We start from the raw sequence: 53111 nt of genomic DNA, 5'->3' as shown, positions 1-53111 counted from the left end.
AAATCAGGGAATGCGCAGGAGCCCCTCGGCAAGCTCGGGGCCTCGAGCCCGTCGAGACGGCGCGTCCCTCCGGGAATCCGTACCTTCCGCAAGTTGACGCCAGCCTCGAAAACAACGATTGATTAGATAGAATCCTGCCATCATGCATTGCGACGTTTGCAAAACGAATCAAGCCACCGTTTTCCTCACGCAGATCGTGGACGGAAAGATGCAGAAGGTGAATCTCTGCGAGGCTTGCTCGAAGGAAAAAGGCGTGACCGATCCGACTGGTTTCGCCCTCGCGGATCTGTTGCTCGGCCTCGGTGCCGCGCAGGAGATGGAGCGTGGCGGCACGGTGCAGAAATGCCCCGCCTGCGGCTTCAGTCAGGCCGATTTCAAGAAGACCGGGCGCCTCGGTTGCGCCACCTGTTACACCACTTTCGCCGATGGCCTTGCGGCGTTGCTGAAGGGCATGCACAAGGGCACCGATCATGTCGGAAAAGTGCCCGCGCGCCTGGCCAAGAGCATCGAGCGCGAGGTCCAGCTGAAAACCCTGCAGCGCGACCTGAAGAAGGCTGTGGCGTCCGAGGATTACGAGTCCGCCGCCACCCTCCGGGACCAGATTCGCCACCTCGACGTGGACTAAGAAGAGAACGCGATGGCCATCCACAATATCCTCAATAACACCGGCGAATGGCTGCGCGGCGAAGGCCCGCATCACCAGATCGTCGTTAGTAGCCGCGTGCGCCTCGCCCGCAACCTGAAGAGCTTTGCCTTTCCCGGCTGGGCGAAAAAGCACGAGCGCCTGCAAATCCTCGAGGCTATCAAGCCCCAGGTCGAGGCCCTCACCGAGATGAACGACGCCTTCAGCGTCTACTCGCAGGATCTCTCCGCGCTGGAGAAGCAAGTCCTCGTCGAGCGTCATCTCATCTCCCGCGAACACGCCGCGAAAGGCGTCGGGTCCGCCGTGGTGATGAATCGCCGGCAGACCCTCTCGATCATGATCAACGAGGAGGACCACCTCCGCATGCAGGCCATCCGCGCCGGCCTGCAACTCAAGAGCGTCTTCAAGATGATCGACAAAGTGGACTCCGCGCTGGAGGAGCGGCTCGACTACGCCTTCCACCCGAAGCTCGGCTACCTCACCGCCTGCCCCACGAACGTCGGCACCGGCATGCGCGCCTCGGCCATGGTCCACCTGCCCGCGCTCGTCATGAGCGAGCAGATCAATCAGGTCATCCAGGCCGTGAATAAGATCGGTCTCGCCGTGCGCGGTCTCTACGGCGAAGGCACTGAAGCGCTCGGCAATCTTTTCCAGGTCTCCAACCAAACCACCCTCGGCGAGAAGGAGGAAGACATCATCGCCCGGCTGCATAAGGTCATCGAGCAAATCATTGAGCACGAGCAGAACGCCCGGCAGATGCTCTTGCAGAAAAAGCCGAACACGCTCCTCGACCACATCGGCCGCGGCTACGGCATCCTGCGCCACGCCTATTCCATGAACTCGAAGGAAGCGCTCAACCTGCTTTCCTTCATGAAGCTCGGCATCGACCTCGGCTTCTTTCCCGAGGGTTGCCGCCAGCCCATCGACGAGCTGTTCATGGAAACCCAGCCCGCGCATTTGCAAAAGGGTACCCAGCAAAAGCTCGCCGCCGACGAGCGCGACAGCCTCCGCGCGGAAATCATCCGCGCCAAACTCAACGAATTCCCACGTCCCGACGTGGGCCTCCCGCCGACGAGCAGCGCGCCCGATGGGAACGGGTCGCAGAATTAGGCTGAGCCGATCTCACGGAAGGATTCAGTTAGTGGACGGCTCCTCGTATCGCGGAGCGATCCTTGCCTGTAGCCGTGGACTTCAGTCCACGGAAGCTTCGCCAGCGCCTCGTCGCGGAGCGACGTTTGCTGCTCTGGTTACCGCGTGGCGGCTAAAGGTCGTCGTAGGGGTAAAAGCCCTCTTTGACATCGATCAAGGCCTTTGCCGCCGCTACTTTGCGGAAAGCTTCTGGTGGATAGATTTGCGAGTAAACTGAATCTGGCAACGTTCGACAGACATCGTAATCGCCATGGCGATAGCGCGGGACCTGCAATGTTTTGAGCTTGTCCGTGGCATTGTCGAAATCCGTTTTGGTCTTCGTTCCACGACGCAAGATATTGATCGCGTCTGTTCGCTCCTTCAGCCGCGCTTCATACTCTGCGTCGGCAAGTGGTAGGGAGTATTTAAGCGTGATCACATAATTTTGGGCCGGACCTTCCTTTTCCAATGCTTGCTCGGTCACCGTGTCTGCGAAATCAGGAGGAGCAATAGCCGGTCGCGACATCACGCCGACCATATGGACTTTGAATACGGACTCAATCCGAATGAAGTCCTCAGCCTCGACCACTAACCAATCAGAACCCAGTAGCTTTCGAAGATCCTGTGCGTCATCGTGTATTGGATAAGGATTTTTCGCGGATGCATGAGCGGCCAGGATCAGCATTAGAAGCAACGAGAGAACACGCATAGGACGGGCAGGCGATTGGCGCCTTCGGTTTCCGCTCAATGTGAAGCGAGATTCCTTCCGATTGTGGAGGAAAAAGGACCGCGGATTGCACAGATTCCCTCGTTCCCTCGTTCCCAAAGTTAGCGAACTTTGGGAACGAGAGTGAAAACGAGATCGACGGTGAGGTGATGTCTCGCGCGAATTGGAGGGGAATCGGCTGTGAACTGAAATGTCCAATTTTACGAATTTGAGCACTTATTAGGGGTATGCCTTCTTCGCCATTCTCCTCCGGCAACGATTTCACCCGTCGCGCATTCCTGAATACCGCGCTGGCAGGCGCCTTGGTAGCGCCGCGATTGGCAGCGGGCGCCGAGGCCACTGCGGCACCGGGCATGTTCAGCGAACCGGCGCGGGAACTCACGGCGCGTGACGATGCGGACGTCATTGTCTGCGGAGCGGGTCCGGCGGGGATTGCGGCGGCGATCACCGCGGCACGGGCGGGGGCGCGGGTGCGGTTGTTGGAGGTGCATGGCTGTCTGGGCGGTGTGTGGACGGCGGGGCTTCTCACTTACATTTTCGATTTCAATAAACCGGGGATCACTGCGGAGCTGAAGAATCGGCTCGACGAGCGTGGCGCTCGGCGCAGCACGCGCGAGGATAATTTCGTCTACGAGCCGGAGGAGATGAAAATCCTCCTCGAGGAATTGTGTCTGGCCGCCAAAGTGAAATGCCAGCTCCATACCCGCGTGGTGGCGGCGTATCGCGACGGACGACGGCTCACGACGATCGTCACGGAATCCAAATCCGGCCGGGAAGCATGGCGCGCACCAGTCTTCATCGACACCACTGGCGACGGCGATCTCGGCGCGCTGGCCGGTTGCGGCTGGGACACCGGGCAGTCGCGCGATTGTCCCTGCCAGCCGATGACCCTCAACGCGCTCGCCGTGGTGAAAGACGCCGCGGCGCTGGGTAACTTCACCTCCTTCTATCACGACTCCACCCGGCACATTCCCGCGGTCGAGGCCTTCAAGGCCGAGTTGGCCCGCGCCGGGCTCAAGACCTCCTACGGCAACCCGACCCTCTTCCAGGTGCGCGACAATCTCGTGATGCTCATGATCAATCACGAGTACGGCATCAAGGCCTTCGACTCCGTGGCGATCACCGAGGCGACGATGCGTTCGCGCGCGGAGGTCTTCAAGGTGATGCGCGGCTTGCGCTCGCTCGGTGGCGTCTGGGAAGGCATCCAGATCGCTGCCACCGCCGAGCAGATCGGCGTGCGCGATGGCCGACGCATTCACGGGCGTTACACGATGACGAAGGAAGACCTTCTCGAAGGCTCGCGTTACGACGACGCTGTGGCGCGGGTGACCTTCGGCGCGGATATCCATGCCGCCGATTCGACCACCAACGACAAGGAGACCATCTCGCACGGCGGTTTTAAGACGAAACCCTACGACATCCCACTGCGCGCCCTCATCGCCAGGGATGTCGATGGCCTGATGATGGCTGGCCGCTGCATCAGCGGCGACTTCATCGCGCACGCCAGCTATCGTGTGACGGGCAACGCCGTCGCCATGGGCGAAGCCGCCGGGGCCGTGGCCAGCATCGCCGCCCGGAGCAAGCGCTCGCCGCATGAGGTGGAATGGAGCGAGGGTGTGGCGCTGTTGGCGAAGGTCCGGCAGGTATAAGCCCCTGCAGTGCCAACCTGAAAAGTGTACGCAACGTGCGTAAATTTTTTGACCACGGATTTCACAGATTCCACGGATTGGAGGTCGCCGCGGATTCTTCAATCCGAGAAATCCGTGGTTCATCTCCTCCTCAATCGAAAACCGTTTGGTTGCGGCTCGGCCTCGCTGTGAAGGCCGCAGCGTTTGAACACAACTTGCGGACGCATGTCACACACCGCCGACTATGCGCCTGCTTCTGGTCATCGTCGTCGTTCTCCCGGCCATCGGCTCACTCGCCGAGGATCTGCGCTCCAGCGACGGCACGATCTATCACCACATCAAGGAGGTGAAAGCCGAGCCGGATGGGCTGCTCTTTGTCTACGACAAGGGGATCGCGAAGGTCGATTTCGAGAGACTGTCTCCAGAGATGCAGCGGCGGTTCGGTTACGACCGGCAAAAGGCTGCCGTTTATCGAGCCCACCAAGTTGCGACCGTGCAGGAAAATCAGCAGATCGTGAGAGTCCACGAGGAGAAGGATTTGGAGCGCATTCGCAAGATGGTGGAATCCGGTGCTTCTGGGGATGAATTGATGTACAGTGGTGGCTTGGGTTCGGGGACTGCTGCGCGATATACCCGCCAGTTGCAGCGCGAGATGGAGGCCAAGCAGGAAACAACCATTGCCGCCGCGCGCCAGCCACGCACTTTCTGGAATGCGCCCTTCTGGCAATCGCCGGTGGTCCAGGTCATCGGCGCTGTCCTCCGCGGCGCAGCCGGTGGTGGCGGTCGTGGCGGCTTCGACAATCATCGTGGCTTTAGCCAGGACTTCGACGAGTATCGCCGAGGCGGAGAATGAACACCCGCGCGCCGTACGCGTTCGGTGGCGGTGCCCACGACGGCGGCGCTACCCAGCACCGCCTGCGAATGGGGCCAGCCTTGGAGGATGAGCTGGGCGATGACCTTGTGGCCGCGTCGCAGATGAGGGGCGCCCATTCCTGCTTACCTGCCTTAAACTCTCTGCCGTCTCGACGTTGACCTCACAGCCGCTTGCGCAGGTTGATCCGGAAGGGCGTGAAGCCTGCCTGCCTGGCGATTTCCAACATGCGGTGATTGCCGGTGTGGACATTGGAATTTAGGAAGGTTGCGTCGACGGACCGGGCCCAGTTTTCTCCCTCGGTCTTGAAGTGCCGTGCGATGCCGAGGCCACGATATTCGGGATGCACCCACAGGGCCACGATGTGCGCGCCGATCTGTTCCCATTCTTCGAATCGTCGCACGATGTGCAGGCCGACGATCTCGCCCCGGTGCAGCGCGATGCCGGAGTAGCAGTTATCCGGCGTCTCGGTCTTCCGCGCGGTCTCCATGTAATCCGCGAGGAAGGCTTCGGAGCGGCGCGTGAAGTATTCGTTGTGCTCGAGTGGGATTTCCCAGAACAGACGCAGGTAGGTGCGCATCTCCACGTCGTTGGAGTAGTCGAGAGTTCGAAACTCGATGTCCTGCAGGTTCATCATCTTGGCGGTCTCGGCGGAAAGGCCCCGCCGCGTTCCAGTGGCCTCTATCCTTCCGGGATCAAGGCCACACACAGCACCGTACCGGAAGTGGCGTCGAGATACACAGCGAGACTGTGCATGTTGCCGTAGGTGAGCACCCAGATGTCGCCGGTGGATTGGGCGAGGGCGGCCTGCGAGCCGAAGAGCGTATTCTTCGCGATCGCGGAGACAAACTTGGGATCGGTGAAATCGGCAATGTCGTCATGCGACTTGCGGGCGACCATGAGGAACTGTGAATCGCGCATCGTACGGATGAGCTTCGCCTTATCGGCCGGCGCGGCTTTGGCGATTTCGCCATCGCAAGCTGCGCGGAAACGCTCAATGGCGGCCTCGGCCGTGGCCACGGAATCGGCCGCGTGAGTGCGGAGCGGCAGCGCTACGAGCAGCGCGAACAGAGGAGGGACGGCGATTTTTGGGAGGGCAGTGAAAATCATGCGGCGGAAGGGATACGCTGCTGGGATCACACCACTTCTACGGGCAAATGACAATGAGGCCGGGGATGATTCGTTTACTTGCCAAGTGCCGCAAGCAGCCCAACGTTGGCTTTCGACTCCAGTTTTTTTTGAAAAACCCGCGTCGCCAGACCGGCGTGGGATCCTTAACCAGAACAAAACAATGAAAGCGCCAAGACGATTCCTGATCGCAGCGATCGCTGCGGTTGCGCTGGTCATCGGCATGCCAGCGCAGGTTCACGCCCACGGCGGTGGTGGCGGATGGCATCGGAGGTGGGGGATGGCATGGGGGTGGGGGATGGCATGGGGGTGGGGGATGGCATGGGGGTGGGGGATGGCATGGGGGCGGCGGACACTCCTACTACCACGGTGGTGGTCATTACTATCACGACGGCCATTTCCACGGCTCGCGAGTCTTTTTCTCCGGCTATTACCCCTACTATTACCCGTCATACTATTATTCGTCGTACTACCCGTACGATTATGATTACGGGTATCCTTACTACGGCTACGGCTACGGATATCCTTACTACTACGGGTCGGGGGTGACGTTCGCCTTTGGTGGGCACCGTTACGGCCATTACTATGGCTACCACAGCCATTACTACGGCCACTACCACGGGCATCATCACTAGGTTGAATTGGGGTCAAACTGGCATCCGAGGAGCATCGCTTCGCGAGAAGAAGAACCGCCGTCGCGAACCTCAGATGAATGTCGATTCAGCCTAGCGGTAGCCGTAGACGGTGATTTTGGAGTCTTCGATGGTGTATTCCAATCCGATGCTCCGGGCCAGTTTGGATATCTCCTCGACGGCGGACGACCTCACCCATTCGACGAAGACGAACAATTCCGGGCCATCGGGACTGTCGACGTAATTGGCGACCGGAACCCAAACTCTCGTCGCGCGATACGCTTCGCTTTCGTAAAGGAGTTTTAGTTGCACGGGAATTTCCAATCGTTCGATTTCCGCGAAGAATTCTCCCCACTTGGTGTCGTTGGCGAGACGGGCGAGGTGACGTCCCTCGGCGAGTCTCCTCGCCCGGGCACGTGCTTGAGATCGGCCATGAGAGTTTCGAGGAATATCCGGCGTTACTTCTCGATGACCCACCCACCGTGCACCGCCCAGTTGTGGACGACGTCGCCCTTGTCGTTGATGAGAGATAGGCGGTGCGTGCGGATTTCATCGACAGTGATGACATTGCCGCCGCCTTTGGTCGCGCCGAGCAAAGTCAGGCCGAGGAGTGCATAGAGCAGTGCGAGGAGCAATCGATTCTGGCGTTCGACGCGATGCAGACGCGTTTCGAGTAGGGCGAGGGTGGGCGTGTTCATATGCGGAAGCAGTCGTGATAAGGGCTGTCGTCACCGAAATTTAACCTGACACTTTTCGCCGCTGGCTGCCATCCTCCGCGCTCCATTTTTATGAATCGCTCTCTTCGGATTTTCTGCTGCGCAATGATGGGTCTGCTGATGCTGCCACTGACGACTCAGGCGGAGACTTGGTCCCAGGAAGCGAAGCGGATTCGCAAGGAAGCCGATGTGGTGGCGGCACGCTCGAAATCGTTCGAGATTTTGCCCGATTGCGAGCTGACGGAGAAATCGGTGAAAGCCGGCGCGACGTTCAAGGACAAGGGCGAGCGGGTGATCGCACGTCACGCGCAAGTGCGCGTGGAATTGCCGGTCGCGAAGGTGAAGGGTGCCGTCATCTACAAATATCGCTCGCGCGACGTGGACTATAACGGCGAACCGGCGTGGACGGGCCGGTGGAAGCAACCGTGGGCAATGGGATTTTTCAATTACACGGTGACGGCGACGTACAAGGGCAACGTGTATGTGCGGCATTTCCGGGTGAGTCGGGATGGAGTAGTTTCCAACGATCCCGCGTAAATCGGTGGGGATCGGGGCCCGATTTCGGGTTAGGCAGGATCCATCCATTTTTCTTCCGGGGTTTTCATTCGAGGAACGTTCCCAAGCTTGACTCCGGAGAGGTCAGCGCTGGCAAGGCTAAACCCTCAAATGCGGGAAGCGAACCGGTGAAAACGCAGCGTCATGCCAAAAGCCCACCATGGCGGGACGGAGAGAATGAGGCATGTTGCCGGATGCGTCTACTCTCCGTCTTTGCGGTTCCAGTCGTCGCCTTGCTCTTTGCGAGGGCAGCCCGCGCGGAGGAAGTCGTCGTGCCGGGCGGAAAGCTGGATGTTCAATACACCAGTCCGCCCGCTTCGGCGCTCCAGGAATCGGCGGCGAAATGGATCCAGAATTCCGCGCGCGCCGTCGCGAAGTATCATGGGACGTTTACTATCAAGCGGGCGATCCTGCGCATCACGTTGACCGATGGGCACGACGTGAGCGACGGCTACACCAATGGTTGGAATGGCGCGATCATTACCATTTCGTTGGGGCGCAAGGCGACCGCGGGGGACCTGGCGGAGGACTGGCAACTCACACACGAGATGCTGCATCTCGGGTTCCCGAATCTGCCGGATCGGCACCACTGGCTCGAGGAAGGGATCGCGACGTATGTCGAGCCGATCGCCCGCTGCCGGGCCGGATTGCTCCCACCGGAGCGGATCTGGAGCGACATGGTGGAAGGGATGCCCCAAGGGGAGCCGGAAGCGGGGGATCGCGGGCTGGATCACACGCACACTTGGGGACGGACCTATTGGGGCGGGGCGCTGTTTTGCCTGCGGGCGGATTTAGAGATTCGGCGGCGGACAGGGAATCGCTTCGGGCTCGAGCACGCCCTGCGGGCGATTCGCGAGGCGGGTGGAAACATCGAGAGCGCCTGGAATATCGACCGGGTCATTGCCATCGGCGATGCGGCCACCGGGGTGCCGGTGCTGCGGGAGCTCTACGACGAGATGAAGGCGAAACCGGTAAAGGTGGACCTGCCAGCCCTGTGGAAAGAGCTGGGCGTGGTGCGGCACGGCAAGACGGTGAGCTTTGACGACCATGCACCGCTGAGCACCATCCGCCGGGCGATCACGAGTGGCTGAGACCGGTCGTGCAGAAGAGGCGGGCAGCCGTTCCGCGTGTTCGTTTTACGCGCCAAATTGTCCGCTTTGGCTGTCCCTATCTTCGCATATCTGCGCCAAATAGTACCGATTCGCGCCCGGACAGATGGCCGGTTTTCGTCCTATTACGAAAAATTTTCAGAGGCTTCGACCGACCCTGGGTCGAAAATATTCTCTTGAAAAGCCCGGTCCTATCTTGCGCCCGACGCGTATTCATTTCAAATTGGGGGTGTTCCCGAGATCGCTGCGGCCTCCGCGACACGCGAGGAAGGCGGCGGGCACGGAGAACGCTCTAGTCAAAAATGATGAACAACTTCACACCGCGTGCTCAACAGGTCCTGGCGCTTGCCCGCAAGGAAGCTGACCGGTTTAATCACAACTATGTGGGGACCGAGCATCTGCTGCTCGGCCTCATTAAGCTCGGGCAGGGTGTCGCGGTCAACGTCCTCCAGAAAATGGGGCTCGACCTCGAAACCGTGCGCATGGAAGTCGAGAAACAGGTCGGAAGTGGACCTGAGACAAAGATGGTGGGGAACATTCCTTACACACCGCGTGTGAAGAAAGTGCTGGCCCTGGCCGGCAAGGAAGCCAAGTCGCTGAACCACTCGTATGTGGGCACCGAGCACATCCTGCTCGGCCTGCTCCGCGAGGGTGAAGGCGTGGCCGCGCGCGTGCTGAAGAATCTCGAAGTCGACATCGAGCGCACCCGCAACGAGATCCTCAAGGAACTCGACCCGAATTTCACTCCGCCGGAGGCGGAACAGGAACAGCAGCAGGAACCGCAACAGCGCGGGGGCAAGGAAGTGAAGACTCCCGCCCTGCGTGCCTTCGGCCGCGATCTCACCGAGCTCGCCAAGAAGGGCGAGATCGACCCGGTCATCGGCCGCGCGAGCGAAATCGAACGCGTGATCCAGGTGCTCTGCCGCCGCACGAAGAACAACCCCGTCCTCATCGGCGAAGCCGGTGTGGGCAAGACGGCGATCGTCGAGGGCCTCGCCCAGGAGATCTCCAGCGGCAACGTGCCGGAGCTGCTCCGCGACAAAAAAGTGATCACCCTCGACCTCGCCCTGATGGTCGCGGGCACGAAGTATCGTGGCCAGTTTGAGGAACGCATCAAGGCGGTGATGGACGAGATCCGTCGCACCAAGAATGTCATCCTCTTCATCGATGAGCTCCATACCATCGTCGGCGCCGGCTCGGCCGAAGGCGCGATGGACGCCAGCAATATCATCAAGCCTGCGCTCAGCCGTGGCGAGATGCAGTGCGTGGGCGCCACGACGCTCAACGAATATCGCAAGTATATCGAGAAGGACGCCGCGCTGGAGCGCCGCTTCCAGCAGGTGAAGGTTGAGGCCCCGAGCGTCGAAGAGACCATCCTTATCCTTAAGGGCCTGCGTGGGAAGTACGAGGCGCACCACAAGGCGAAGTTCACCGACGATGCGCTCGAACAGGCCGCCAAGCTCAGTGACCGTTATCTCACGGGACGTTTCCTGCCCGACAAGGCGATCGACGTCATGGACGAAGCGGGTGCTCGCGCCCGGATCGGCGCGATGACCCGTCCGCCGGACGTGAAGGAAATCGAGAAGGAGATCGAGGACATCCGCGGCCGCAAGGAAGGCGCGATCAAGGCCCAGGACTTCGAGAAAGCCGCCGCCTTGCGCGACGACGAAGAAGAAGGCCAAGGAAAAGCTCGAGCGCATCCTCACCGAATGGCGCGAACAGCGAGAAGAGAAGGAAGTCTTCGTGACCGAAGACGACATCATGCATGTCGTGTCCAAGTGGACCGGTGTGCCGCTCAACCGCATGGAGCAGGCGGAAACGCAGAAGCTCCTCGCCATGGAAGGCGAGCTCAAGGGCAAGGTCATCGGCCAGGACGAAGCGGTCATTGCGATCAGCAAGGCCCTGCGCCGCAGCCGTGCGGACCTCAAGGATCCGCGCCGCCCGATCGGTTCGTTCATCTTCCTCGGCCCGACTGGTGTGGGTAAAACCTTCCTGGCGCAGACGCTCGCCGAGTTCATGTTCGGCGATCGCGACGCGCTCATCCAGATCGACATGTCGGAGTACATGGAGAAGTTCACCGCTTCCCGGTTGATCGGCTCGCCTCCGGGCTATGTCGGTTACGAAGAGGGCGGTCAGCTCTCCGAGGCCGTGCGGCGCCGCCCGTACTCGGTCGTGCTCTTTGACGAAATCGAGAAGGCGCACCCTGATGTGATGCACCTCCTGCTCCAGATCCTGGAAGAGGGCAAGGTGACCGATTCACTCGGCCGCAAGATCGACTTCCGCAACACGATCATCATCATGACTTCGAACATCGGCGCTGAGTTGATCAAGAAGTCGACGACGATGGGCTTCGGTGCCATGTCCACCAAGGACGAGCAGGCTTACGACGTGATGAAGGACAAGATCCTCGAAGAGGCCAAGCGTGTGCTGAAGCCGGAGTTTGTAAACCGTCTGGACGACCTCATCGTCTTCCACACGCTGGGCAAACCCGAGCTCCTGCAGATCGTCGACCTCGAGATCAAGAAGGTCGCCACTCGCATCAAGGGCAAGGATATCCACCTCGCCCTCGACGAGAAGGCGAAGGAGCTCCTCATCGAGAAGGGCTACGACCCGGCCTATGGTGCGCGTCCGATGCGCCGGGCGGTGGAACGTTACCTCGAAGACCCGATGGCCGAGGAAATCCTGCGCGGCAACATCAAGCCCGGCGACACCGCCGAAGTCAGCGCCGACAAGGGCAAGCTGACCTTCCACGCGAAAACGCCGATCAAGGAAGAACCCGCCGGCGCGAGCTAAGGCCGAAAGGGGTTGCCACAAAAGGCACAGAAATCACCAAAGGGACCGCAGCGATGCGGTCCCTTTTTTGCTGCCAAGCAAGACCAAACCGTGTAGCCGAAGATCGCTCTTGATCCCTTCCCGCACATGCCTACTCCACGTCGTATGGATGCCAAGACCCGCGACAATTCCACGTACGCCACGCTGCCCGGTCAGTGCCACATTACCCGGGCGGATTATGCGAGATATTTCGGGCGCTCCTTTGTGGAACGGAGGTGGCGGTACCTGAGCAGCTTTCTGCCCTTTGCCTGGCACCGAATTCCTCTGCTAAATGGGGGCCTGAATTGGCTCCGGATGAAGGAGTGGTTTCAATACGGAGACACGAACCCTACCATCGTTCTGGATTCAAAACGGCGGCTCGTCGCAACCTACACCGCCCTCGACACGGGCCTGCAGCATCGATTTACCGTGATCCGAGTCATTGGCGAAAAGCTGCAATTGATCCGTGGCGGGGTGCACGATGGGCAGCGCTTCGCCAGCGTTTCGAGTTATCGGCGAGGCAAGGATTCCGAGAGATTGGGCCGCTGGGAAACCTTCACGCCGATTGTCATCGACTGCATGAGCCGCGACGCGGAGCTGTGTGAGAAAATGAAGGCGAGAATTCCTGCGTCGCATTGGACCGCGTTGGAGATCGGCTTGAAACAAATCTCGCATCCGCCCAAAGCCGGCTTGTACGATATTGTGTTACCCGAGGATCTCAGACGATTGCTTTGAGGACTCGCGTTCTCATTACATCAGTGGAATGTCGAAATCCTGCGCTGACGAATTTCATCAACTCCGTCCCGATCTCTTCCTCTGGCAGGCTTATGAGAAGGCGGTAAAGACCGACCTCACGTGCTGTGCGTGCCGCACGGAAAAAGGGTTCGTCTTCGTCGACCCCATCCCGCTGCGAAAAGACGCGGAAGCCGAGTTGCTCGCCATCGCTCCTCCGCGCGCAATCATTCTCACCAGTGGCAATCACGAGCGCGCTGCGGAGGATTACCGAAAGCGCTATTCTATTCCCATTTATGCCCATGCAGATGCGGCGGCGGAGTTCTCCCTCACGCCCGACCACACTGTGGCCGACGGCGACACGGTGCTCGACGAGTTCACCGTCCTCACCATTCCGGGCGCGGCTGCGGGCGAGATCGCCCTGCACCGGGGCGACGCCGTTCATCTGGGCGACGCGCTCATCCATCTCCCGCCGTATGGTTTCGCCTTGTTGCCCGACAAATATTGCACCGATCCCAAGGAAATGCGTCAGGCCTTGGGAAAACTGTTGCGGATTCCCTTTGAACTACTGACATTCGCGCACGGCCTGCCGATTGTGGCCCACGCCCGGCAGCGCCTCGCCCAGCTCCTCGCATGAATCGTCGTTCCATCCTCGCATTTTTCCTCGTTGGCTCCGCTGCCATCCTGCACGCGCAGGATAAAGCCACGCCCAAGGGTTCCAAAGCCGACAAAGGCGAGCCGAAGGTGCTGACCTTCCAGTCCACCAAGCTGCCGGATGTGGTGGCCGACTCCGGTGGCACCCCCGGAGAGACTGCCCAGCATGCAACGGCCAATCCCATGGCGGACGGCCCTTCGCAGATCGTCGCCAATTTCTTTGCGGCGCTGGAGGGCGGAAAGATCGATGAGGGTTACGCGGCGCTGACGAAGGATTCGAAGATTGCGGAAAAGCCCGACGAGTTGAAACAGCTCAAGACCAAGACACGGGAGGCTATCGAGGTTTTCGGCGCCATTGTCGGTTATGACTTCGTCGAGGCGCACGCCGTGGGCGAGCGCCTTGTGCGGGCGACCTACGTTTCGCAGGGCAAAGTCTTTCCCCTGCGTTGGCGCTTCTATTTCTACAAGCCCGAGAACTCCTGGCGCCTCATCGACATGCGCGTCGACGACAAGCTCACCGGCATTTTCGACGAAGCTGCAGAAGTCGGGAAACCCGACGACCTGAAAGCGCCGGGCGCTTCGAAATTGCCGTAGCGGGTAGCCTTGGAACTCATGGAGTTGCCGGCGCCTTCGAAACAGGCGCATTGCCGTTGTGAGTCACCGGTTCAACTCTTCCCTCCTGAAACCCATGCAAATCTCGACCGCCACCGTTCTCCTTTTCGTTATTGCCGGCCTTCGTCCGGTGATCGCCGAAACGCCGCCGGCCAAGCCGCCTCTCGGTGTTCCTGCCGACGCGCGATACTTCAATCACCACTGGTACCGTCTCTATCTCGACAAAGCGACGTGGCGTCAGGCTAGGGGGCGTTGTGAGGATTTGCATGGCCAGTTGGTGGTGATCCCGGATGCCGCGACGCAGGACTTTGTCCGGAAGGTCGCGGATGGCCGGCAGATCTGGCTCGGCGCGACCAACGAGCATTCGCAGCACGGCAAATACAAATGGGTCGATGGTACGGACCTGACCTTTCAAGCCTGGGACCACGGCCAGCCCAGCGGCGGTAACGAACACTTTCTCGAGATCTGGAAAAAGGATGGCTCGTGGAACGATGGGGTGCTCAACGACGCCTACGTGGTGGGCTACATCTGCGAGTGGAAGGGATAGTGGAGATCCGGTCGGAGTTCAGAAGTCCTTCAAACGTTCGCTGATTTCGCCTTTGGTCTTGCTGGGTTGCTGATCGAGAAAGCGTTGCCACCAACTCGAACGGATTTCGAGTGAATGACCGCTCTTGTCGTCTTGCATGGCCACCGCATCGCCGGAGCTGAGGTTCCACTTTTTGGAATCCTGCGGGCCTTCTTTGAGATTCCATTTGCCGCCGCGTCCATTGAGTCCCATGAGAGTCTGGATTTCCTCGGGCTTCAGTGGAGCGCCGTCGTCGTTGGAATAGCGTTCGGACTGGCTCTTCTCGTCGAGGAAGTTCACGACGATGGTCATCCCGTTATGATGATAGGTGCATTGGAAGTCGCGGGTGCAAATTCCGTTTAGAAATTTGGCCGGTGAACCGTAACGCGCCTCGAGACGCTCGGGCGATTCCCCAAGCCTCGCCTGCAATGGTGCGGCGAGGATGAACCACATTCCCACGAGGAACGATAAGACGGCTCCTCCGCCGCAGCTGCGTAGGGCGTGGCCTGGCTGGCGCCGCCGGCAAAGGGCTTGAAGAAAGGAGGCGATTTCACAGTAGGCACCCTCGGGGAAGGGGATGCGTTCGCTTTCATCCGTCGAAAGCAGGAGGAGTGTTTCATTATCCATTGCGGGGGCGGCAGCTTTCATACGTAAGCATTTCGATAGAGCGGAATGATCCACTCGTCACTTTAACGGGGACATCATCCGTTCTTAATCCCTACGATTGGAACACCGCGGCGGGTCGTATGTCGCCGCGGTTTTGATCGACACGAAGTCGTGCTTGCGTGACGCGATTCTTGGGAGTCGACAAAATCCGCGCGCGCTCATTGCATTTCCATCGCCTTTCGGCCGAACCTCGAAATTCACTTGCTTTGAAGACCTCCTGCTTCCTCGTTACGTTCTGCTCGCTCAGCGCCGCTATGCTTTATGCCGCGGATATTTCCTCGCCGTGGGGAGTGGCCACTTCGGCCAGTGGCATGGGCAGCGCTGGGGAGTGGATGCCGCGTCTCCACGAGATCGGCATCGGGACCGGGCGAGCTTTTCCGGAATGGCCGTCGATTGAGCCGCGCCAGGGCGAGTGGCATTGGGATCGGGCCGATGCACTGGTCCACGCGGCGACGGCCAATCATTTCGAAGTCACCGCGGTGATGATGGGCAAAGTGCCGTGGAGCAGTGAGAAAGGGCACACCTTTCCGATGAGTGATCTCGCGGGTTGGTCAGAGTTCTTTGGGCAATGCGTCGCTCGCTACAAGGATCGCATCCACTACTGGGAGGTGTGGAACGAAGGCAATGGTGGCTTCAATGACGGGCATCACACCGCGGCAGATTACGGCCGGTTGGCCGCGGCGGCTTACGCGGCGGCGAAGAAAGCGGACCCGACCACGCAAGTTGGACTGACGACGGCGAGTTTCGATCCAGCGTATCTAGAGCATGCGATCCTGGCCCAGAAGGAGGCTGGTACCCCGGGTCAGTTTGATTATCTCTGCATTCATCCTTACGAACTGGCCGACGGCATTGGTCGACCGAATGGCGAGATCCCTTATTTATGGATGACCCATTTGCTGCGGGACGAGCTCAAGGAGAGCGCACCGGACAAAGCAAACGCCGATATCTGGATCACCGAAATCGGGCGCAACGTTGCGCATCGCAAAGATCAATCCGTCGCCGAGCACGAGGCGGCGACGACGCTGGTGAAGCTGTATGTGATGGCGCTCGCGCAGGGGATTCATCACGTGCAGTGGTTCGAGGCGCAGGACCCGGTGGGCGAGGAACCGGGCTTCGGTTTGCTTAAGCGCGATGGCACCACGCGGGCGACGTATCAGGCGTACCAGACGATGATCGCCACGCTCGGTCCGAAGCCGAAGTATCTCGGCTGGGTGGCGCTGGGGGAGGATGGGCGCGGCTATGGTTTCGTGTTTCAAGGACGCGAAACGCCCGTCCTTGTGGCGTGGAAGGCGGCTGGTGATCCCGATCAACAGCTCACCTTTCCGGCGAATGTCCAGGTGCGCGCGCTATCGGATTATGCCTCCAAGGCGCTGGAAGGTGGAGACGCCATTACGCTTGGGGATGAGCCGGTTTTCGTGAGCAATTATCCCGCTTCTCTCACCGGCCCGGCGGAAGCGAGTCGCGAAGAACCCTTCCCGTGGGGCGGCGACTTCTCCAAGGCCCACACGGTGAGTGTTGATCTCGGAGCGGCTGTGCCGAGCGCCGGTGTTTTCCAAGCCGGTCCGCAGACCAATGCCATCCAGACATTCGCCGACGGTACCCGCGGCTTGTTGGTCGGCGCGAACCAGGGGATGCGCTTCCACGTGCATCCCTCCTTCGCCTCGATTCACCAGCGCGAGTACTACGTACGCGTCACGGTGCGCCGCGTCGCGCCCGGGAACGTCGGCATGAACCTGCACTACGAAGTCGCCGACAGCCACGGCGGCTCGCCCTACCACAACGTCGGCACCTGGTTCAGTGTGAAGGACAGCGAGGGTTGGCAGACTTTCACCTGGCACGTGAAGGACGCCTGCTTTGCCAAGATGTGGGGCTACGATATCGCCCTTGTGCCTGAGCAGTCGCAGCCGTTCGTGCTCGGAAAGGTAGAGGTGAGCACGGAGCTGTTACGCTGAGGCAGGGTTTATTCGGTCTGGGGGGAGTCGAGAAGGCGGCGGGGGAGATATTCTACCTGTCGAGCGATGTCGGTGAGTGACTCCGGTGTCTGAACGAAACGGAAACTCACCACGTGGCGTGTTTTTTGCGCAACGAATCGATGACCTGATCCACAGTTGCCTCATTCCATGCCATACGGGGGCTATCGATCGCCTCAAGGAGCAGTTGGTCCACCTTGCTACGGTCCATGGATTGAAACAGATCCTCGCCTTGCCACGAAGTGAGTGCGGCTACCACGACCGCTTCGGGAGTGTCGAACGCGCCCGACTTTAGCTTCGCCTGAACGAAAGATTCCAACTCATTTGGGATCGTAACCGTCATGGAAGGCAAGGTGCTTTTCCCAATCGGACAAGTCAAATGCGCAATGAGCGCGGGGACGTCTTCGAGAGAGACGCCTGCTGGCTCAGAACGGCGAGTGCCAGTAATAAAGACTGGGGATCAGGCGATAGTGGATAATCGTGGCGAGCGTGGCTACGGCAAATGCGCCGTAGATCCACCGGTCCCGGCCGTCTTTGGAAGTGAAGGCCAGGCAGACGAAGAAAAACAGGACGAGATAGAGCGCTTTCAAGTCTGGCGTTGTTTTGGAAGCACCGTCCCGCGGATCGTAAAGCGATAGCGCCACGAACTGCGGTAGGAAACGCTCCCGATTTCTATCTGCCGAAATCCACCAGGCGCGAGGACTATCCTCCGGCCGCGCCTTCGCCGCCGGGCTTGGTCATCTCGACCGGGTCGAGCGCTTTGGCGAGCTCGGCCTCGGGGAGGACTTGTTTCTCGCGGCAGATTTCGCGGACGGTCTTGCCGGTCTTGGCGCTTTCCTTGGCGATCTCGGCGGCTTTGTCGTAGCCGATGATCGGGGCGAGGCTGGTGACCATGGCCATGGAGTATTCGACGAGTTCGTTGCAGCGCGCGACGTTGGCCTGGATGCCGACCACGCACTTTTCGCGGAAGACGTTGCAGACATTCGCGAGCAGCTTGATCGACTCGAGGATGGCGTCGGCGAGCACGGGCATCATGACGTTGAGCTCGAAGTTTCCATTCGCCGCCGCCCAGGTAACCGTGGCGTCGTTGCCGATGACGCGGGCGCAGACTTGCATGACGCTTTCACAAATTACGGGGTTCACCTTGCCGGGCATGATGGAGCTGCCGGGCTGCGTCTCGGGCAGGCGGATTTCGCCGATGCCGCAACGCGGACCGCTACTGAGCCAGCGGATGTCGTTGGCGATCTTGAAGAGCGAGACGGCGATAGTCTTGAGCTGGCCGCTGGCCTGGACGAGGCCGTCCTTGGCCGCTTGCGCTTCGAAGTGATTGCGCGCTTCGCGGAAGGCGATGCCCGTCTGGCTGGCGAGGTGGCGCATGACGATGCCGGGGAAATCGGGATGGCAATTGAGGCCGGTGCCCACCGCGGTGCCGCCGAGGGGCAACTCCTGGACCGCCGCGAGCGCATTGCTGGCGCGGAAACCGGCGTATTCGATCTGTGTGGCGTAGCCGCCGAATTCCTGCCCGAGGCGCACGGGCGTGGCGTCCATGAGATGGGTGCGGCCGATCTTGATGATGTCCCAGAATTCCGTGGACTTCTTTTCCAGCGCAGTCTGCAACTCGCCGAGTGCGGGCAGGAGCGCCTTGTGGAGCATCTCGCCGACGGCGACGTGAATCGTCGTGGGAATGATGTCGTTGCTCGACTGGCCCATGTTCACGTGATCGTTCGGGTGCACGGGTTCCTTCGAGCCGATCGGTTTGCCGGCGAGTTGGGAGCAGCGGTTCCCGATGACCTCGTTGGCGTTCATGTTCGTCGAGGTGCCGCTACCGGTCTGATAGATATCGACCGGGAAATGCGCGTCGAGCTGGCCGTCGATGACTTCCTGGGCGACGCGGGCGATGAGGTCGGTGCGCTCCTGAGAGAGGCGGCCGAGCTCGAGATTGGCCTGCGCGCAGGCGCCTTGATGAGGCCGAGGGCGCGGATGAATTCACGGCCAAAGCCGCGGCCAGAGACGGGGAAATTCAGGACAGCGCGCTGGGTGGAAGCACCGTAAAGCGCTTCGGAGGGCACTTCCATCGTGCCCATGGAGTCTTTTTCAATACGGGTGGAGGACATGTGAATTATCGGAATGTGGAATGTGGAGTTCGGATTACTCTGCAATGAGAGCGGGAAAGGGAGGGGAAGCTTGCACGATGGGCGCGCGGAGGGGCAATGACGAATGACCGATCCCGTACGAAGAGAATGATGCGGCTGATGCGGGCTTTCACGGGCGCTGCGAAGGAGGCGGCGGCTACAGTGGCTTGGTGAAAAAGAGGGAGCCACCGGCTTCCGGTTGATAGGTGGCCTGCTTGAAGCCCGCGGCGTGGTAGACGGTGAGCGCGCGGCGATTGTTTTCCAGCACTTCGAGGGTGAGCTTGCAGCAACCGATTTCCCGGGCGCGCTTTTCCACGGCGGCGAGGAGTTGGCGACCGATACCGGTGCCGCGCCCAGCCGCGGCGACGTAGAAGTCGTGGATATTGAGGAGCGGACGCGCGGCGAAGGTGGAGAAGCCGCGGAAGCAAATGGCGAGGCCGATGGGTTCGCTGCCGCGATAGGCGAGGAAGATCATCGTGGTCGGATGGGCGCGCAGGCCGGGAATCAAAGTGCGGCGGGTATTCTCGGAGAGCGGCGCGCCGTCACCCATCGGATCGCGGGAGTAGGCGTCGAGTAGTTGGAGAATGGTGGCGCCGTGATCTTCGCGGGAGAGATCGGCTTCGAGAATGGTGATGGCGTCGGAACTCATGGCTGCGGCCGGAGATACCAGATTTCGCCGCCGAAGGGAAAAGTGCCGGTGGGGCCGACGAAGAAGGGGCGCACGGTTTCGAGCGACCACTGGTAGATGTCCTCCAACTTCTCGGTGCCTTCTTCGACCTTGGCGATGACGTTGCTGTGCGTGTTCTGTTGCCGGATGAATTCCTCCGGCGTGTAGACCTTGTCGTAGGTGTAGCGTTCTTTGCCGAGAAGGGTGAAGCCGTGGCGCCGGGCGTCCGCGTCTTCGAGCGGTTCTTTATTGCGCGGTGGGTTGGGGTAGCGCGGGTAATAGATGTCGTCGCACCAGCGGCGGAACTCCGGGTTCTCTTTCATCTGGCCCCGGAACGCGTGATGACAAACGACGAGCGTGCCCGTGGGGCGAAGAACGCGGCGCGCTTCGGCGAGGAAGCGGGTGCGATCGAGCCAATGAAAAGCGATGAAGACGGTGATCAAATCCGCACAGTGGTTTTCGAAAGGGAGAGATTCGGCAGCGGCTTCGAGGTATTGAATGCGCGGATGCGCCGGTGCTTGCGAGAGCATCGCCGGAGAAATGTCGGCGCCGATCACTGCGGTGGCGATCTCGGTCAGGGCGACGGTGGACATTCCCGTGCCGCATCCGATATCGAGGGCGAGCGGGACCGGTCCGTCGAGTTTCAAGAAAGCCCGAATCCGCTCCATGACGAGCGGATGGAAATAAGGACGGTCCAGCGTGTAGCGCTCGGCCGCGCTGGGGTGGGCGAAGTGGTTCACGGGAAAATCAACCCGCCCGAGCCGGGATCATCGCCCGGCGACTTTCGAAATGTGCCGGGCCGCCTAGTGGCGTCCATTGCCGTTCCGCGAATGGCCATTGGCGCCATTGACGTGGGCATGCCCATTCGCCGTCTTGTAAAACTTGGTGACGAACATGGGCGGGATGTTTTGCAGGCAATACTCGGACTCGACGCGCGGGAAGTGCCGGCAGTGGCCGACCAGCTCATTCGTGACCTGATAGATGATGAAGGCCGAATGATCCTGCGGGGCGAGCAAATCGTAGGTGCTCCGGAGGAGCTCCTTTTTTTTCTCGGGTTGCAGGATGCTGAAGGGGATGCCGGAGACGATGTAGTCGCAGTGGCTGTGACCGTGCTTGGCCAACTCCTGACAAAGGAGGGCGGCGTCGGAGTTCAGGACCGTGACCCGGCTGTCGCCGCGAAACTGGTCTTCGAGGTGCTGGGCAAACTCGGGGTCGAGTTCGAACAGGATGACCCGTGAATCCGGATGCATGCGGCGGACGATTTCGCGGGTATGACAACCTTCGCCAGGGCCGTATTCGGCAATGACGCGGGGTTGGCTGAAATCCATCTTGGCAGAGACGCGGCGGATCAAGGCGCGCGAGCTAGGGATGATCGAAGCGACTTGGAAAGGCCGTTGGAGGAATCGCTTAAGGAAAATGGCGCTCATTCGGGGTGCCGGAAAAGGCGGCGACTATCAGCGTGTTGGCGGAACTTGTCCAGCGCGGGGATGTGGCGAATTTTGCCATTTTATAGTGCTTATGTGAAATCGGTGGAAAAATGTAGACACCTTACGTGGAAATAAGATAAAAACGTGGTAATTACAAAAAACCTATAGCCCATGTCCCAAGCGACGCATAACTTGATGACCGTTAAGGAAACCGCGGAATATCTGCGGATCCCCCTTCCGACGGTATACTACCTCGTGCAGCGCGGTCAGCTCCCGGCCATCCAGATCGGTGGTCGCTGGCGGGTGAAGAAGGATTTGCTGGATCGGGACGTGTTGCATTCGGAGGAGCAGGGTCAGCCGACGGTGCTGGTGGTGGACGACGACGAGGCGCTCCAGAGCATGTTTAAACTTTTCCTCAAGAAGGCGAATTTCAGCCGCCTCGTGGTGGGCACGGGCAAGGAAGCCCTCGCCGCACTGCAGAAGCAGAAGTTCGATTTCTGTTTCCTCGATCTCCAATTGCCCGACATCACGGGTGACGAGATTTACAAGTATGCCAAGGAGATCGACCCCGATCTCCCGATCGTGATCATCACCGGCTACCCGGACAGCCAGATGCTGGATAACATCCTCAAGCACGGCCCGGTGACGGTGCTGAAGAAGCCGTTGCAGGTGGAGCAGCTCAATCAGGTGCTCCGCATCCTCGGCCACAAGTCGACCGCGAAGGCGGCTTAAGGATCGCGGTCTCAGGAAGCGTTAGGCGCGCTTGAGTGCGTCTTCGCCGATGAAAAGGTTCCGTTGGCGGAAAGGCCCCGGCGTGGCGATCAATGCGTAGGCGCGACCGAGCGGCGTGTTAAAGCCGAAATGCGGTTCTTCCAAAGTTCGTTCCGAAGATGACGCCCAACGCGGCACCTTGCCGAAGAATGTAGTTCCTAATTCGTCCGCCGTGGCGGCGAGGTAGCAGTCGGTGACACGGACACCTGTCTTCGGAGGTTCTTCGAGCAGCATCTCGAGCCGCGGTTCCAGGTAGAATTCATCGAGGAAATTCCGCAAAGCGAAACCCGCGGAGGAGCCGGCCAGAATCCTTTCGGCAACTTCTTTAAGGCTTTGTGGTCGGGAATCCATCGAAGATTTCGCGAATTAAGAATCGGATTTGGAAAGTATGCGCTGACTCGGATAGAAGCACTTTCAATTTGGAATACCGCCTGAGCATTCTAATTTGAATTGCCACTGAAATAAAGGTTGGCACAGAGTGATTTCGGAATGTGCTTTGCTTCGCTCTTCAACTTGGCCGGCCCGGCACTCCTCGGCGTGCTGGCGATTCCCGGTGTGGTCCTGTTGGCGATCTTGGCCCACATCATCTTCAATAAAAAGTCGGCCCTGCCTCCGCCCTTGCCCGGGGCGCCCACGCCAGGGCCAAGCCAATTGAATATCGGCAGCGTTTTATTGGTTCTGCTCGTGGTGGGCTGGATGTTGGTCATTCTTTACTGCGACTTCGGACCCCACCGCTGATTTTTTCCAACCCGGCATCAAACAGAGCCCACTCTGCAGCCTTCCCGTCCGCGTTCGTCATTGAGACGACTCAGCGCGGTGAGAATGGTTTTTGGGGAGTTCCTGACTCGTCACCGGGCAGCGTAAACGCCCCCGCGTGACTACGCGAGCGTCGGCTGCGCGTTGTGCCAGTCGGTCGACTGCTCGTAGGCGTCGGCGATTTGCAGGAGTTGCGCTTCGCCAAAAGGCTTGCCGAGGATTTGCAGGCCGATGGGGAGCTGGCGGCCGTCCACGTTGGCGAAGCCGCAGGGCACTGAGATGCCGCAGATACCGGCGAGGTTGGCGGCGATGGTGAAGATATCGGCGAGATACATCTTCAGCGGATCGTCGCTGCGGTCGCCCGCCTTGAAGGCAGGTTCCGGCGAAGTGGGGCAGACGATGGCGTCGCACTTCTCGAAGGCCTTGGTGAAATCGTCGCGGATGAGCGTCCGCACTTTCTGCGCGCGGAGGTAATAGGCGTCGTAGTAGCCGCTGCTGAGCACGTAGGTGCCGAGGATGATCCGGCGCTTCACCTCGGGGCCGAAGCCCTCTTCGCGCGTGCGTCCGTATTGATCGAGCAGACCCGTCGGGTCCGGCGCGCGATGGCCGTAACGCACGCCGTCGAAGCGCGCGAGATTGGCCGAGGCCTCGGCCGTGGCGATGATGTAGTAGACGCCCACGGCATGCTCGGTGTTCGGCAGGGAAACGTCGACGATCTCGGCGCCGAGCGATTCGTAGTGCTTGATCGCAGCGCGGACCGCGGAGTCCACCTGGGGATCGACGCCCTCGATGAAATACTCGCGCGGCAGACCGAGGCGGACGCCTTTCAAATCGCGCCCAAGTTGCGCGGTGTAATCCGGCACCGGCTCGTCGAGGCTCGTGGAATCCTGCGGGTCGCGACCAGAAATCACGTTGAGCAGCAGACCGGCGTCGCGCACCGTCTTGGTGAAAGGCCCGATCTGATCGAGCGAAGAGGCAAAAGCGATGAGGCCAAAACGGGAGACGCGGCCATAGGTCGGCTTGAGCCCCACGCAACCGCAGAGCGCGGCTGGTTGACGGATGGAGCCACCGGTATCCGAACCGAGCGAGGCGAAGGCTTCGTGCGAGGCCACAACTGCCGCCGAGCCACCGCTCGAACCGCCGGGCACGCGCGAGGTATCCCACGGATTGTTCGTCCGGCCGAAGGCGGAATTCTCCGTCGAGCTGCCCATGGCGAACTCATCGAGATTCGTGCGGCCAAAGGGGATCGCTCCCGCGGCGCGCAGCTTGCGAATGACCGTGGCATCGTAATTGGAGCGATAGCCGAGGAGAATTTTCGAGGCGGCGGTGCAGGGTTCGCCGGTGACGTTGATCACGTCCTTGATGGCGATCGGCACACCGCCGAGCGGCAGCGAGACATCGGCGCTTTCCGCCAGCTTCAGCGCGGCGTCGAAATCGCGCGAGAGGTAACCATGAATCTGCGGATCGACCTGCGCGATGCGCGCCTCGAGGGCGCGCACGGTGTCGGCGGGCGAGACTTCTTTCGCCCGCAGCTTCTGCTGCAGGCCGGCAACGGACAAAGAGGTGAGTTCCATGCGCTACTCGATGACCTTGGGAACGACGAAAAGCTGGTTGGCCGAACGCGGGGCGTTCGAGAGGGCCTGTTCGGGAGTGAACCAATCGCGCGGGACGTCCTGGCGGAAGACGTTGAAGACGGCATTGGCGTGGGCGGTCGGTTCAACTCCGGTGACGTCCACTTTCTCGAGTTTCTCGACGTAGGCGAGCACTTGCGAAAGCTGCGCCTGGAATTTGGCGGTTTCCTCCTCGCTCAAATTCAAGCGCGCCAGTTGCGCGGTATAGCGGACGTCAAAAGCGGCACTCATAAATAGGAACGGTGAGTAGAGCGGGGTGCGGCACGACATTCAACGCCGAACATCGGTGAAGTGGCGAATGGAAGGGGTGAACAGTAATCAGTAATAGCGTGGCGCAGCGACTCACTCATTACTGAACACTGATTACCGTTCACTTTCCCTCCTTACGCGGCAACAGAGCGCCGTCGCTACACTTACTGATGCGTGAAGATGAAATACGCCCAGTAGAGCACGGCGCCGAAGGCGCAGAGCAGCACAAAGAAAAGGAAACGGCCGCGGCGGCGCTCGGCGCGCAGGCTCTTCACCCGGGCGGGCATGGCGGCGTTGAGCTCGAAGCCGTAGCGTGGGTCGTGCAACGCCACGCGGGAACCGCGGCGGGCTTCCGTGCGGCTGGCACGCTTGACGAGTTCCTCCCGGCGGGCGCGCTCCTGCTCCTTGCGGATCTTCGGTGCGTCCTCGATCAGGCGCTGGTTGCGCTCGATCTCGGCCTGCAGCTTTTGCTGCTTCTCCTCCAGGGCGCGTGCTTTCTCATCCAGCGGGCTGGCGCCTTTCGTGGGCTTTTCCGGCTTCCGGCGTTTGGGCAGCATGCGCATCCTACTTATTGAAAACGGCGAGAAGGACGATGATGAGGAAGACACCGAGGACCAGGATGGGCAGGGTGAAAGCGAAGCCCGCCTTCAGCCAGTACATAAAATCCTTTTGCTCGGTCAAGGCATATTCCGTCTGATAACCCACGCTCGCGGCAACGTGATCCGTGCCATCCGTTTCCCTCGCGGAACTGATCTTCGGCAGCGAAGCAGAATACTCCGCCCGCGCATCATCCACCGCACTCAGCGCCTTGGTCAGTTCCTTGTTGATATCGAGCCCTTCCCAACCCTTCGGGTTGATGGAGTCCAGCACATCGAGGTGGCTGGTGAAGGATTCGTGAATGCTGTTCAGCAATTCCACGCGCTTTTTCGCGTCGTAAGTCTCGCGCTCGAGCACGACGACGGCGCGGGTGAATTTCTCCACCATGTCGCCCTTGCCCGCCTGCAGTTGCTCCTGCCGGCGGCTCAGCTCCTCGAGCTCACGCTTCTGCCGCTCGATGAGTTCCTGCTGGCGCTTGAGCGCGAGCAGTTGCTCCTGCGCCTTCTGCACCTGGTTATCGAGATGCTCCCCCGCGAGGGAATCTTCTTCGGGGAGATCGAGGTATTGGTCGTCAGAGCGCGTGCGGTCAGCCATGGGTATGCGTGGGTGTACGCGAGCGTAGCGTCGCGAATTTATATTTCCAGATTTTTCACGCGGCGGATGGCGAGAAGCAGCGGAAAAAGCATCACGCTGAAACTCAGGAGCAAGGCGAGCGCATACGGCAGTGCCGTCGGGACCTCCCACGGAAACTTGCTGACCCGCGCGATATCGGGCAAGGCCGACAAGCTGACAAAGAGCGTGATGTAGAGGAAGCTCGCCACGAGGCAGAGCGTGCCGCCGAAACCGCTCACGATCTTGCTCGGATTGTCTTCCTTGAAATTCGGGAACAACGCGCCGAGCCCCACCGAGAGCCCGCTGAGCGTCGCGCTCATCAGTGCGATGGCCACAGCGAAGAAACCGACGCGCAACCACGGCAGGTGCAGCATCAGGCTGGAGGTAATCATGAGGCTCACGGTGATGGCTGTGGTGGTAAAAACGCTCGTCCAGAATTTCTGCAGCAGCACCTTGCGCAGGCCGATCGGCGCAAGGCCGACGAGCCAGAGCAGGCGGCCTTCGAGCGAGAATTGCGGGAAGACGAAGCGCGTGGTGAGGGTGGAGAGCGTGAGCGAGCAGGCCGCGAGGTTCAGGTAGCTGATCATCGTCTCCCAGAACGGATTCTGGAAATTAAAGGCCACGTTGCGAAGGTTTACCACATAGATGCAGAGCAACCCGAAGAAGATCATGAACTGGATCCACTGGGCGGGATCGCGCCAGAAGAGCCGGGCATCCTTCAGGACGAGCGCCGCCGTGGGCGGAGACCACGGGCGGAGGAAATTGGTGATGTATTCCAGCAGTTCCGGCCGGCGCTCGCGCTGGCGTCGGGCCACGGCCTGCCGCTGAAACCGGGCGGCGCGGGAACTGAGCGCCATCGTCCAGCTCCCAAAGAAAAAGCGGCCGATCACCTCATAGCCGACCAACAGGCCCATCATCGCGTAGCTGAGCAGCAGGAGGAAGGAGAAGAGGCCCTGCCGGGTGAGCCCTTCGCTCCAGGCGAGGACGGTCTGGGCGAGCCACGCGCTGGGGAGGAAGGGGTTCACGCTGATCCGCGTGTGGCGCAGCAGTTGGTCGAAGGACAGGACGTCCTCCTGGGAGAGCGCTTCGGCATCGGTCACCGGCTTGATCCCGGCGATGAGCAGCGCGAGGACGCCGAGCGAGATGACCAGGACGATGTTCTTCACATCGCGATGGCCCAGGAGTCGCACGAGAAAAATCACCGCCCACGAACCAACCAGCGCCGGGATGATGACGAACGGCACGAAGACCACGGCCATCTCCAGGAAGAAAATCGGCGAGGCCTCGTGGACGCGTCCGTAAGCGAACATGAGCGGCGCGCTGAGAAAGAGCAGCGCCCAGCTCGACACCGCGAGGGCCTCGAGGAATTTCCAGCGGTAGATATTCGGCGGAGGCAGCGGCAGCGAGAGTAGCCAGGTCGTCTCCCGGCTCTTGAAGAGCGTGGAGTAGCCGATGATGAGGTTCGAAAACACCAGCATGATGAAGAAGAACCCGAAGACGAGATAGATGAGGCGCTGGGAAAGCAGGCTGCCGACCAGCGGAAAGCGATAGAGGAAATTGAGCCCCTCGAAGAACATCCAGTAGCCGAGCGCGAGATAGCCGATGATGAAGCCGCCGAGGATGGCGATCATCGCCGGCGATTTCTGCCAGATGCCCCGCCAGCGGGCGACGAACGAGCGCCATTGCACCCACGACAGGAGCCGGAAAAGCTGGAGCGTGGAGAGTGGACGTGAGTGGGAGGAAGTGGCGGAGTCCATCGATCAGGGACGATGCAATCGTACCCCATGAATACGAGCAAGGGGAACCGTGGGGATTGCACCGCTACCTGGTGGAACCAAGTGTTCGCTCCAATGTCGTTCAGACGCCATTGGCTCGCTCACCCTTCGTCGGAAGGAGCGAGTGGTATTGGGACGCGACCGCGCCTTTGGGAGTCACCGCCAGATCGGCTTTCTCCATTTGATCCATCCAGAGGCGCGCGATCTGGTCGCCCGAAACGCGCGCCTGCCAGCGGGACAGCACTGCCGGCGCATCGCATGGGCCAATGATGGTGAGCAGGAGCATCGAAGTCTCCGGCGGACTGATCATGCGATGCAATTTGAACCGTTCGACGAGTGCTTCGACGAGGGCATCGAGGGCTGCTGGTTGGTGCAGATTGGCCGCGAGAAAGATGGCGAATTTGGGACCGGCCGGTGTCTCCAAGGCTTTGGTCTCGCACTGGACGATTTCGCGCGCAGGAGCGGAGGCCGAACCGAACAGGCGCTTGATGCGATCAAACATTTCCCGGGTTACGTTTGGGTTGCTCTATTCTACCGGTACCAGTTCGACTTTGAGGAGGAAGATCTCGAGGTGCTTCGGGGGATCCTCGGTGGGATAGATGCCCATAAGGACGCGCTCGCCATTTTTGAGGCGCCGAGAGGTGGTGACTTTGTTGGTGTTGAATTCCGGTTGCTCGACGATGGTTTTGCCTTTGTGGGCGGCGCCTTCGATGGTGACTTTTTTGAACCCGGTCAGCCGGACGTGTTGCGGGACGATATTGAGGTCGATGGTTTTGCCATCGGGCGCGATAACGGGTTCCACTTCGAGGGTGACACCGGCGTTGCGCGTTTCGAAAGCGGTGGGGAAGGCTTCGAGAGTGCTCACGTCCACGCTGGGGGTGACTTTGGCGGGTGGGTCGGCGGGCACTTCGGAGACATTCAACGTTGGGGGATGATACTCCGTGGCCCAACGGATTTCCTTGATCGCTTCGATGACCGCACGTTGGCCGGTATGGGTGGTCATGATCGGCCATCCGATGAGTTTGGCGGTGCCCTTGGCCAGCATCTGCTGAATGCGGGTATTGGCAGCTTCGATTTTCTCTTTTGACTTCAAGTCCGGCATCAGCGCTATCCCGATTCGCTCGGGGACGGCGACGACTTGCATTTCGATGCGGACATCGGGTGTCGGCCGCTGTGGCCGGGTTGGATCGAAAACGGGAGCGGCAAGGGCACCGCTAGCCGGAGCAGCAAGGGCGCCGCTCACTGGAGCAGCGAGGGCACCACTGTCATCACACCAGGTGGGGGCGGAGGTGAGGGCAAGAGCCAATGGAATGAGGAGAAAAGGCTTCATGGATGGTTGGAAAAGGTCGGGACGGAAGGAGGGAGGAGGGTCCACCGTGCATGGAGAATATGCAGTTCCACATGCGGCTGGGGTTCGGCGAAAACGAAGACGCCGACGAGAGTCGGTTCGTCGCGACGGATGCTCAAATACGTGGTGGCTTTAGCGCTTTGGAATTCCGGTCGTTGCTGGACACCGGAGACGCCGAGCGGCGACTCCTGCCCGCGCCATTGGCGAAACCCGGCGAAGCGGAGATAGGATGAAACCAAGCTGAGATCGATGAGCTGATATCCCGGAGCCATCAAGCTCTCTATCTCCAGAGAGGCGCCCACGTTTCTCGTTTCGAAAGCAGACGGCGTGAAAGCACCCCACCAAGGATAAAGCCGCGCCATTTCTTTAAGCTCCGCCTCCGAAAACGGTTGGGGTGGATTGGGCGGCATGGGCTCTGTGGCGTATCGGTACTCGACTACGCTTTGGGTAACGACGCGCTGACCACTCTCTGACCACACTACCGGCCAGTCGATCAGCGTGGCTTTGCCATCCCCGATCATCTTTTGCAACTGAGTCCATGCGGCCGGTGCAGTCTTCCGGTCCCGGAGCGCGGGAACGAGGTGCAGCGCTTGCGCCACCGAGACGCTGACCATTTGCACGTCCACGCGGATGCGAGCCTGAGACGGGGGCTCCTCACCCCACGCCAGTGATCCGCCGAGACCGGCCGTGGCGATGAGGGCAAGGAGGGCGGGCCAATTCTTCATTTGGCCTTTGTCGTGGGTTGGGTACGGACACGGAGGAAGAAGAGTTCCATGTTGGCTTCATCCTCGGGGATCTTGTGGAGGCCGAGGAGCACACGCTGCCCAGTGTGGAGGTGCAGGGCGAAAGTGTCGCTCAGCGTGGAAAAGAAGGGCTGCTCGATGTATTGATGTTCGCCGGAGTGCACGACGCCGATGTCGTATTTGTGAAAGCGGAGAAAGCGGACGTGTTGCACCGCTATCCCTAGAGCGATCCATTGACCGTCGTCGGAGACCTTGGGTTCCAGTTCCAGCGTGGCGCCGACATTGCGCGTTTCAAAGGCGGTGGGGCAAGCTCCGGTGATAGGCAGATCTTTGTACGCGGCGTTTTTTTCAAGACGTATCTCCTGTGGAATTTGAGGAGGCGTGAATTCGGTGGGATAGCGGACTTCCCGAATCTCTTCCGCGATCATCTTCTGCTCTGTGTCGCCGCGGACCGAAAGATTGGCGACCAAGGTTGCCTGACCCTGCTCGATCATCTGCTGCAGTTTGGCCCACGCGGCATCGATTTTTTCGTCGTCGCCCAAATCGGGCAGTAGCGGCCAGGCGAGCTTCTGGGGCAACGTAACCATCTGGCATTCCGCGATGACCGTCCATTTGCTGTCGGATGGTGCGGGGGCGTTGCCGGCGCGTCCGGGGAGGCCGAGGGTGAGCAGGAGGAGGGCGGCACCGAGGATATGGCGCAGGAAGAGAGTGGAGGGCGTGAGCTTCATAGGGTGCAGGGGAACTTGCCGCGGGTCACATGGTGGAAAACAATCGCTGGAGAGGCCGTCTGAGGAATTTGGCCGGGCGGAGGGTGCCCGCCACTTGTTTAAAAGAGAAGCGGAATCCATGCCCTGCCACAGTCATTGACGCCAGGAGCGAAAAGGGAGAAAAGACGCGGTCAGCCACGAGCTGGCCTTGGTCAGCAAACATCGAAAATAAACTTCTCATGCGCGCACCGTGCTCGTTCCTCCTGACGGCTGTTTTCGGGAAAGTATTCATTTTGCTGACGGCCGCGCTGTTTCTGCGACCGGTCGTCGTGCTGGCGGCGGCGGACGTCACGCCCGAGGGGCAGCATCTCGCGGCGATGCTCGATGCGATGCACGTGGAGGAGCATTGGATCGCGGGGGCGATTGTCGATTGGCGCACAGGAGACCCGACGGGCAAGCCTCTCAAAGAAGGCGATACGGGCAAGCACACGCACTGCAGCCAGTTTTCCGCGGCGGCTTGCGAGAAGCTCGGGATCTATATCCTGCGTCCGCCGGAGCACGGCGCGGTGTTGCTGGCCAATGCGCAGTTCGATTGGCTGTCCAGCGAAGGCCGGGCGAAGGGTTGGACGCCGGTGGCCGATGGCGTGGCGGCGCAGGATCTCGCGAATCGCGGACAGATCGTGGTCGCCGTTTGCCAAAATCACGACCCGAAGAAATCGGGGCACATCGCTATTGTTCGTCCCGGCAAAAAGACGCCGGTGCAGATCGCCGCCGAGGGGCCGGATGTGATCCAGGCCGGCGGGACGAATTACAATTCCGCGAGCTTGAAGCGCGGCTTTGCCAATCATCCCGACGCCTTTCCGAAGGGCGAGATTCGGTACTACATGCACCCGGTCGAGGCGGGCCGGTGAACCAACGACACGGCAGTCGCCGCTCAGTTAAACGCGGAGAGCGCAGCGCGGTGGAGCGGCAACCAAAGAAATTTTTAAACGCAGAGGCCCCAGCGCGGCGAAGCCGCAACCAAAGAATTTTTAAACGCAGAGGCCGCAGAGGCGCAGAGAAGAAGTGTCGAGGGGCAGGTGGAGTAAAACCGCGAATGAACGCGAATAGGGCGGCAAACGCAGTTTTCTATTCGCGTTTATTCGTGTCCATTCGCGGTTAAAAAATTTCCGCAAGCTGCGGACACTTTTCGGGTTAGCACTGCAGAGGCGCAGAGAAGAAGTGTAGAGGGGCTTGTGAAGTAAAAACCGCGAATGGACGCGAATACACGCGAATGGAAAACCGCGTTTGTTTCCTCTATTCGCGTTCATTGGCGTCCATTCGCGGTTCTTTTTTCCCTTTCGGGTACCCGGGTCTTGTCTCTCCTCTGCGGCCCTCGCGCGTTCTCGGCCGCGCTAACCGTGAAAATGGACGCAGCTTGCGTAGATTTTTGACCACGGATTTCAGGAGTGGAGATCGCCGCGGATTCTTTAATCCGTGAAATCCGAGAAATCCGTGGTTCATCTCCTCCCCAATCGAAAACCGCTTGGTTGCGGCTCTGCCGTCCAGCGTCCTCTGTTGAACGCTTGGGCATGGCGTGATTGCTGTTGTTCGGAGACGAATTTCGAGAATCCGTATAATTCATTTCGACGCAACGGGTTGATGCAAAGCGGTGAGTTGGATAGCCAGTACGGCAAACCCCGGCTCCCGAACCCAAAATCCTCGTGCTCAAATCCTGCTTCTCCCGATTGACGAAACTTTCCTCCGGAAATCGATTCCTCTTCCCCGCACTGCTCGCGGCGCTCTCGCCGGCTCTGGCCTTGGCGGAAGCTCCCTCGGGCGATGTGCCGCCGCCGTGGGCTTATGCGGTCGATCCCCCCGGAGTGAAGGCGCCGAAGGATGACGGCACGCTGCGCCATGTGCCGAACAGCACGCTCGCCTTGACGCTCAGCCAGGTGCGCGACGGATTCGTCGCGCCGGACTGGCATCCGGACGCGCACCCGCCGCTCGCGCCGATCGTCGCCCATGGCCGCAAGCCGGAGGTGATGGCCTGCGGCTATTGCCATCGCGCGGAAGGCACGGGCGGGCCGGAGAATGCCAGCGTCGCGGGATTGCCCGCCGCCTACATCATCCAGCAGATGGCGGATTTCAAAAGCGGCGCCCGGAGCACGTCGATGCCCGAGCGCGCCCCGCAGAAGAACATGATGGCGCTGGCCAAAAAACTGACGCCCGCGGAAGTCGAAGAAGCGGCGGCTTATTTCTCCAGCCTCAAGCTGCGCCCCATCATGCGGGTCATCGAGTCGGATATGGTGCCCGAGACCTATGTCCACGGCTGGCACCTCGCGAACCTCGACAACGGGAAGAAAGAACCGATCGGCCAGCGGATCATTGAGATGCCGGAGGACCTCGAGCAATTCGTGAGCCGGGATGCGCATTCGGTGTTCATCGCGTATGTGCCACCGGGGAGCATCGAGAAGGGCAAGGTTTTGGCTACGACCGGCGGCGGACGCACGATTCAGTGCACCATTTGCCACGGTCCTGATCTGCGGGGCTTGAGCCACATCGACACCGCGGCGGCCACGGGCAAAGTCGACGCCAGCGTCGCGTCGGGTTTCCAAGGGCCGATCCCGGGCATCGCCGGCCGTTCGCCGACTTACATCGTGCGCCAGCTTTTCGATATCCAGCACGGCGTCCGCGCCGGCGCAGGCACCGTGCTCATGAAGCCGACCGTGGAGAAACTGACGATGGAAGACATGATCGACCTCGCGGCCTACGCGTCTTCGCTGCAGCCGTAGGCTGTCGTTACGGCTTCGGAGGGATGCGCTCCTGCGCGTTCCCTCTCTTCCTCGTGGGTTGCCTCGAAAATTGGGGAACGCGCAGGAGCGCATCCCTCCGCGTAGGTGCCGCCACTACCGGGTCTCCTACCGCCCCGGCGCCAATTCGAAGAGCCACCCCTTGAGATACTCGGTCTCAGGGATGGTGGTGACGATCGGGTGATCGGCGCCTTGCGAGTAGTACTCCAACTGACGGAGCGTCTTCTTCGCGTCGACGGCGGCTTCGTTGATCACTTCCTTGAAAATCTCGCTGGTCACGTGGTGCGAGCAGCAGAAGGTGGCGAGCAGGCCATCGGTGTTCAGCAGCTTGAGCGCGCGCAGGTGGATCTCCTTGTAGCCGCGCATGGCGTCGCCGAGCTTGCCCTTGCTCTTGGTGAACGACGGCGGGTCGAGGATGATGAGGTCGTAACGGGCCTGCTGGCGCTCGAGGTCCTTGAGCAGGTCGAAGACATTGGCGGCGTAAGTTTCCACGTTCAGGTTGTTGCGCTGGGCGTTGCGGCGGACGAGTTCGATGCACTCGGCGCTGATCTCGACAGCTTGCACCTGGCTCGCGCCGGCCTTTGGCACAGGCGAGGGCCGAAGGCGCCCTGGTTGGTGAAGCAATCGAGCACCTTGCGCCCTTTGGCGTGGGCGGCGACGGCGGTGTAATTCGGCAATTGATCGAGATAAAAGCCGGTCTTCTGACCCTGCAGCAGGTCGATCTCGAAAGTGATGCCGTCGACGGAGATTTCGAAGGGGCCGGGCGCGGTGCCGGCGAGTACGCCGGTGTGCAATTCGAGGCCCTCGGCTTTGCGAATCGGGGCGTCGTTGCGCTCGATGATGGACTTTGGCTGGAGCAACCCCTGCAGCGCTTCGGTGAGCAGGGCTTTGCGCTGGTCCATGGCCAGGGTGAGCGTCTGCACCACGAGATGATCGCCGTAGCGATCGACGATCACCCCGGGCAAACCGTCGCTCTCGCTCCATACGAGGCGGCAGAGGCGTGGGTCGACGTTGCGTCGCGTGCGGTAATCGATCGCCTGCTTCAGGCGGCGTTGGAAAAAGTCGAGATCGAGATCCTGCCGCTGACGCGAAAAACGCCGGGCGACAATCTGCGACTGCGCATTGTAGATGGCCGAGCCGATCAGCCGGTCCTGGCCGTCCTTGAGCGAAACGACGTCGCCATTGGCCGGCTGGCCAAAGGTCTTCAGCACTTCGCTGGTATACACCCAATCGTGGCCGTGAAGGATGCGCGAGCGAGGTTTGATGATGAGTCCGGCCATAGGTGGGCGGGGAAGATAGGTGCGGATGGGGGAGGAGCCAAGGGGGAATGACGAATGGGGTATGCCAAATGACGAATGTTGACTCTTCCTTGCTCGCAATTTGACAACTTTGTGGCTACCGTAATGGCCCCTTTTGAACGGCCATTTCCGCGACCTGTCGAATGATTTCTCCCTCCATGCCCCTGCGTTTTTCCGCCCTGCTTTGTGTCCTCGCGGTGCTACCTCTGGCGGGGTTGCGGGCGGCGGATACTGAGAAGGATAAGGGGGCGGCGGCGCTGGGATTGCTGAAGGCGATCGATGAAGGGTTTGTGCAGGTTTACGAGAAAGTGGCGCCGTCGGTGGTGGTTATCGATGCCAGCAAACGGCCGCTGGATGATGAGGATGAGGTGCCGCGTGGGTTTGAGTTTTTCCTCGATGAGGGGCGGCAAACGCCGCGCGAGCCGGACAAAGACAGTGGCCCTAAATCGCCCAAACCGCCGGGAGTTCTGACGCGTAGCGAGGGCTCGGGCTTCGTCGTGCGGGCGGATGGATACATCATTACGAACCAGCACGTGGTCGCGGACGCGGAGAAGCTCACCGTGCGGCTCAAGGATGGCCGCACGCTGCCCGGCAAAGTGGTCGGGACCGATGACCGGACGGATATCGCGGTGGTGAAGGTCGATGCGAAGGATTTGCCGACCGTGGAGTGGGGCGACAGCGAGAAGCTGCGGGTCGGGCAACTCGTGTGCGCCATTGGGGCGCCGTTTAGCCAGGACTACAGTTTTACCGTGGGCTGGGTGAGCGGGAAGAATCGCACGAATCTCCTCGGGCCGACTTCGACGACGATCCTTTACGAGGATTACATCCAGACCGATGCCTTCATCAACCCGGGCAACAGCGGTGGCCCGCTCTTCGACGTGGAAGGAAAGATCGTGGGCATGAATACGCTCATCAATGGGATCGGGCACCAGCTCGCTTTCGCCATTCCTTCGGCGATGTTGCAGGATGTGGGGCAGCAACTCATCGCCACGGGCAAGGTGCAGCGGCCGTGGCTGGGGATCCGCATCGAGACCCTGGCGGACAATGCCACGCTGCGCGCGCATTTGACCGGGATCGAGCAGGGCGTGGTGGTCGATACCGTGGAGGCCGACGCCCCGGCCTACAAGAGCGACCTGCGGCCGGCGGACGTGATCACCGAAGTTGACGGCGTGAAGGTGAACTCAGCGCACGATCTGCAGCGGATGATTTTGAAAAAGAAGATCGGCCAGGCGGTGCATCTCACGGTGTGGCGTGGCGGGACCATCCTGCAGATTGCCGTGGCCACGGGAGAATTGCCGACCGAAGTGACCAAGGTCGCCAATGTCGCGCCATCGAAGGAAGGGCCGGCGGCCAAGGCGGAGACGCTTGGGCTGAAACTGCGCGATGGAAAACCGAAAGGAGCGCAAGTGGTGAGTGTGGCCGCGGGCAGCCCGGCGGCACATGCGGAGATTTTTCCGGACGACCTGGTCACTGAGGTGGAGGGCAAGCCGGTGAACGACGCGGCGGGTTGCGTCTCGGCCATCACCACCGGCCTCGTGACGAAGGGGAACAAAGGCATCCTGCTCAACGTGGAGCGTCAGGGCCGGCGCGCCTTTGTGATTCTGAATCCGCACCTGCCCTCGTTCCCTTGATGAGCTGAAGACTTTCCTTGGTTGGGGCGGCCGGTGCTGCATGAGCAGCACCGGCCGTTGTTGTCAAAGTGGAAAGTGAGAGTGGAGAGTGGAAAGGGAGGGCGCGTTCCTGGGAGCGGCGACTTTCCAGTCGCCGACCTAAAGCCTTCGGCCCGAAGGGCCCTCACGATGGGGCACCGCCGGCGCGGTGCAGGGCGACCGGAAAATCGCCCTTCCCACGACGCCCAGCGGATTCGGATTGCAACCCGCTCATTTCGCGCAATTTTCAGCGCTGCATGAATTCTCCTGATCGTCGAGCCGCACGGCCGCATCTGCGGGCGGCAGCGCTCGCGCTGGCGCTGGCCGCGTTGGGCCTTGCCGGGGAGTGGTGGCATATGCGCCGCATCGAGCAGCAGCTCTTGCCCGTGGTGACGGCGGAAAATTCGAACCTCAAGGATCTGGGGATCGTATGGCAGGAGGAGACCTTTGCCCGGCCGGATGTGCTGCCGCTTTACGGGAGCTCGGAGCTCATCAAGCGGGCGCCCAACAAGGCGAGCCAGTTCTTCGCCAGTTACCCCACGGGGTTCGTGGTGTCGCCAGTGGGCCGGCCGAGTTGTACTTCGTTGGTTTTGCTGGAAAAGCTCGCCGCTTCCGCGAGCCAGGCCAAGGGGCACAAAGTCGTGCTCTGCGTCTCGCCGAGTTGGTTTGTGGTGAAGGGGGCGAACCATGATGGCTTTGGTGGCAATTTCTCCATGATGCAGGCGAGCGAACTCTTTTTCAGCGCGCCGCTGAGCATGCAGCTCAAGCATGCCATTGCCGGGCGGATGCTGCGCTACTCCGAGGTTTTCAATAAATCCCCCGTGCTCGCGGTGGCGGTGCGAGGACTGGCCAGCGACCGCTTGCAGGACCGGTTGCTCTACTATGCGTGCATGCCGTTCGGCCGCTTGCAAAACGTGGTCTACCGGCTGCAGGATCATTTTGAAGTGATCGATCATCTGAAGGACGATCGCTGGTTGCGCCACATGCCCGAGCGTCACGAAGTGAATCCGGACTGGGATGCGTTACTGGCGGCGTCGCGGCAGCAATGGAGGCCCTTGCCCGACGACGTGAACGAACCGGAACGGACAAAGGTCTTCACCGGCGACGGGATGTTCCTCCAGTCGCTCCAGCACTCCTACGAATGGGGCGACATGGAATTGCTCCTGCGCACGGCCCGGGAACTCGGCGTCGATCCGCTGCTGCTGAGCATCCCGATCGAATACGCGCACTTCGAGCACATGGGGGTCTCGGCCAATGCCATTGATGCCTACGCGTGGCGGCTGAATGAATTTGCCCAACGCTACCAAATCCCTGTCGTGGACTTCGCGGACTTCGGCGACGACCCGCGATTTTTCGCCGATCACTTCGGCCACCCGAGCGGCGCGGGTTGGCTTTATATCGACCGCGCGCTGGACGATTTCTACCACGGCCGCCCGTCGCGCCAGCGCACGACCTTGCCCAGTGATCCGGAGATGCCGCCGGGCGAAATGGACAACCGTTAGTAGTCCTCGGACTGGTCGCCTTCGGCTTCCTCGGTCAGCGCCTTGGTCAGGGACTCCTGGAACATCAGGAAACGCTTCGTGACGAAGAGCGGGTCACGTTGCTCGCGCGGGTCGACGAACGCCTCGAGGAATTCCTCGATGGTCATTTCCTCGTAATCCTCGGCATCCGTTTCCCACAGGCGATCGGCAAAGGCGACCTTGTGCGTGGCTTCGAAACAGCAGAGCGCCAACTCGAAGTCGAGGTCGTCAAATTCATCGCCGAAGAGTTCTACAATGCGCGTCGTGGCATCACATTGGATCAGGTCATCGCTGATGAAGTGGATGATGCTGATGAACGAAGTGACGTAGTAACTCATGGTTGTGCGGAACGGCGGACGATAGGGCAGGGCGGCTTACTTGGCTGGAGTGGCGGCGGCGAGGAAATCGAGGAACTTTTTGCGCGAATCCTTCACCAGCGCGGAGGGGCCGGTCATCTTGACGAAGATATTGCCTTCCGGATCTTCGATGATGGCGCCGAGCAGGGCGTAATTCTCGTGGCTGGTGGCGGGCGGGCCACCGGCCATGCCGCCGCTGGAATAGGTGCCTTCGGCCGAGACGATCGTCACCTTCTTGCCGGCGATCTCCTCGGACTCGACCTTGGCCGCGTTTTCATTGCCGCGAAACTGGCTCACCCAACGTTGGGCATTCGCCTGGATATCCCCGCCGCTGCCGGCGCCGAAATAAAAGAAAGTGACCTCGGCCGATTCGCCCTTGGCGCCGGGGATGCTGAGCTGCGCCTTGCGCATCGGGGAACTCACCTCCACCCAAGTCCAATCCGCCGGACGCTTGAAAGTGAGGCCGCCCACCGGAAAGGTAGCGGGGTCTTCAGCACGCAGGGAGACGGCGCCGAGGAAGCACAGGGCAAGGAGGGCGAGGCGTTTCATAGGGCAGCTTGTGTAGAGCCGACAGGCCATGCGCGCAAGGAAAGACCCGGTCCTTATTTGACGGGCGGGGTGTTCGCACAGCGGCCGCTGGTCTCGAATTCCGTGAGATTGGCGATGGTCGTGGCGGCGATGTTGTCCAGCGCGTTGCGGGTGAAAAAGGCCTGATGCCCAGTGATTAACACATTTGGGAAGGTGAGCAGCCGGGTGAAAATATCGTCGGCGATGATCTGGTCCGACAGGTCCTCGAAGAAGAGATCGCCCTCCTCTTCGTAGACGTCGAGCCCGAGGTAGCCGACCCGGCCGGATTTCAGCGCCTCGATGACCGCCAGGGTATCGATGAGCGCCCCGCGGCTGGTGTTGATGATCATCACGCCGTCCCGCATTTTCGACAGCGCGTCACTGCTGATGAGGTGATGGTTCTCCGGCGTGAGCGGACAGTGCAGGGAGATGATATGGGCCGTGCGGAAGAGATGATCGAGTTCCACGAATTCGACGCCCAGCGCCGTGCATTCCGCATTGGGGAAGGGATCGTATGCGATGACCTGGCAGCCGAGGCCGAGGAGGATTTTCGCGGTAATCGCGCCGATTTTGCCGCTGCCAATCAGGCCGACGGTGCGGCCGTGGAAGTCGAATCCCAACAGACCATCGAGCGAGAAATTTCCCTCACGGATGCGATTGTAAGCGCGGTGAATCTGCCGATTGAGCGTGAGCATCAGCGCCACGGTGTGTTCCGCCACGGCGTATGGCGAATAGGCGGGCACGCGTCCCACGCCGATGCCGAGCCGGGCGGCAGCCGCGAGGTCGACATTATTGAAGCCCGCGCAACGCAGGGCAATGAACCGCACGCCCAGCCTGGCCAGTTCCTCGAGCACTTCGGCATCGACCGTGTCATTCACAAAGACGCAAACCGCATCCGAGTCCTTCGCGAGCGCGGCGGTCTCGGCGGTCAAATGCGGCTCAAGGAAACGCAAATGATGTCTGCCCTCATTGACCGTGAGAAAAGACGCTTGATCGTATTTTTTCGTGCTGAAAAAGGCGACGTTCATGAGAAAAGTTGAGAGTTGAGGGTTGAGAGTTGAGAGCCACGGTGAGTGGGCGTGGGCGGGTGCGTATCGAGAATTCTTACCAGAGTGAGTTTGGAGTTGGCTGGAGATATCGCCATACAAAAACCGGCTCTCAACTCTCAACCATCAGCTCTCAACTTTCCTCCCAACCGCCCAGCGTAGCTTCGCGCTGGCGGAGCGCGGATTGGCCCGCAGTTCCTCGGCTCCCGGACGCAGGACGTCGCGGGCGATTTCGGAGTAGAGGCCTTCCTGGAGGCCGGTCTTGAAGGCGTGCTTCACGCGGCGGTCTTCGCCGGAATGGAAAGTGAGGATGGCGATGCGTCCGCCGGGGCGCAGGCATTGCGGGAGGTGGCGCAGGAAGGTGTCGAGCGCGCTGAATTCGTCGTTCACCGCGATGCGCAGGGCCTGGAAGACGCGGCGGATGGTGTCGTTGGGTTCGATGCGGGGGAGCGAGGCGAGCGCGGTGCGGATGACCGTGGCGAGCGCGGTGGTCGTGGTGATCGGGGTGCGGGCCTGGGCATCGAGGATCGCGCGGGTGAGGAGCGCGGCGTTCGGTTCGTCGGCGTTTTCCGTGAGAAGTTGCTCGAGTTTGGCGGCGTTGATCGTTGCGAGCAGGGCGGAGGCGGGCTGTCCGCGCTCGGGGTTCATCCGCAAGTCGAGCGGGCCCTCGACTTTGAAGGTGAAACCACGCGACGGGTTGTCGATCTGCATCGAGGACAGGCCGAGGTCGGCGAGGATGATGTCGGCGCCTTCGGGCGCTTCGCGGGCAATCAGTGCGGGGAGGCCGGCGTAGTTCACGCGTTGCGCGGTGAAAACGTCCGGGCCGAAGCCAAGCGCGCGCAGGCGCGCTTCGGTCTTGGGCAATTCGAGCGGGTCGACGTCGAGGCCGATGAGGCGTCCTCCAGGCGTGATCCGTTGCAGGATTTCCCGCGAGTGCCCGCCGTAGCCGAGCGTGGCGTCGACGGCGAATTCGCCCGGCTTCGGCGCGAGGATTTCCATGATCTCGGAGACCATGATCGGTCGATGCATGCCGGCGGGTGTCTTGCCGCTGGCCAGCACTTTCTCGACATCGGTCGCATAGCGATCCGGCTGGTGCTCCTTGTATTTCTCGTGGAAATGCCGCGGGTTTTTCCCCGAATAGCGAGGGCGTCGGCGCGGCTTTTCTGGCACGGGATCAGTCATTGCGGAGATGGGCTTGGGAATATGGGAAAGCGGCCATCAGGATGCCATGCGAATGGGGAAGTGTTCAAATCTTCCTCGCCCACATTTGCGATTGGCGTGGGGACCGATTCTCCGTTTACGCTGGCCCATGCTTTCGCGCTTTCCCCTCGCTGCCACTCTTTTCGCGCTCATGACTACTGCCGCCGCGCTCAGCGCCGCTGAACCGTCTTTTCCCGATCCCCAATCCCTGCCCGTGCACACTGCGTTGCCCGACCCGCTCGTCCTGACCGATGGCCAGCCCGTGACCACGCGTGAAGCGTGGTCGGAAAAGCGCGCCCCGGAATTGCGCGCGCTCTTCCAGCACTACGAGTACGGCGCTTTCCCGCCGCCCGCGAAAGTCATGGCGAAAGTTCTGCGGGAGGACAAGGCGGCGCTCGGCGGCAAGGCGACGCTGCGCGAGATCACGCTTTCGCTTTCGCAGCCGGAAGGCACGGAGATCCATCTGCTGCTGGTCACGCCGAACGACGCGAAGAAGCCGTCGCCAGTCTTTCTCGGCTTGAACTTCAACGGCAACCACGCGCTGCTGCCCGATCCGCAAATCTTTGTGCCGCCGACCTGGAAGTCGCACAAGGGCCAGACGCTGGAGCAGAGCCGCGGTTCGGAGTTTGATACCTGGGCAGTGGATCAAACGATCGCGCGCGGTTACGCCCTGGCGACATTCTGGAACAGCGAAGTGGTGCCCGATGACAAGGACGCCGCGGAAGCGATGCTGAAAAAATTCCGTCCGAGTGGTTCCGCCGAACGCGGACCGAGTGACACCGCGACCATCGCCGCGTGGGCCTGGTGCCTGAGCCGGGCGGTGGATTATCTCGTGACCGATCCGACGATCGATGCCAGGCGCATCGCTGTCGTCGGCCATTCGCGCAACGGCAAGACCGCACTGGTCGCCGCGGCGTTTGATGATCGTATTGCTCTCGCGGTCCCGAGCCAGGCGGGTTGCGGTGGCACCGCGCCCTGCCGGGTTTCCGAGGAGTTGGCGAAGGAAGGACCCAACGGCCGCCCGACCGTGGAGACCGTGCGGCAGATCAACAAATCCTTCCCACACTGGTTCTGCGGCAACTTCAAAGCCTTCAACGACGAACCCGCGCGCCTGCCTTTCGATCAGCACGAATTGATCGCCCTCTGCGCACCGCGCCCGGTATTCCTCTCCTGCGCGACGGAAGATGTGTGGGCCAATCCATCCGGCCAGTTCGAGATGCTGCGCGCCGCCGACCCGGTCTACAAGCTGGTTGCCGGCGATGGTCTTGGCGCCACGCAAATGCCGGAGGTCAGCAAGCCACTGCCGAGTCGCTTGGGGTATTACATCCGCCCGGGGAAGCATTCGATGACCCGGTCCGATTGGGCCGTTTGGCTCGACTACGCGGATAAGTGGCTTCGGCCCTGAGGGCGGATGAGTTGATAGTTGATAGTGGATAGTTGATAGCCACCGCTGGTGTGCGTGGATGGCTAGCCATGCCGCGCGTCTCTCAAGTTGCGTGGCTTGGCGTGGTAGCATTTTGTAGTGCGGCGAAGGTGCTGCCGCGTCCCCCGCGTGTCATTCTGAGCGAAGTGACCCGATGGTGAGGTGGCGGGGCACGGAGTCGAAAGCCGAGCGAGCGAGACGCCTATGGGACTGCGGGGCAAACCCCGCCGCTTTACCAGCGATAGTCTCCGGTAAAGCGGCGGGGTTCTTCGACTGCGCTCCGGTCGTTACACTCCCTGCACTCCGCTCAGAATGACCGCGGGGAGGGGACACGCTTTTCAAAAAAAGAGAAAGCCGGTTTTGGCCTGCGACGTGGCAGGCCGAAAACCGGCTCTCAACACTCAACTATTAACTCTCAACCAGGCCGCTGCGGTCCTACTTAACTTCCGGATTCGGCGTGGCGCTGCCTTCGGCGAGGCCGAGCGCCCACTTGATGCCGCCCAGGATGTGCGCCTGGTACTGCTTGCTGATTTCCGGCGGGTTGACGCGGCCTTTCATGTTCGGGTCGTCGCTCCACAGGTCTTCGCGGTGGCCGAGCGAGGTGTAGAAGACACGGCCTTTGCCGGCCATCTTGCACCAGGAGACGGGGAAGAAGACCTGCAGCGAGGTTTCGTTCGGGTCATGGCGCATGAACCACAGCATGTGCACCTTCGAGCGGTCCTGGCTCTTGATGTGATACATCTCTTCCTGCTTGATGTTCCAGCTCTCGCCGATGCCGGCATTGGCCGGGTGCTGCTTGTCCGCCGCGATGAGATCGGCGGGCACCTGCGCGTGGTGCGTTTCAAATTCGCCACCGAGCATCTCGATGTAGGCGGGGAAGTGGTGGAAGGTATCGCTGCCGCTGTGCATCGCGGCGAAGGCGTGACCGTCTTCGATCCACTTGATGAAACCATCCTTGTCGGGCAACGGCAGGTCGCCGGTGGTGTTGGCGAAGATGACCATGTCGATCTTGTTCGCGGCGAGATTGGCCGGGCTGACCTTCTCGAGGCTCTTGCTCATGGCCGCGTCGAATTCCGCCTGCTTCGCCTTTACGTCCTTCTCGAAATCCGGCGTCCACTTGGCCATCTCGGCCTCATATTTCTTCATGTCCGCGTCATACTTGGCCTTGGCTTTTTCGTCGGCATTCGGCGCGAGATCTTTCGGCTTGTTCGGCTTGCGCGGCACCTGGACATCCGGTTGGCGTGCGAAATCCACCACGGTGTAGACCTTGGATTCCTCACCGAGCTTTTTCAGCGTCTCTTCCGCGTAGGGAATCGAGCTGTGGCGGAAGCCGGTGGTCGTGGTCACGACGAGCACGCGCTTGGCTTCCGCGGCGAAGGAGGAGAACGCCGGACTCGCGGCGAGCGCGAGCACGAACAGGAGACGGAGGGTTTTTTTCATAGAGAGTAGGGAGGAAGAATTTGAGACGAGTCGCTACGCCTAAGCCATTACCCGTGGTGGTGACAAGGCTTAGAGGATGTACCGAAAATCCGACGAACGGAATTTTGACCATGGATGACGCGGATTTCACGGATTCTCAGGGTCCCCTCTTTTCCAAAATCCGTGCAATCCGCGAAATCCGTGATCCTTCCTCCACTCAAAATGGATCTCGCTACACCCTCTTAGAGACTGTGAAGTAAACTGGCGGAAAGAGGGCTGCAGCCCGCGAATGACACCGATGACGCGAATGGAAGAGATCTTGATTCGTGTCATCCGCGTGATTCGCGGGCACTTTGGAACCGCTTAGCCTTGTCTTGCCGCGTCGGAGGCGGGCAGGGTGAGGCGATGCAGATCGTCCCGTGCCGCCAGTGCCAAGCTCTCGTCGATGCCGAATGGCCCAGGTGCCCGGCGTGTGGCGCGATCCAGCCTGGCCTCGCCGAGATCGAGCCGAAGGGTTACGAGTGGGAGAGCAAAGGCCAATGGATGGGCCTGCCGCTGGTGCATATCGCCTTTGGTTACGATTCGAAGGGGCAGGCACGCACCGCGCGCGGTATCGTGGCGATCGGGCAGCGGGCCATCGGTGGCGTGGCGATCGGGATCATCGCCGGCGGATTCGTCTCGATCGGTATTGTGTCCGCGGGCATTTTTTCGCTCGGTGTGGTGAGCGTCGGCGCGATCATCGCCGGGGGCGTGAACGCGTTTGGCGCGCTGTCGATTGGCGTGGTGGCCGTCGGTTACAAAGTCGGCGGTGTGGCGACGTTTGGCTCGAAGGTGATGTTCTCGGCGATGAAAGGGGCGGTACAATAACGGTGGGGGCACGCTCCTGCTCTGCCCTACTAGTCATTTTAACGCATCAGCCGTGCGCGACGTTCTTTCTTCGAGAGATACCGCATCTTCTCCACGTCGGCGTAGAAGGCGTGCAGGTTGCCGTGTTCCCGGGCCATCAGGCGCTCGAAGCCGGGAACGAGATCGTAATAGGTGGACACGGTATTCAGCCGCGCGTTGTTCCAGGGCTTGGTGAAGGCGCGATCGTAAAGCGAGAAACCCGGGTGCTGGCTGCGAATCCCGAGATACCCGGTGTGCAGCTCCGCTAAGAGTGCGGCCTTGCGCTCCCGCATTTGCGCCGGGGAAAGATCCTGGCGCGCATAGAGGCCGCGCAATTTCTCCCGCGTCGCGAGAAGCAGGGCGACGACCTCCCGGTCGTTCGTCAGCGATGTCTCGTAACGCGCGAGTTCGGCGCGATCGCCCTTCGCCGTGAGCCAGCGGCGGACAGCCATCTCGGCATTTGCCGTGGCGAAGGCTTCGTTGAAATCGCTGTCGCCCGGGAGGAAAAGCTTCACGTGAGTGAGCTCGTGAAAGATGACCTCCGCGAGCTCGGCGTCGGTGCGTTGGAAAAAGGTGTTCAGCACCGGATCGTGAAACACGCCCAGCGTCGAGTACGCCTCGACGCCGCCGGCGTAGACTTCCAGTCCCTGGGCCTTGAGCCGCTTCACCTCCCCGCGCGCGTCCTTTTCCGAAAAGTAGCCGCGATACTCCAGACGCCCGACGAATGGATACCACCACGTCTTGCCCTCGACGGAAAACTCCGGCGCGGCGAAGAGCACCCACGAGACATAGCGCCGCCCGAGATCGGTGTAGCGGGTGTATTGGTGATTGGCCGGCAGCTCGAGCCGCGTGCCCGCGAAGTGCCGCGCATCCTCGACCACGGCGAGCTTGCGCTTCACCCGCGCCGGCACGCGATCATCCGCCATCACTACGGATATCGGCCGTGCCTTGCGCAGGATCTCCGCCTGCCCATCGATAGCTTGCGAGTAATACCCGATGGTGCTGCAACCCGACGTGACGAGCGCAACGAGACCAGCGACCAATGCGGCCAGGAGCCGCGGCATTCCATCCGCCCGCATCAAACGTGAACTAGGTATTGGCGGCAGAGGGAGTGGACTGGTTGTTGTGGCGCTCTGCCCGGATCTGCTTCCATTTTTGCAATTGCTGCGGGGTCAGGAGGGGTTTGATTTGCTGAAACGAGGCGGCGAAAATTTGCCGCATGTTCTTCCGCTTTTGCGCCTCGGGCAAGGACGTGTTGGCGCGCAACGCTTTCGCATCCGCGACGGCCTTTTCGATGATCGGGCTTGATCCTTTGCCCCCCTGCGCCGGGGTCAAAGGACAGCTCCTGCTTGAGCTTTTGAAAACGCCGCTCGCCCGCTTGCTTTCCCTGGCCCTTGCGGGGTGTCGCGCTCGGTGTGGCCGATGGCGTGGACTGAGCCGGTGTGGAGGAGGCCGACGGAGGAAGAGAGTTGCCGGGAGGTGTGGGCGGAAGCGGATCCGTCGCGCGCAAATCGACGGCGGAAAGCTGACCGGGCAGAAGGAGAAGAGCCGTGGCGGCGGAAACAAGAAAAACGGATTTGTTCATGACAATGGATTCAACACGCATTCGCCCGAAGGGTCTCACGCGAGCGGCGGCGTTAGTAATTCAACCGTGTGACCGTCCAGGAGACAATCAGACTATGTGACAATGAGTGGGCTGCCTTCCCATGGTCCCATTGTCTCCCTGTCCGATTGTCTTTCTCCTCCGCGTCTCTGGGTTTTTAGATTTTCCCTCCGGGTCGAGGAAACATGCCGGATTGCGTATGCGTTAGACAACCGCGAGGCATCGGGGGATTCGATTCCTTCTATGATGAGAGCAGATGCGACCAGAGGATCTCAAATCGACCTGCGCCGCACCGGTGATAAGTGGCTTCTCGAAGTCGACCACAAGCCGGTGATGATCACCCGCGACGGGCGCTGGTTGCGGCGGTTTACCGCTCGGATGCGACGCGCCTTGCCCGCCGGATGGCGAAAGTAGCCGATAGTAGCCGCCCCGCGGGATCGCTTCCCGAGAGATTTCGGAACGCTCGGCGAGCGTTCCCTACCCAAAGGGGACGGCGCTGCCGCTAAGAGACTGTGAAAAAAGTGCCCGCGAATTACGCGAATGACACGAATGGGCGTATTTTTCATTGGCGTCATCTGTGTGATTCGCGGGCCAAATAATCTCGCTGCCGCTTTATTTCACAGTCTCTAAGTTCGAGAATCTCACAGATGCGATAGTTAACTAAAAACGCTAGTTGAAGCGCTCCTCGTGCGTCCGCATTCGATCATAAGCCCGTTCATTAGCTCTCTCCGCCTCCACCTGCCGGCGTAGCGTCTCGCCCAAGGCGAAAAACCGCCGGGCCGCCGGCGAGCGTGGGCGCCGGGGTCGGCGGGGAATCTGCAAAGGCAACTCGCGTTGACATTCGCTCACATCCTCTGAATCGCTTGGAACGCCGAGAATGAGGGTATTTGCGCAAATTGCCCGAGTTGCCACACGCGCGGAATCGGGCTGTCGCGAAAGTAGGGTATGAAATGCCATCCGACGATTCTGGGTGTGGTTCTCATCTTTGGCCTGGCATCGTCCGCGTGGTGTCATCCCTCGCACGCCTCGCGCCGGCACCGGCATCACGTGCGGCGGCCTATCGTTTCGAAAAGCATGATGGCCAGCCTGGAGGCATCTTCCGAGAAATCGGAGGCGGATGAAGAAGCGCGTTACGAGGCCGTCAAGGCTGAGGCGAAGGCCGATCCGCGGATTCGGGAATTGAAGGAAAAATCCGACTCCGCCGAGAGCGACGAAGCCGCGCGCGCGGCGTCCATCGCCTATTACCACGCGCTATATCAGCGCATCCGCGACACCGACCAATCGTTGACCGAAAGAGCGAACCTCGCGGAGGAGGCCGTTGTCCGCCGTTTCACGCGGTGATAGAGCCTCTGATTAGTATTCAGTGATCAGTGGTTAGTAATCAGTCAGAATACGCCTTACTGACTGATTACTGATTACTGATTACTGATCTCGTCCCCATCCTACGGCGTCTTATCGTCCGCGGCGAGCGTGTAGCCGAGCAGGGTGGTGGCCTTGACCACCCGGCCGAGTTGGTCGACGTGGCATTCCAGCAGGGTCTGGCCGTTGCTTTCCACGGTAACGAGATAGGTATCCATCGTCCCGCCCGGCACTTCCAGGGTCGACTGCCGCGCCTTCACCTGCACGGCTGAGGCGACGCTTTTCGTCTCGATGGGCAACATCGCGGCGTCGACGCCCACCTGTTCCAGCGCGGCCCGGGCGCCCTTTTCATCCAGCGTATAGTCCTGCCGCTCGATGACCCCATTGCTCGCCTGCAATTCGTAATGGGCGATGTTTTCCTTCGGAATCACTTTGATATACGAGACCAGATCGGCCGGCACGTGGCTGTGCACGGAAAGGGTGAATTGTTTGACGTTGAGCAACTTGTCCATTTGCAACTCGCCACTCCAGGCGATGCGCTCGCGCTTCGCTCCGGGGATCAGGACCTGCAATTCGCCGTTGAACTTCAGGTTACGCTCCTGCCGGTCCTTGCCGGTCTCCGGTTCGATGTTCAAATGGCCGAGCGGCAGCTTGTCGCTGTAGATGTTCAGCTGCGACAGGGCGGGGTGCATGAACATGAGCTTCACCACGTGCGTCGGCGGGACCTCGCGCAACGCCGAGTCGTCCGGCCGCAATTGCTGGTGCACCAGCAACCCAGTCATCGTCAGCCAGAAGACCACGATGAAGATGATGGCGGTGCGGTAGAGCATGGACGGCTATTCCTTTCGGTGTTCGATCAGGGCGTAAGCGTTGTGATTGTGAATCGACTCAAAATTCTCGGCCTCCACGCGGTACCACGTGATTTCGGGCACCGCATTGGAGCGGAGGGCGATATTGCGGACGAGATCTTCGACGAACACAGGATTCTCGTAAGCACGTTCCGTGACAGCTTTCTCATCCGGCCGCTTTAAGAGGCTATAAAGTTCGCTGGAAGCGCTCTCCTCGACCAGGCGGATGAGGTCTTCGATCCAGATCGGCTCGCTGAACCGCACCGAAAAGGTGACCTGCCCGCGCTGGTTGTGCGCCCCGTGGACGCTGATCGCCTTCGAGCATGGGCACAGCGTGGTCACCGGGACGATGACCGTGACGACGAAATCGATGACGTCCTTTTCCAGCGTAGCGGAGAAGCGCGCCGTGTAATCCATCATGCCCGGCGAACCGGTGACCGGCGCCTTCTTCGTGAGAAAATAGGGAAACTCAAAATCGACATGCGCCGAGACGGAGTGCAGGCGCTGGGTCAGCTCGCGCAGGATGGTGTGGATGTTGTCCACGTGCAGCTCGGGGCCGAATTCATTCAGTACCTCCACGAAACGGCTCATGTGAGTGCCCTTGAAATGGTGCGGCAGGTCGACCGTGAGCGTGCTGGTGGCAATGGTGTGCTGCACCTCGCGCGCCTTGTCGCGGATCTGCATGGGGTACCGCAGCGCCCGCACGCCGACGCGATCGATCGGGATGCGGCGTTCGTCGCGTTGGGACTGGGTATCGGAAAGTGGAGTCAGTTGCTTCATCGGCGCGGACTGCATAACACAAACAGCCCTGAGAGAATGCGAAATTTCACAGTCTTTAAAGCGACGAGGGAGAGGAGGGGGCCTTTTCAAAGCTCCGGATGCTCGGCGAGCTTTTCGGCGAATTCTTCGCGCAGGGAGGGGGCGGCCGCCAGGCGGGCGGCGATCTCCCGGCGCAGTTCGCCACGGGTCCAGACGTCGGGTTCGGCGTCCATTCGGTGAAAGAGCCCGGCGATTTCCGCGGAAAGCCGCTCCTCCCGTTCTGGCCGGGGCCAGCTTCCCGCAGCTTGGACGGAATCGAGCGCCGCCTGGCAGGCTTCGAAATGCCAGTGGGCATGGCCGTAGACGTGCAGCCAACGGGTGAGGAGCAGCCCGGCCAGGGCGCAGCACAGGGCGGTATAGTTGCCCGTGATGGTGCCGATCATCCCACCGAGCCACGTAAAGCCGATGGAGCCAACCATCAGGCCGAGATAGAAGCAATAGGCGGCCCGCTCCAGGATCGGTCGGGCGGCAGGCGGCAGACTCATAACGGGAACTGAATCGCCTTTAGCATCGCCCAGGATTGGCGTTTCGCAAAAACGTTCGCACGCCGGGGCCTTTTTGACGCATCTTCGGCCGATGCGCGCCTACCTTGATCTCCTGACCCTCGTCCTCGACCACGGGCGCTTCAAGCCCGACCGCACGGGCACGGGCACCTACTCGGTCTTCGGCGCGCAGGCGCGGTTCGACCTCTCCTCCGGCTTTCCACTGCTCACTACGAAAAAGCTGCATCTCAAGTCGATCATCCACGAGCTCCTGTGGTTCCTCGCCGGCGATACGAATGTGCGCTACCTCCAGCAGAATGGCGTGACCATCTGGAACGAATGGGCAGACGAAGACGGTAACCTCGGCCGGGTCTACGGCGCCCAATGGCGCGACTGGATCACCGCCGATGGCCGCCACATCGACCAGATCGACAACGTGATCGCGCAGATCAAAAAGAATCCCGACTCGCGCCGGCTCATCGTCTCCGCGTGGAATCCGGGCGAGGTCGATACGATGGCCCTGCCGCCCTGCCACGCGATGTTCCAGTTCTTCGTCCTCGATGGCCGCCTGAGCTGTCAGCTTTACCAGCGCAGCGCCGACCTCTTCCTCGGCGTGCCCTTCAATATCGCCAGCTACGCCCTGCTCACCATGATGGTCGCCCAAGTCACCGGCCTGCAGCCGGGCGATTTCGTCCACACCTTCGGCGACCTGCATCTCTACGCGAACCACCTCGACCAGGCCCGCGAACAACTCACCCGCACCCCGCGCCCGCTCCCGACGATGACGCTGAGCCCGGCCATCCGGGACATCCACGGCTTCCGGTATGAGGATTTCGTGTTGAGCGGGTACGATCCGCATCCAGCGATAAAAGCTCCGATTGCGGTTTAGTTGAGAGTTGATAGTTGAGTGTTGAGAGCCGCGTGTTTTGCTATCGAGGCGTGGCGCTACGCTCGGTGGCTCTCAACTCTCAACCTTCAACTCTCAACTTTTTCCTCCCCTGATCGCCGTCGCCGCCATGTCCCTCAATCGCGTCATCGGGCGCGATAACAAGATCCCGTGGCATCTGCCCGAGGATTTCAAATGGTTCAAGAAACTGACTACCGGGCATTTCGTGCTCATGGGACGGAAGACCTTCGAGAGCCTCGGCCGGCCGCTGCCGAACCGGACAAACATCGTCGTCACCCGCAAACCGTTGCGGCTGGCGCGCGATCCGCAGTTCAAGGCGACCGTCGGCCAGGCTCGGGTCGGCCATTGGCAGGCGCGGTTTGGCCGGCCGTATCAGCTCGGCTTCGAGCGGCTCTCGGAACGCGACGTCTGGCTCGTGCGCGACCCGCGCAAGCTGGCGGATGCCTTTGAAAAAGCGCGTCCGAGCCGCCAGCTTTTCGTCATCGGCGGCGCGCAGATTTACGAGCAGCTCCTTCCCCGCTGCACCGACCTGTATCTCAGCGTCGTCCAGCGCGAGGTGGAGGGGGACGCCTGTTTTCCCGAATTGGAAGACGACTGGTATCTCCACGACACGCCACTGCGGACACCGGACTTCGAGGTGCAACACTACCGGCGGATGGATCTTTCCACCGTCACCCGCGCCTTGCGGCGGGCGGACGCTGGGGAGGGGAAGTAGAGGCGGATGCGTATTCACGTTCTCAGCGATCTCCACCAGGAATTCGGAGAGGTCGATGTGCCCGACGTCGACTGTGACTGCGTCATCCTCGCCGGCGATGTCTCCACCAAGGAGCAGGGGCTGATGTGGATTCGGTCGCGCTTTCGCGATGTGCCGGTAATCCATCACCGCAACGACTACCGAATCGGCCGCACCCGCATCCTCGCCAATCCACGAGCCTACCCGGACGATCCGAATGAGGATTTCATTCCCGATCTCGTGGTTGAGGTGGAAGGAGAAGCAGCGTCTCGTTTGTAGCGGCTGCGCTCCCGACCAGGCCTGGCGCTCGTCGTAATCGATATGATCGATGTCGCCATCGATTTTACCAATTTGCCCGGGTCGTCGCGGTGCTGATATAACCCTGGCATGTCTTTCGCTGCCTGGCTCGGTGCAACACTGTCGTTTTTCGATGGCTCTCCGAAAGTGTCGCCGCATCCGCTGCCGGATCGCAACCCGGTGTTGCTCGTCCATGGCATCTCCGATTCGGAGTGGAGCATGCTCTGGCTTGCCCATTATCTCCGGTGCGAGGGTTGGGAAGTGTACACGATCAATCTCACGCCGAATTGGGCGCAGAAGGGGATCGAGCCACTGGCGGCGCAGATCGATACTTTTGCGCAAAAGCAATTCGGCGCGCGGCGATTCGATCTGGTGGGCTTCAGCATGGGCGGACTCGTGAGCCGCTATTACGTGCAGCGCCTCGGCGGTCTCGAGCGCGTGGACCATCTCGTGACTTTGTCTGCGCCGCACAACGGCACGATCATGGCCAATCTCATTCCCAACCGCGGCTGTCGCGAGATGCGCCCGGGTAGCCCCTTCCTATGCGATCTCGCCCAGGATGCGGACAAGCTGGAGTACGTGAAGTTCACCTCACTCTACACGCCATTCGATCTCATCATCCTTCCGCAGCGCAGCTCCGAGATGCCGCAGGCGAACAACATCCGCATGCCGGTGGCCGCGCATCCACTCATGGTATTCGACAAACGCTGTCTACGCACGGTGGCCGAAGCGCTGCGCGAGTAGCGGCTATGGTGGCAGTCTTTGAGCGGTCCCGGAGGGACAATGGATTTTAGCCGGTGGCGGAAAGCCACCGGAACCGGGTTCCCGACGAACGGCGCCGGAGGGCGCGGCGGAAATGATGTAGAAGTGTCGCGGCCCGCGCCCCTCTGGGGCCGAGAGTAATGGGTCCGATACCGGTGGCTTTCGCCACCGGCTAAATTCCATCGTCCCTCCGGGACTGCACGCGTTCGACGATCAACCGACCATCGGCAACAGCTTCCCGAGCAATTCGCTGATCTTCACGCGTTCCTTCGAGCCATCGTCGCGATGACGCAGGGTGACGGTGTCTTTCAACTCCTCGCCCTTCTCGCCGAGCGTTTCGAAATCGATGGTGAGGCAGAACGGTGTGCCGGCTTCGTCCTGGCGGGCGTAGCGTTTGCCGATGCTCCCACCTTCGTCGTAAAACGCGGAGAAGTGTTTGCGCAGCAGTTCGAAAACTTCGCGGGCTTTGGCCACAAGTTCCGGCTTGTTCTTGAGCAACGGAAATACGCCGACCTTCACCGGCGCGAGGCGCGGGTGGAGGCGCATGACATACAACGTCTCCGACTTACCCTTGGCGTCCGTCT

The 53111-nt window shown here is 60.9% G+C and carries 60 protein-coding genes and 2 pseudogenes (1 of these 62 cut by a window edge); 25 read left to right on the top strand and 37 right to left on the bottom strand.

Translation table 11 applies throughout. From position 1 onward, the window contains the following. The first annotated feature begins 142 nt into the window (after positions 1 to 142). Positions 143 to 625: a UvrB/UvrC motif-containing protein gene (locus tag CFE428DRAFT_RS16635; protein ID WP_006980766.1), complete on the top strand. Its 483-nt coding sequence runs from the start codon at positions 143 to 145 to the stop codon at positions 623 to 625. A gap of 12 nt (positions 626 to 637) precedes the next feature. Next, positions 638 to 1753: a protein arginine kinase gene (locus CFE428DRAFT_RS16630; RefSeq protein ID WP_006980765.1), complete on the top strand. Its 1116-nt coding sequence runs from the start codon at positions 638 to 640 to the stop codon at positions 1751 to 1753. 151 nt (positions 1754 to 1904) lie between these two features. Here CFE428DRAFT_RS16630 and CFE428DRAFT_RS16625 read toward each other — a convergent pair whose 3' ends face one another. Beyond that, entirely contained in the window at positions 1905 to 2456 is a 552-nt protein-coding gene (locus CFE428DRAFT_RS16625) for a hypothetical protein (protein WP_006980764.1), read from the bottom strand. A 269-nt stretch (positions 2457 to 2725) separates the two neighbouring features. Between CFE428DRAFT_RS16625 and CFE428DRAFT_RS16620 the strand changes: the two genes are divergently transcribed. Both CFE428DRAFT_RS16620 and CFE428DRAFT_RS16615 read left to right on the top strand, forming a co-directional pair. After that, the gene (locus CFE428DRAFT_RS16620; RefSeq protein WP_006980763.1) at positions 2726 to 4147 is read left to right on the top strand and encodes an FAD-dependent oxidoreductase; all 1422 of its coding nucleotides are present in this window, start codon (positions 2726 to 2728) and stop codon (positions 4145 to 4147) included. Positions 4148 to 4370: 223 nt separating this feature from the next. Further along, positions 4371 to 4979, top strand: coding sequence for a hypothetical protein (locus tag CFE428DRAFT_RS16615; protein ID WP_006980762.1), 609 nt, complete (start codon positions 4371 to 4373; stop codon positions 4977 to 4979). A gap of 181 nt (positions 4980 to 5160) precedes the next feature. On the opposite strand, the gene CFE428DRAFT_RS33855 is transcribed toward CFE428DRAFT_RS16615, so the two are convergent. The 3 genes from CFE428DRAFT_RS33855 to CFE428DRAFT_RS38265 are packed head-to-tail and all read right to left on the bottom strand — an operon-like array spanning position 5161 to position 6393. Then, positions 5161 to 5634, bottom strand: coding sequence for a GNAT family N-acetyltransferase (locus CFE428DRAFT_RS33855; protein ID WP_006980761.1), 474 nt, complete (start codon positions 5632 to 5634; stop codon positions 5161 to 5163). 44 nt (positions 5635 to 5678) lie between these two features. Next, on the bottom strand, positions 5679 to 6107 hold the full coding sequence (locus CFE428DRAFT_RS16600; protein ID WP_006980760.1) for a hypothetical protein: 429 nt from the start codon (positions 6105 to 6107) through the stop codon (positions 5679 to 5681). Positions 6108 to 6144: 37 nt separating this feature from the next. After that, positions 6145 to 6393, bottom strand: coding sequence for a hypothetical protein (locus CFE428DRAFT_RS38265; protein WP_042725137.1), 249 nt, complete (start codon positions 6391 to 6393; stop codon positions 6145 to 6147). Here CFE428DRAFT_RS38265 and CFE428DRAFT_RS37445 point away from each other — a divergent pair. Further along, complete coding sequence (locus tag CFE428DRAFT_RS37445; protein WP_202797448.1) at positions 6380 to 6760, top strand: hypothetical protein; 381 nt, start codon at positions 6380 to 6382, stop codon at positions 6758 to 6760. The genes CFE428DRAFT_RS38265 and CFE428DRAFT_RS37445 overlap by 14 nt on opposite strands. A gap of 90 nt (positions 6761 to 6850) precedes the next feature. Here CFE428DRAFT_RS37445 and CFE428DRAFT_RS16590 read toward each other — a convergent pair whose 3' ends face one another. Both CFE428DRAFT_RS16590 and CFE428DRAFT_RS16585 read right to left on the bottom strand, forming a co-directional pair. Beyond that, positions 6851 to 7069: a hypothetical protein gene (locus CFE428DRAFT_RS16590; protein WP_006980758.1), complete on the bottom strand. Its 219-nt coding sequence runs from the start codon at positions 7067 to 7069 to the stop codon at positions 6851 to 6853. 146 nt (positions 7070 to 7215) lie between these two features. Continuing rightward, a complete protein-coding gene (locus tag CFE428DRAFT_RS16585) occupies positions 7216 to 7455 on the bottom strand; it encodes a hypothetical protein (protein ID WP_006980757.1) in 240 nt (79 codons plus the stop codon). Between the two features lie 90 nt (positions 7456 to 7545). Here CFE428DRAFT_RS16585 and CFE428DRAFT_RS16580 point away from each other — a divergent pair, with 90 nt between their 5' ends. The 7 genes and pseudogenes from CFE428DRAFT_RS16580 (at position 7546) to CFE428DRAFT_RS16550 (ending at position 14493) form a co-directional block, all read left to right on the top strand. Then, positions 7546 to 8010 carry a hypothetical protein gene (locus CFE428DRAFT_RS16580; RefSeq protein WP_131989847.1) on the top strand — a complete coding sequence of 155 codons (465 nt, stop codon included), beginning with the start codon at positions 7546 to 7548 and terminating at the stop codon, positions 8008 to 8010. A 212-nt stretch (positions 8011 to 8222) separates the two neighbouring features. Continuing rightward, positions 8223 to 9119 (top strand): hypothetical protein, encoded by an 897-nt coding sequence (locus CFE428DRAFT_RS16575; protein WP_006980755.1) that lies wholly within the window; start codon positions 8223 to 8225, stop codon positions 9117 to 9119. Positions 9120 to 9442: 323 nt separating this feature from the next. After that, positions 9443 to 11930 (top strand): annotated as a pseudogene (locus tag CFE428DRAFT_RS16570) (ATP-dependent Clp protease ATP-binding subunit). 126 nt (positions 11931 to 12056) lie between these two features. Continuing rightward, positions 12057 to 12683 carry a DUF3239 domain-containing protein gene (locus CFE428DRAFT_RS16565; protein WP_131989845.1) on the top strand — a complete coding sequence of 209 codons (627 nt, stop codon included), beginning with the start codon at positions 12057 to 12059 and terminating at the stop codon, positions 12681 to 12683. A gap of 28 nt (positions 12684 to 12711) precedes the next feature. Then, complete coding sequence (locus CFE428DRAFT_RS16560; RefSeq protein WP_006980751.1) at positions 12712 to 13317, top strand: MBL fold metallo-hydrolase; 606 nt, start codon at positions 12712 to 12714, stop codon at positions 13315 to 13317. Further along, entirely contained in the window at positions 13314 to 13928 is a 615-nt protein-coding gene (locus CFE428DRAFT_RS16555; protein WP_006980750.1) for a hypothetical protein, read from the top strand. Before CFE428DRAFT_RS16560 ends, CFE428DRAFT_RS16555 begins: the two co-directional genes overlap by 4 nt. 94 nt (positions 13929 to 14022) lie before the next feature. Beyond that, a complete protein-coding gene (locus tag CFE428DRAFT_RS16550; RefSeq protein WP_006980749.1) occupies positions 14023 to 14493 on the top strand; it encodes a lectin-like protein in 471 nt (156 codons plus the stop codon). A gap of 18 nt (positions 14494 to 14511) precedes the next feature. Here the strand turns inward: CFE428DRAFT_RS16550 and CFE428DRAFT_RS16545 are convergent, their stop codons facing one another. Then, positions 14512 to 15138, bottom strand: a complete 627-nt coding sequence (locus CFE428DRAFT_RS16545) for a hypothetical protein (RefSeq protein WP_006980748.1) — start codon at positions 15136 to 15138, stop codon at positions 14512 to 14514. Between the two features lie 245 nt (positions 15139 to 15383). Here CFE428DRAFT_RS16545 and CFE428DRAFT_RS16540 point away from each other — a divergent pair, with 245 nt between their 5' ends. After that, positions 15384 to 17129 (top strand): endo-1,4-beta-xylanase, encoded by a 1746-nt coding sequence (locus tag CFE428DRAFT_RS16540; protein WP_131989844.1) that lies wholly within the window; start codon positions 15384 to 15386, stop codon positions 17127 to 17129. A gap of 106 nt (positions 17130 to 17235) precedes the next feature. Here CFE428DRAFT_RS16540 and CFE428DRAFT_RS16535 read toward each other — a convergent pair whose 3' ends face one another. From CFE428DRAFT_RS16535 to CFE428DRAFT_RS16515, 6 genes and pseudogenes are all read right to left on the bottom strand, one after another. Beyond that, a complete protein-coding gene (locus CFE428DRAFT_RS16535; protein ID WP_006980746.1) occupies positions 17236 to 17490 on the bottom strand; it encodes a ribbon-helix-helix domain-containing protein in 255 nt (84 codons plus the stop codon). 82 nt (positions 17491 to 17572) lie between these two features. Further along, positions 17573 to 17791 (bottom strand): hypothetical protein, encoded by a 219-nt coding sequence (locus CFE428DRAFT_RS37440; protein WP_006980745.1) that lies wholly within the window; start codon positions 17789 to 17791, stop codon positions 17573 to 17575. Positions 17792 to 17849: 58 nt separating this feature from the next. Continuing rightward, positions 17850 to 19261: pseudogene (locus tag CFE428DRAFT_RS16530) on the bottom strand (class II fumarate hydratase). A 175-nt stretch (positions 19262 to 19436) separates the two neighbouring features. Continuing rightward, the gene (locus tag CFE428DRAFT_RS16525) at positions 19437 to 19928 is read right to left on the bottom strand and encodes a GNAT family N-acetyltransferase (RefSeq protein WP_006980743.1); all 492 of its coding nucleotides are present in this window, start codon (positions 19926 to 19928) and stop codon (positions 19437 to 19439) included. Beyond that, positions 19925 to 20686, bottom strand: coding sequence for a class I SAM-dependent methyltransferase (locus tag CFE428DRAFT_RS16520; protein WP_006980742.1), 762 nt, complete (start codon positions 20684 to 20686; stop codon positions 19925 to 19927). Before CFE428DRAFT_RS16520 ends, CFE428DRAFT_RS16525 begins: the two co-directional genes overlap by 4 nt. Before the next feature lie 63 nt (positions 20687 to 20749). Further along, positions 20750 to 21298 (bottom strand): class I SAM-dependent methyltransferase, encoded by a 549-nt coding sequence (locus tag CFE428DRAFT_RS16515; protein WP_157447545.1) that lies wholly within the window; start codon positions 21296 to 21298, stop codon positions 20750 to 20752. A 246-nt stretch (positions 21299 to 21544) separates the two neighbouring features. On the opposite strand from CFE428DRAFT_RS16515, the gene CFE428DRAFT_RS16510 reads away from it, so the two are divergent. Further along, positions 21545 to 22105, top strand: a complete 561-nt coding sequence (locus tag CFE428DRAFT_RS16510) for a response regulator (protein WP_006980740.1) — start codon at positions 21545 to 21547, stop codon at positions 22103 to 22105. A gap of 21 nt (positions 22106 to 22126) precedes the next feature. Here the strand turns inward: CFE428DRAFT_RS16510 and CFE428DRAFT_RS16505 are convergent, their stop codons facing one another. From CFE428DRAFT_RS16505 to CFE428DRAFT_RS16455, 11 genes are all read right to left on the bottom strand, one after another. Then, entirely contained in the window at positions 22127 to 22495 is a 369-nt protein-coding gene (locus CFE428DRAFT_RS16505) for a hypothetical protein (protein WP_006980739.1), read from the bottom strand. Positions 22496 to 22584: 89 nt separating this feature from the next. Further along, positions 22585 to 22851 carry a hypothetical protein gene (locus CFE428DRAFT_RS37435; RefSeq protein WP_131989843.1) on the bottom strand — a complete coding sequence of 89 codons (267 nt, stop codon included), beginning with the start codon at positions 22849 to 22851 and terminating at the stop codon, positions 22585 to 22587. 171 nt (positions 22852 to 23022) lie between these two features. Continuing rightward, positions 23023 to 24474, bottom strand: coding sequence for an Asp-tRNA(Asn)/Glu-tRNA(Gln) amidotransferase subunit GatA (gatA, locus tag CFE428DRAFT_RS16495; protein ID WP_006980737.1), 1452 nt, complete (start codon positions 24472 to 24474; stop codon positions 23023 to 23025). Positions 24475 to 24477: 3 nt separating this feature from the next. After that, complete coding sequence (gene gatC / locus CFE428DRAFT_RS16490) at positions 24478 to 24762, bottom strand: Asp-tRNA(Asn)/Glu-tRNA(Gln) amidotransferase subunit GatC (RefSeq protein WP_042725133.1); 285 nt, start codon at positions 24760 to 24762, stop codon at positions 24478 to 24480. 182 nt (positions 24763 to 24944) lie between these two features. Next, positions 24945 to 25337 carry a hypothetical protein gene (locus CFE428DRAFT_RS16485; RefSeq protein ID WP_006980735.1) on the bottom strand — a complete coding sequence of 131 codons (393 nt, stop codon included), beginning with the start codon at positions 25335 to 25337 and terminating at the stop codon, positions 24945 to 24947. 7 nt (positions 25338 to 25344) lie between these two features. Continuing rightward, positions 25345 to 25971 (bottom strand): hypothetical protein, encoded by a 627-nt coding sequence (locus CFE428DRAFT_RS16480; RefSeq protein WP_006980734.1) that lies wholly within the window; start codon positions 25969 to 25971, stop codon positions 25345 to 25347. Positions 25972 to 26009: 38 nt separating this feature from the next. Then, entirely contained in the window at positions 26010 to 27746 is a 1737-nt protein-coding gene (locus CFE428DRAFT_RS16475; RefSeq protein ID WP_006980733.1) for a putative ABC transporter permease subunit, read from the bottom strand. Positions 27747 to 27846: 100 nt separating this feature from the next. Next, positions 27847 to 28266, bottom strand: coding sequence for a hypothetical protein (locus CFE428DRAFT_RS16470; protein WP_006980732.1), 420 nt, complete (start codon positions 28264 to 28266; stop codon positions 27847 to 27849). Positions 28267 to 28290: 24 nt separating this feature from the next. After that, entirely contained in the window at positions 28291 to 29094 is an 804-nt protein-coding gene (locus CFE428DRAFT_RS33850) for a hypothetical protein (protein ID WP_006980731.1), read from the bottom strand. Next, on the bottom strand, positions 29091 to 29837 hold the full coding sequence (locus CFE428DRAFT_RS16460) for a hypothetical protein (protein WP_006980730.1): 747 nt from the start codon (positions 29835 to 29837) through the stop codon (positions 29091 to 29093). Before CFE428DRAFT_RS16460 ends, CFE428DRAFT_RS33850 begins: the two co-directional genes overlap by 4 nt. Next, the gene (locus CFE428DRAFT_RS16455; protein ID WP_006980729.1) at positions 29834 to 30583 is read right to left on the bottom strand and encodes a hypothetical protein; all 750 of its coding nucleotides are present in this window, start codon (positions 30581 to 30583) and stop codon (positions 29834 to 29836) included. The genes CFE428DRAFT_RS16460 and CFE428DRAFT_RS16455 overlap by 4 nt, the downstream gene beginning before the upstream one ends. Before the next feature lie 218 nt (positions 30584 to 30801). Here CFE428DRAFT_RS16455 and CFE428DRAFT_RS16450 point away from each other — a divergent pair, with 218 nt between their 5' ends. Continuing rightward, a complete protein-coding gene (locus CFE428DRAFT_RS16450; protein WP_006980728.1) occupies positions 30802 to 31473 on the top strand; it encodes a hypothetical protein in 672 nt (223 codons plus the stop codon). A gap of 792 nt (positions 31474 to 32265) precedes the next feature. After that, positions 32266 to 33336, top strand: coding sequence for a c-type cytochrome (locus tag CFE428DRAFT_RS16445; protein ID WP_006980727.1), 1071 nt, complete (start codon positions 32266 to 32268; stop codon positions 33334 to 33336). A gap of 126 nt (positions 33337 to 33462) precedes the next feature. On the opposite strand, the gene CFE428DRAFT_RS38940 is transcribed toward CFE428DRAFT_RS16445, so the two are convergent. Together CFE428DRAFT_RS38940 and CFE428DRAFT_RS16440 are read right to left on the bottom strand one after the other, a co-directional pair. Then, complete coding sequence (locus tag CFE428DRAFT_RS38940) at positions 33463 to 33918, bottom strand: methyltransferase (protein ID WP_202797446.1); 456 nt, start codon at positions 33916 to 33918, stop codon at positions 33463 to 33465. Then, positions 33849 to 34634: a class I SAM-dependent rRNA methyltransferase gene (locus CFE428DRAFT_RS16440; RefSeq protein WP_006980725.1), complete on the bottom strand. Its 786-nt coding sequence runs from the start codon at positions 34632 to 34634 to the stop codon at positions 33849 to 33851. The genes CFE428DRAFT_RS38940 and CFE428DRAFT_RS16440 overlap by 70 nt, the downstream gene beginning before the upstream one ends. A gap of 176 nt (positions 34635 to 34810) precedes the next feature. Between CFE428DRAFT_RS16440 and CFE428DRAFT_RS16435 the strand changes: the two genes are divergently transcribed. Further along, positions 34811 to 36283 carry a trypsin-like peptidase domain-containing protein gene (locus CFE428DRAFT_RS16435; protein ID WP_006980724.1) on the top strand — a complete coding sequence of 491 codons (1473 nt, stop codon included), beginning with the start codon at positions 34811 to 34813 and terminating at the stop codon, positions 36281 to 36283. Between the two features lie 275 nt (positions 36284 to 36558). Next, positions 36559 to 37803 carry a D-alanyl-lipoteichoic acid biosynthesis protein DltD gene (locus CFE428DRAFT_RS16430; protein WP_042725130.1) on the top strand — a complete coding sequence of 415 codons (1245 nt, stop codon included), beginning with the start codon at positions 36559 to 36561 and terminating at the stop codon, positions 37801 to 37803. Here CFE428DRAFT_RS16430 and CFE428DRAFT_RS16425 read toward each other — a convergent pair. From CFE428DRAFT_RS16425 to rsmH, 4 genes are all read right to left on the bottom strand, one after another. After that, positions 37800 to 38159, bottom strand: a complete 360-nt coding sequence (locus tag CFE428DRAFT_RS16425) for a hypothetical protein (protein WP_006980722.1) — start codon at positions 38157 to 38159, stop codon at positions 37800 to 37802. The genes CFE428DRAFT_RS16430 and CFE428DRAFT_RS16425 overlap by 4 nt on opposite strands. A gap of 36 nt (positions 38160 to 38195) precedes the next feature. Next, the gene (locus CFE428DRAFT_RS16420) at positions 38196 to 38726 is read right to left on the bottom strand and encodes a hypothetical protein (protein WP_006980721.1); all 531 of its coding nucleotides are present in this window, start codon (positions 38724 to 38726) and stop codon (positions 38196 to 38198) included. Between the two features lie 53 nt (positions 38727 to 38779). Continuing rightward, on the bottom strand, positions 38780 to 39772 hold the full coding sequence (locus CFE428DRAFT_RS16415; protein WP_006980720.1) for a 2-hydroxyacid dehydrogenase: 993 nt from the start codon (positions 39770 to 39772) through the stop codon (positions 38780 to 38782). Positions 39773 to 39916: 144 nt separating this feature from the next. Beyond that, positions 39917 to 40972, bottom strand: a complete 1056-nt coding sequence (rsmH, locus tag CFE428DRAFT_RS16410; RefSeq protein WP_006980719.1) for a 16S rRNA (cytosine(1402)-N(4))-methyltransferase RsmH — start codon at positions 40970 to 40972, stop codon at positions 39917 to 39919. A gap of 169 nt (positions 40973 to 41141) precedes the next feature. Between rsmH and CFE428DRAFT_RS16405 the strand changes: the two genes are divergently transcribed. Beyond that, positions 41142 to 42395: a glucuronyl esterase domain-containing protein gene (locus CFE428DRAFT_RS16405; RefSeq protein ID WP_131989841.1), complete on the top strand. Its 1254-nt coding sequence runs from the start codon at positions 41142 to 41144 to the stop codon at positions 42393 to 42395. A 453-nt stretch (positions 42396 to 42848) separates the two neighbouring features. Here the strand turns inward: CFE428DRAFT_RS16405 and CFE428DRAFT_RS16400 are convergent, their stop codons facing one another. Continuing rightward, the gene (locus CFE428DRAFT_RS16400) at positions 42849 to 43853 is read right to left on the bottom strand and encodes a ThuA domain-containing protein (protein ID WP_006980717.1); all 1005 of its coding nucleotides are present in this window, start codon (positions 43851 to 43853) and stop codon (positions 42849 to 42851) included. A 348-nt stretch (positions 43854 to 44201) separates the two neighbouring features. Here CFE428DRAFT_RS16400 and CFE428DRAFT_RS33845 point away from each other — a divergent pair, with 348 nt between their 5' ends. Next, positions 44202 to 44699, top strand: coding sequence for a zinc ribbon domain-containing protein (locus CFE428DRAFT_RS33845; protein WP_131989840.1), 498 nt, complete (start codon positions 44202 to 44204; stop codon positions 44697 to 44699). 38 nt (positions 44700 to 44737) lie between these two features. On the opposite strand, the gene CFE428DRAFT_RS16390 is transcribed toward CFE428DRAFT_RS33845, so the two are convergent. Both CFE428DRAFT_RS16390 and CFE428DRAFT_RS16385 read right to left on the bottom strand, forming a co-directional pair. Then, positions 44738 to 45781, bottom strand: a complete 1044-nt coding sequence (locus tag CFE428DRAFT_RS16390) for an aminopeptidase (protein ID WP_042725180.1) — start codon at positions 45779 to 45781, stop codon at positions 44738 to 44740. A 25-nt stretch (positions 45782 to 45806) separates the two neighbouring features. Continuing rightward, a complete protein-coding gene (locus CFE428DRAFT_RS16385) occupies positions 45807 to 46052 on the bottom strand; it encodes a hypothetical protein (protein WP_006980714.1) in 246 nt (81 codons plus the stop codon). A 1213-nt stretch (positions 46053 to 47265) separates the two neighbouring features. On the opposite strand from CFE428DRAFT_RS16385, the gene CFE428DRAFT_RS16380 reads away from it, so the two are divergent. Then, the gene (locus CFE428DRAFT_RS16380) at positions 47266 to 47661 is read left to right on the top strand and encodes a hypothetical protein (protein WP_131989838.1); all 396 of its coding nucleotides are present in this window, start codon (positions 47266 to 47268) and stop codon (positions 47659 to 47661) included. A gap of 101 nt (positions 47662 to 47762) precedes the next feature. On the opposite strand, the gene CFE428DRAFT_RS16375 is transcribed toward CFE428DRAFT_RS16380, so the two are convergent. The 3 genes from CFE428DRAFT_RS16375 to CFE428DRAFT_RS16365 form a co-directional block, all read right to left on the bottom strand. Continuing rightward, complete coding sequence (locus CFE428DRAFT_RS16375) at positions 47763 to 48509, bottom strand: hypothetical protein (protein ID WP_006980712.1); 747 nt, start codon at positions 48507 to 48509, stop codon at positions 47763 to 47765. A gap of 6 nt (positions 48510 to 48515) precedes the next feature. Beyond that, positions 48516 to 49307 carry a GTP cyclohydrolase FolE2 gene (gene folE2 / locus CFE428DRAFT_RS16370; RefSeq protein ID WP_131989837.1) on the bottom strand — a complete coding sequence of 264 codons (792 nt, stop codon included), beginning with the start codon at positions 49305 to 49307 and terminating at the stop codon, positions 48516 to 48518. An 86-nt stretch (positions 49308 to 49393) separates the two neighbouring features. Further along, positions 49394 to 49831 carry a hypothetical protein gene (locus CFE428DRAFT_RS16365; protein ID WP_006980710.1) on the bottom strand — a complete coding sequence of 146 codons (438 nt, stop codon included), beginning with the start codon at positions 49829 to 49831 and terminating at the stop codon, positions 49394 to 49396. A gap of 91 nt (positions 49832 to 49922) precedes the next feature. Between CFE428DRAFT_RS16365 and CFE428DRAFT_RS16360 the strand changes: the two genes are divergently transcribed. From CFE428DRAFT_RS16360 to CFE428DRAFT_RS16345, 4 genes are all read left to right on the top strand, one after another. After that, a complete protein-coding gene (locus tag CFE428DRAFT_RS16360) occupies positions 49923 to 50717 on the top strand; it encodes a thymidylate synthase (protein WP_006980709.1) in 795 nt (264 codons plus the stop codon). A gap of 127 nt (positions 50718 to 50844) precedes the next feature. After that, positions 50845 to 51450, top strand: a complete 606-nt coding sequence (locus CFE428DRAFT_RS35780) for a dihydrofolate reductase (RefSeq protein ID WP_006980708.1) — start codon at positions 50845 to 50847, stop codon at positions 51448 to 51450. A gap of 6 nt (positions 51451 to 51456) precedes the next feature. Beyond that, positions 51457 to 51747, top strand: coding sequence for a hypothetical protein (locus CFE428DRAFT_RS16350; protein ID WP_006980707.1), 291 nt, complete (start codon positions 51457 to 51459; stop codon positions 51745 to 51747). A gap of 108 nt (positions 51748 to 51855) precedes the next feature. Beyond that, positions 51856 to 52509, top strand: coding sequence for an esterase/lipase family protein (locus CFE428DRAFT_RS16345; RefSeq protein WP_006980706.1), 654 nt, complete (start codon positions 51856 to 51858; stop codon positions 52507 to 52509). 231 nt (positions 52510 to 52740) lie between these two features. On the opposite strand, the gene CFE428DRAFT_RS16340 is transcribed toward CFE428DRAFT_RS16345, so the two are convergent. Further along, positions 52741 to 53111, bottom strand: partial view of a glycine--tRNA ligase gene (locus CFE428DRAFT_RS16340; protein WP_006980705.1) — the final stretch only. It continues 1396 nt past the right edge of the window; only the last 371 of its 1767 coding nucleotides appear in the window; its start codon lies off the right edge, out of view — the gene reads right to left on this strand; it ends in the stop codon at positions 52741 to 52743.

This window comes from Chthoniobacter flavus Ellin428, from assembly GCF_000173075.1.
In the GTDB taxonomy this organism is placed as follows: Bacteria; Verrucomicrobiota; Verrucomicrobiia; order Chthoniobacterales; family Chthoniobacteraceae; genus Chthoniobacter; species Chthoniobacter flavus.
Note: the sequence above shows the minus strand (reverse complement) of the source record. Positions and strands in the feature narration are given on the sequence as shown.

Bases quoted from the DNA above. Each gene is read 5' to 3' on its own strand.
- CFE428DRAFT_RS16450 (WP_006980728.1), top strand. From the start codon at position 30,802: ATGCGCGCACCGTGCTCGTTCCTCCTGACGGCTGTTTTCGGGAAAGTA.
- CFE428DRAFT_RS16345 (WP_006980706.1), top strand. From the start codon at position 51,856: ATGTCTTTCGCTGCCTGGCTCGGTGCAACACTGTCGTTTTTCGATGGC.
- CFE428DRAFT_RS16380 (WP_131989838.1), top strand. From the start codon at position 47,266: ATGAAATGCCATCCGACGATTCTGGGTGTGGTTCTCATCTTTGGCCTG.
- CFE428DRAFT_RS16575 (WP_006980755.1), top strand. From the start codon at position 8,223: ATGCGTCTACTCTCCGTCTTTGCGGTTCCAGTCGTCGCCTTGCTCTTT.
- CFE428DRAFT_RS16620 (WP_006980763.1), top strand. From the start codon at position 2,726: ATGCCTTCTTCGCCATTCTCCTCCGGCAACGATTTCACCCGTCGCGCA.
- CFE428DRAFT_RS33850 (WP_006980731.1), bottom strand. From the start codon at position 29,094: ATGAAGCCTTTTCTCCTCATTCCATTGGCTCTTGCCCTCACCTCCGCC.
- CFE428DRAFT_RS16635 (WP_006980766.1), top strand. From the start codon at position 143: ATGCATTGCGACGTTTGCAAAACGAATCAAGCCACCGTTTTCCTCACG.
- CFE428DRAFT_RS16435 (WP_006980724.1), top strand. From the start codon at position 34,811: ATGCCCCTGCGTTTTTCCGCCCTGCTTTGTGTCCTCGCGGTGCTACCT.
- CFE428DRAFT_RS16630 (WP_006980765.1), top strand. From the start codon at position 638: ATGGCCATCCACAATATCCTCAATAACACCGGCGAATGGCTGCGCGGC.
- CFE428DRAFT_RS16525 (WP_006980743.1), bottom strand. From the start codon at position 19,928: ATGAGTTCCGACGCCATCACCATTCTCGAAGCCGATCTCTCCCGCGAA.
- CFE428DRAFT_RS16475 (WP_006980733.1), bottom strand. From the start codon at position 27,746: ATGGACTCCGCCACTTCCTCCCACTCACGTCCACTCTCCACGCTCCAG.
- CFE428DRAFT_RS16565 (WP_131989845.1), top strand. From the start codon at position 12,057: ATGCCTACTCCACGTCGTATGGATGCCAAGACCCGCGACAATTCCACG.
- CFE428DRAFT_RS16625 (WP_006980764.1), bottom strand. From the start codon at position 2,456: ATGCTGATCCTGGCCGCTCATGCATCCGCGAAAAATCCTTATCCAATA.
- CFE428DRAFT_RS16400 (WP_006980717.1), bottom strand. From the start codon at position 43,853: ATGAAAAAAACCCTCCGTCTCCTGTTCGTGCTCGCGCTCGCCGCGAGT.
- CFE428DRAFT_RS16485 (WP_006980735.1), bottom strand. From the start codon at position 25,337: ATGCTGCCCAAACGCCGGAAGCCGGAAAAGCCCACGAAAGGCGCCAGC.
- CFE428DRAFT_RS16415 (WP_006980720.1), bottom strand. From the start codon at position 39,772: ATGAACGTCGCCTTTTTCAGCACGAAAAAATACGATCAAGCGTCTTTT.
- CFE428DRAFT_RS16440 (WP_006980725.1), bottom strand. From the start codon at position 34,634: ATGGCCGGACTCATCATCAAACCTCGCTCGCGCATCCTTCACGGCCAC.
- CFE428DRAFT_RS16455 (WP_006980729.1), bottom strand. From the start codon at position 30,583: ATGAAGCTCACGCCCTCCACTCTCTTCCTGCGCCATATCCTCGGTGCC.
- rsmH (WP_006980719.1), bottom strand. From the start codon at position 40,972: ATGACTGATCCCGTGCCAGAAAAGCCGCGCCGACGCCCTCGCTATTCG.
- CFE428DRAFT_RS16365 (WP_006980710.1), bottom strand. From the start codon at position 49,831: ATGAGTCTGCCGCCTGCCGCCCGACCGATCCTGGAGCGGGCCGCCTAT.
- CFE428DRAFT_RS16390 (WP_042725180.1), bottom strand. From the start codon at position 45,781: ATGCCGCGGCTCCTGGCCGCATTGGTCGCTGGTCTCGTTGCGCTCGTC.
- CFE428DRAFT_RS16545 (WP_006980748.1), bottom strand. From the start codon at position 15,138: ATGGATAATGAAACACTCCTCCTGCTTTCGACGGATGAAAGCGAACGC.
- CFE428DRAFT_RS16350 (WP_006980707.1), top strand. From the start codon at position 51,457: ATGCGTATTCACGTTCTCAGCGATCTCCACCAGGAATTCGGAGAGGTC.
- CFE428DRAFT_RS16600 (WP_006980760.1), bottom strand. From the start codon at position 6,107: ATGATTTTCACTGCCCTCCCAAAAATCGCCGTCCCTCCTCTGTTCGCG.
- CFE428DRAFT_RS16560 (WP_006980751.1), top strand. From the start codon at position 12,712: ATGTCGAAATCCTGCGCTGACGAATTTCATCAACTCCGTCCCGATCTC.
- CFE428DRAFT_RS16585 (WP_006980757.1), bottom strand. From the start codon at position 7,455: ATGAACACGCCCACCCTCGCCCTACTCGAAACGCGTCTGCATCGCGTC.
- CFE428DRAFT_RS16405 (WP_131989841.1), top strand. From the start codon at position 41,142: ATGACTACTGCCGCCGCGCTCAGCGCCGCTGAACCGTCTTTTCCCGAT.
- folE2 (WP_131989837.1), bottom strand. From the start codon at position 49,307: ATGAAGCAACTGACTCCACTTTCCGATACCCAGTCCCAACGCGACGAA.
- CFE428DRAFT_RS16615 (WP_006980762.1), top strand. From the start codon at position 4,371: ATGCGCCTGCTTCTGGTCATCGTCGTCGTTCTCCCGGCCATCGGCTCA.
- CFE428DRAFT_RS37435 (WP_131989843.1), bottom strand. From the start codon at position 22,851: ATGACCAACATCCAGCCCACCACGAGCAGAACCAATAAAACGCTGCCG.
- CFE428DRAFT_RS16555 (WP_006980750.1), top strand. From the start codon at position 13,314: ATGAATCGTCGTTCCATCCTCGCATTTTTCCTCGTTGGCTCCGCTGCC.
- CFE428DRAFT_RS16360 (WP_006980709.1), top strand. From the start codon at position 49,923: ATGCGCGCCTACCTTGATCTCCTGACCCTCGTCCTCGACCACGGGCGC.
- CFE428DRAFT_RS16425 (WP_006980722.1), bottom strand. From the start codon at position 38,159: ATGAGTTACTACGTCACTTCGTTCATCAGCATCATCCACTTCATCAGC.
- gatC (WP_042725133.1), bottom strand. From the start codon at position 24,762: ATGAGTGCCGCTTTTGACGTCCGCTATACCGCGCAACTGGCGCGCTTG.
- CFE428DRAFT_RS16430 (WP_042725130.1), top strand. From the start codon at position 36,559: ATGAATTCTCCTGATCGTCGAGCCGCACGGCCGCATCTGCGGGCGGCA.
- CFE428DRAFT_RS16535 (WP_006980746.1), bottom strand. From the start codon at position 17,490: ATGACGGTTACGATCCCAAATGAGTTGGAATCTTTCGTTCAGGCGAAG.
- CFE428DRAFT_RS16510 (WP_006980740.1), top strand. From the start codon at position 21,545: ATGTCCCAAGCGACGCATAACTTGATGACCGTTAAGGAAACCGCGGAA.
- CFE428DRAFT_RS16505 (WP_006980739.1), bottom strand. From the start codon at position 22,495: ATGGATTCCCGACCACAAAGCCTTAAAGAAGTTGCCGAAAGGATTCTG.
- CFE428DRAFT_RS38265 (WP_042725137.1), bottom strand. From the start codon at position 6,393: ATGCCATCCGCCACCACCGCCGTGGGCGTGAACCTGCGCTGGCATGCC.
- CFE428DRAFT_RS16470 (WP_006980732.1), bottom strand. From the start codon at position 28,266: ATGTTTGATCGCATCAAGCGCCTGTTCGGTTCGGCCTCCGCTCCTGCG.
- CFE428DRAFT_RS16375 (WP_006980712.1), bottom strand. From the start codon at position 48,509: ATGCTCTACCGCACCGCCATCATCTTCATCGTGGTCTTCTGGCTGACG.
- CFE428DRAFT_RS16550 (WP_006980749.1), top strand. From the start codon at position 14,023: ATGCAAATCTCGACCGCCACCGTTCTCCTTTTCGTTATTGCCGGCCTT.
- CFE428DRAFT_RS33855 (WP_006980761.1), bottom strand. From the start codon at position 5,634: ATGATGAACCTGCAGGACATCGAGTTTCGAACTCTCGACTACTCCAAC.
- CFE428DRAFT_RS35780 (WP_006980708.1), top strand. From the start codon at position 50,845: ATGTCCCTCAATCGCGTCATCGGGCGCGATAACAAGATCCCGTGGCAT.
- CFE428DRAFT_RS16460 (WP_006980730.1), bottom strand. From the start codon at position 29,837: ATGAAGAATTGGCCCGCCCTCCTTGCCCTCATCGCCACGGCCGGTCTC.
- CFE428DRAFT_RS16420 (WP_006980721.1), bottom strand. From the start codon at position 38,726: ATGAAACGCCTCGCCCTCCTTGCCCTGTGCTTCCTCGGCGCCGTCTCC.
- CFE428DRAFT_RS16580 (WP_131989847.1), top strand. From the start codon at position 7,546: ATGAATCGCTCTCTTCGGATTTTCTGCTGCGCAATGATGGGTCTGCTG.
- gatA (WP_006980737.1), bottom strand. From the start codon at position 24,474: ATGGAACTCACCTCTTTGTCCGTTGCCGGCCTGCAGCAGAAGCTGCGG.
- CFE428DRAFT_RS16480 (WP_006980734.1), bottom strand. From the start codon at position 25,971: ATGGCTGACCGCACGCGCTCTGACGACCAATACCTCGATCTCCCCGAA.